At 44.8% G+C, this 53630-nt stretch carries 49 protein-coding genes, 3 tRNA genes and 1 rRNA gene; 8 read left to right on the forward strand and 45 right to left on the reverse strand.

What is annotated here, in order from left to right:
- Positions 1 to 126: 126 nt before the first annotated feature.
- Both G9U52_RS36255 and G9U52_RS36260 read left to right on the forward strand, forming a co-directional pair.
- Positions 127 to 567 (forward strand): sensor histidine kinase, encoded by a 441-nt coding sequence (locus tag G9U52_RS36255; protein WP_207953429.1) that lies wholly within the window; start codon positions 127 to 129, stop codon positions 565 to 567.
- A 2-nt stretch (positions 568 to 569) separates the two neighbouring features.
- Positions 570 to 1211, forward strand: coding sequence for a response regulator transcription factor (locus tag G9U52_RS36260; protein ID WP_243767766.1), 642 nt, complete (start codon positions 570 to 572; stop codon positions 1209 to 1211).
- An 8-nt stretch (positions 1212 to 1219) separates the two neighbouring features.
- Here G9U52_RS36260 and G9U52_RS36265 read toward each other — a convergent pair whose 3' ends face one another.
- The 20 genes from G9U52_RS36265 to G9U52_RS36360 form a co-directional block, all read right to left on the reverse strand.
- Positions 1220 to 1522 carry a hypothetical protein gene (locus G9U52_RS36265; protein ID WP_207953430.1) on the reverse strand — a complete coding sequence of 101 codons (303 nt, stop codon included), beginning with the start codon at positions 1520 to 1522 and terminating at the stop codon, positions 1220 to 1222.
- 72 nt (positions 1523 to 1594) lie between these two features.
- Positions 1595 to 1984, reverse strand: coding sequence for a class I SAM-dependent methyltransferase (locus tag G9U52_RS36270; RefSeq protein WP_166157541.1), 390 nt, complete (start codon positions 1982 to 1984; stop codon positions 1595 to 1597).
- Positions 1985 to 2080: 96 nt separating this feature from the next.
- Positions 2081 to 3349 carry an ATP-binding protein gene (locus G9U52_RS36275; protein ID WP_166157544.1) on the reverse strand — a complete coding sequence of 423 codons (1269 nt, stop codon included), beginning with the start codon at positions 3347 to 3349 and terminating at the stop codon, positions 2081 to 2083.
- Positions 3350 to 3503: 154 nt separating this feature from the next.
- Positions 3504 to 4964, reverse strand: a complete 1461-nt coding sequence (locus G9U52_RS36280) for a glycoside hydrolase family 88 protein (protein WP_166157547.1) — start codon at positions 4962 to 4964, stop codon at positions 3504 to 3506.
- Positions 4965 to 4976: 12 nt separating this feature from the next.
- On the reverse strand, positions 4977 to 7283 hold the full coding sequence (locus G9U52_RS36285; protein WP_166157550.1) for a helix-turn-helix transcriptional regulator: 2307 nt from the start codon (positions 7281 to 7283) through the stop codon (positions 4977 to 4979).
- Between the two features lie 113 nt (positions 7284 to 7396).
- Positions 7397 to 8893: a type 2 periplasmic-binding domain-containing protein gene (locus G9U52_RS36290; RefSeq protein WP_166157553.1), complete on the reverse strand. Its 1497-nt coding sequence runs from the start codon at positions 8891 to 8893 to the stop codon at positions 7397 to 7399.
- A gap of 85 nt (positions 8894 to 8978) precedes the next feature.
- Complete coding sequence (locus G9U52_RS36295; protein ID WP_166157556.1) at positions 8979 to 9374, reverse strand: Rieske (2Fe-2S) protein; 396 nt, start codon at positions 9372 to 9374, stop codon at positions 8979 to 8981.
- 19 nt (positions 9375 to 9393) lie between these two features.
- Positions 9394 to 10269 carry a carbohydrate ABC transporter permease gene (locus G9U52_RS36300; RefSeq protein WP_166157559.1) on the reverse strand — a complete coding sequence of 292 codons (876 nt, stop codon included), beginning with the start codon at positions 10267 to 10269 and terminating at the stop codon, positions 9394 to 9396.
- Entirely contained in the window at positions 10269 to 11126 is an 858-nt protein-coding gene (locus G9U52_RS36305) for an ABC transporter permease (protein WP_166157662.1), read from the reverse strand. Before G9U52_RS36305 ends, G9U52_RS36300 begins: the two co-directional genes overlap by 1 nt.
- Positions 11127 to 11204: 78 nt before the next feature.
- Positions 11205 to 12296: an amidohydrolase family protein gene (locus G9U52_RS36310; protein ID WP_243767768.1), complete on the reverse strand. Its 1092-nt coding sequence runs from the start codon at positions 12294 to 12296 to the stop codon at positions 11205 to 11207.
- A 364-nt stretch (positions 12297 to 12660) separates the two neighbouring features.
- Complete coding sequence (locus G9U52_RS36315; RefSeq protein ID WP_166157562.1) at positions 12661 to 13605, reverse strand: metallophosphoesterase family protein; 945 nt, start codon at positions 13603 to 13605, stop codon at positions 12661 to 12663.
- Positions 13598 to 14635, reverse strand: coding sequence for a PHP domain-containing protein (locus G9U52_RS36320; protein WP_166157565.1), 1038 nt, complete (start codon positions 14633 to 14635; stop codon positions 13598 to 13600). Before G9U52_RS36320 ends, G9U52_RS36315 begins: the two co-directional genes overlap by 8 nt.
- Positions 14636 to 14662: 27 nt before the next feature.
- Positions 14663 to 17374 carry an MGH1-like glycoside hydrolase domain-containing protein gene (locus G9U52_RS36325; RefSeq protein WP_166157568.1) on the reverse strand — a complete coding sequence of 904 codons (2712 nt, stop codon included), beginning with the start codon at positions 17372 to 17374 and terminating at the stop codon, positions 14663 to 14665.
- A 128-nt stretch (positions 17375 to 17502) separates the two neighbouring features.
- Positions 17503 to 19068 carry an extracellular solute-binding protein gene (locus G9U52_RS36330; RefSeq protein WP_166157571.1) on the reverse strand — a complete coding sequence of 522 codons (1566 nt, stop codon included), beginning with the start codon at positions 19066 to 19068 and terminating at the stop codon, positions 17503 to 17505.
- Between the two features lie 36 nt (positions 19069 to 19104).
- Positions 19105 to 19971, reverse strand: coding sequence for a carbohydrate ABC transporter permease (locus tag G9U52_RS36335; protein ID WP_243767769.1), 867 nt, complete (start codon positions 19969 to 19971; stop codon positions 19105 to 19107).
- Positions 19972 to 20001: 30 nt separating this feature from the next.
- Positions 20002 to 20934: an ABC transporter permease gene (locus tag G9U52_RS36340; protein ID WP_311764984.1), complete on the reverse strand. Its 933-nt coding sequence runs from the start codon at positions 20932 to 20934 to the stop codon at positions 20002 to 20004.
- 106 nt (positions 20935 to 21040) lie between these two features.
- Positions 21041 to 22093, reverse strand: coding sequence for a helix-turn-helix domain-containing protein (locus G9U52_RS36345; RefSeq protein ID WP_166157574.1), 1053 nt, complete (start codon positions 22091 to 22093; stop codon positions 21041 to 21043).
- An 18-nt stretch (positions 22094 to 22111) separates the two neighbouring features.
- Positions 22112 to 23896, reverse strand: a complete 1785-nt coding sequence (locus G9U52_RS36350; protein ID WP_166157577.1) for a sensor histidine kinase — start codon at positions 23894 to 23896, stop codon at positions 22112 to 22114.
- A 25-nt stretch (positions 23897 to 23921) separates the two neighbouring features.
- Positions 23922 to 24848 carry a metallophosphoesterase family protein gene (locus G9U52_RS36355; protein WP_166157580.1) on the reverse strand — a complete coding sequence of 309 codons (927 nt, stop codon included), beginning with the start codon at positions 24846 to 24848 and terminating at the stop codon, positions 23922 to 23924.
- A gap of 39 nt (positions 24849 to 24887) precedes the next feature.
- On the reverse strand, positions 24888 to 26735 hold the full coding sequence (locus G9U52_RS36360; RefSeq protein ID WP_166157583.1) for a hypothetical protein: 1848 nt from the start codon (positions 26733 to 26735) through the stop codon (positions 24888 to 24890).
- 234 nt (positions 26736 to 26969) lie between these two features.
- Here G9U52_RS36360 and G9U52_RS36365 point away from each other — a divergent pair, with 234 nt between their 5' ends.
- Positions 26970 to 28013: an alpha/beta hydrolase family protein gene (locus tag G9U52_RS36365; protein WP_166157586.1), complete on the forward strand. Its 1044-nt coding sequence runs from the start codon at positions 26970 to 26972 to the stop codon at positions 28011 to 28013.
- Positions 28014 to 28024: 11 nt separating this feature from the next.
- Here G9U52_RS36365 and G9U52_RS36370 read toward each other — a convergent pair whose 3' ends face one another.
- The 6 genes from G9U52_RS36370 to G9U52_RS36395 form a co-directional block, all read right to left on the reverse strand.
- Positions 28025 to 28219: a hypothetical protein gene (locus tag G9U52_RS36370; RefSeq protein WP_166157589.1), complete on the reverse strand. Its 195-nt coding sequence runs from the start codon at positions 28217 to 28219 to the stop codon at positions 28025 to 28027.
- Between the two features lie 206 nt (positions 28220 to 28425).
- Positions 28426 to 28671 (reverse strand): ABC transporter substrate-binding protein, encoded by a 246-nt coding sequence (locus G9U52_RS36375; protein WP_166157592.1) that lies wholly within the window; start codon positions 28669 to 28671, stop codon positions 28426 to 28428.
- Between the two features lie 215 nt (positions 28672 to 28886).
- Positions 28887 to 28960 (reverse strand) — tRNA-Arg (locus G9U52_RS36380).
- A 79-nt stretch (positions 28961 to 29039) separates the two neighbouring features.
- Complete coding sequence (locus G9U52_RS36385) at positions 29040 to 29255, reverse strand: twin-arginine translocase TatA/TatE family subunit (RefSeq protein WP_166157595.1); 216 nt, start codon at positions 29253 to 29255, stop codon at positions 29040 to 29042.
- 32 nt (positions 29256 to 29287) lie between these two features.
- A complete protein-coding gene (locus tag G9U52_RS36390) occupies positions 29288 to 29848 on the reverse strand; it encodes a RidA family protein (protein WP_166157598.1) in 561 nt (186 codons plus the stop codon).
- Positions 29849 to 29886: 38 nt separating this feature from the next.
- The gene (locus G9U52_RS36395; protein ID WP_166157601.1) at positions 29887 to 31494 is read right to left on the reverse strand and encodes a flavin monoamine oxidase family protein; all 1608 of its coding nucleotides are present in this window, start codon (positions 31492 to 31494) and stop codon (positions 29887 to 29889) included.
- Positions 31495 to 31753: 259 nt separating this feature from the next.
- Here G9U52_RS36395 and G9U52_RS36400 point away from each other — a divergent pair, with 259 nt between their 5' ends.
- Together G9U52_RS36400 and tatC are read left to right on the forward strand one after the other, a co-directional pair.
- A complete protein-coding gene (locus G9U52_RS36400) occupies positions 31754 to 32005 on the forward strand; it encodes a MerR family transcriptional regulator (RefSeq protein ID WP_166157603.1) in 252 nt (83 codons plus the stop codon).
- A 14-nt stretch (positions 32006 to 32019) separates the two neighbouring features.
- A complete protein-coding gene (gene tatC, locus G9U52_RS36405) occupies positions 32020 to 32760 on the forward strand; it encodes a twin-arginine translocase subunit TatC (protein ID WP_166157606.1) in 741 nt (246 codons plus the stop codon).
- A 529-nt stretch (positions 32761 to 33289) separates the two neighbouring features.
- Here tatC and G9U52_RS36410 read toward each other — a convergent pair.
- Both G9U52_RS36410 and G9U52_RS36415 read right to left on the reverse strand, forming a co-directional pair.
- On the reverse strand, positions 33290 to 34222 hold the full coding sequence (locus G9U52_RS36410) for an NHL repeat-containing protein (RefSeq protein ID WP_166157609.1): 933 nt from the start codon (positions 34220 to 34222) through the stop codon (positions 33290 to 33292).
- 39 nt (positions 34223 to 34261) lie between these two features.
- Entirely contained in the window at positions 34262 to 35080 is an 819-nt protein-coding gene (locus G9U52_RS36415; protein ID WP_166157612.1) for a phytanoyl-CoA dioxygenase family protein, read from the reverse strand.
- A gap of 148 nt (positions 35081 to 35228) precedes the next feature.
- Here G9U52_RS36415 and G9U52_RS36420 point away from each other — a divergent pair, with 148 nt between their 5' ends.
- The gene (locus tag G9U52_RS36420) at positions 35229 to 36089 is read left to right on the forward strand and encodes a helix-turn-helix transcriptional regulator (protein WP_166157615.1); all 861 of its coding nucleotides are present in this window, start codon (positions 35229 to 35231) and stop codon (positions 36087 to 36089) included.
- Between the two features lie 128 nt (positions 36090 to 36217).
- Here G9U52_RS36420 and G9U52_RS36425 read toward each other — a convergent pair whose 3' ends face one another.
- The 7 genes from G9U52_RS36425 to G9U52_RS36455 all read right to left on the reverse strand — a co-directional run bounded on the left by G9U52_RS36425 (position 36218) and on the right by G9U52_RS36455 (position 44757).
- A complete protein-coding gene (locus G9U52_RS36425) occupies positions 36218 to 37276 on the reverse strand; it encodes a Gfo/Idh/MocA family protein (RefSeq protein ID WP_166157618.1) in 1059 nt (352 codons plus the stop codon).
- Positions 37273 to 38097, reverse strand: a complete 825-nt coding sequence (locus G9U52_RS36430; protein WP_166157621.1) for a sugar phosphate isomerase/epimerase family protein — start codon at positions 38095 to 38097, stop codon at positions 37273 to 37275. Before G9U52_RS36430 ends, G9U52_RS36425 begins: the two co-directional genes overlap by 4 nt.
- Positions 38098 to 38234: 137 nt before the next feature.
- Entirely contained in the window at positions 38235 to 39764 is a 1530-nt protein-coding gene (locus G9U52_RS36435) for an extracellular solute-binding protein (protein WP_243767770.1), read from the reverse strand.
- A 30-nt stretch (positions 39765 to 39794) separates the two neighbouring features.
- Entirely contained in the window at positions 39795 to 40673 is an 879-nt protein-coding gene (locus G9U52_RS36440; protein ID WP_166157624.1) for a carbohydrate ABC transporter permease, read from the reverse strand.
- A 12-nt stretch (positions 40674 to 40685) separates the two neighbouring features.
- Positions 40686 to 41651, reverse strand: coding sequence for an ABC transporter permease (locus G9U52_RS36445; RefSeq protein WP_166157627.1), 966 nt, complete (start codon positions 41649 to 41651; stop codon positions 40686 to 40688).
- A 168-nt stretch (positions 41652 to 41819) separates the two neighbouring features.
- Positions 41820 to 44075 (reverse strand): helix-turn-helix domain-containing protein, encoded by a 2256-nt coding sequence (locus tag G9U52_RS36450; RefSeq protein WP_207953431.1) that lies wholly within the window; start codon positions 44073 to 44075, stop codon positions 41820 to 41822.
- A 605-nt stretch (positions 44076 to 44680) separates the two neighbouring features.
- Positions 44681 to 44757: transfer RNA gene (locus G9U52_RS36455), tRNA-Arg, on the reverse strand.
- A gap of 261 nt (positions 44758 to 45018) precedes the next feature.
- Between G9U52_RS36455 and G9U52_RS36460 the strand changes: the two genes are divergently transcribed.
- A complete protein-coding gene (locus G9U52_RS36460) occupies positions 45019 to 45873 on the forward strand; it encodes an aldo/keto reductase (RefSeq protein WP_166157633.1) in 855 nt (284 codons plus the stop codon).
- Between the two features lie 162 nt (positions 45874 to 46035).
- A complete protein-coding gene (locus tag G9U52_RS36465; protein ID WP_166157636.1) occupies positions 46036 to 46221 on the forward strand; it encodes a hypothetical protein in 186 nt (61 codons plus the stop codon).
- 182 nt (positions 46222 to 46403) lie between these two features.
- Here G9U52_RS36465 and G9U52_RS36470 read toward each other — a convergent pair whose 3' ends face one another.
- From G9U52_RS36470 to rrf, 10 genes are all read right to left on the reverse strand, one after another.
- Positions 46404 to 46547: a small acid-soluble spore protein P gene (locus tag G9U52_RS36470; RefSeq protein WP_166157638.1), complete on the reverse strand. Its 144-nt coding sequence runs from the start codon at positions 46545 to 46547 to the stop codon at positions 46404 to 46406.
- 18 nt (positions 46548 to 46565) lie between these two features.
- A complete protein-coding gene (locus G9U52_RS36475; RefSeq protein WP_166157641.1) occupies positions 46566 to 46748 on the reverse strand; it encodes a hypothetical protein in 183 nt (60 codons plus the stop codon).
- 17 nt (positions 46749 to 46765) lie between these two features.
- On the reverse strand, positions 46766 to 47113 hold the full coding sequence (locus G9U52_RS36480) for a hypothetical protein (RefSeq protein WP_166157644.1): 348 nt from the start codon (positions 47111 to 47113) through the stop codon (positions 46766 to 46768).
- A 149-nt stretch (positions 47114 to 47262) separates the two neighbouring features.
- Positions 47263 to 47352 (reverse strand) — tRNA-Ser (locus tag G9U52_RS36485).
- An 82-nt stretch (positions 47353 to 47434) separates the two neighbouring features.
- Complete coding sequence (serS, locus tag G9U52_RS36490; RefSeq protein WP_166157647.1) at positions 47435 to 48718, reverse strand: serine--tRNA ligase; 1284 nt, start codon at positions 48716 to 48718, stop codon at positions 47435 to 47437.
- An 11-nt stretch (positions 48719 to 48729) separates the two neighbouring features.
- A complete protein-coding gene (gene pdxT, locus G9U52_RS36495; protein WP_166157650.1) occupies positions 48730 to 49302 on the reverse strand; it encodes a pyridoxal 5'-phosphate synthase glutaminase subunit PdxT in 573 nt (190 codons plus the stop codon).
- Between the two features lie 27 nt (positions 49303 to 49329).
- The gene (gene pdxS / locus G9U52_RS36500; protein WP_166157653.1) at positions 49330 to 50211 is read right to left on the reverse strand and encodes a pyridoxal 5'-phosphate synthase lyase subunit PdxS; all 882 of its coding nucleotides are present in this window, start codon (positions 50209 to 50211) and stop codon (positions 49330 to 49332) included.
- Between the two features lie 107 nt (positions 50212 to 50318).
- On the reverse strand, positions 50319 to 51533 hold the full coding sequence (locus G9U52_RS36505; RefSeq protein WP_243767771.1) for a D-alanyl-D-alanine carboxypeptidase family protein: 1215 nt from the start codon (positions 51531 to 51533) through the stop codon (positions 50319 to 50321).
- 191 nt (positions 51534 to 51724) lie between these two features.
- Positions 51725 to 53182 (reverse strand): IMP dehydrogenase, encoded by a 1458-nt coding sequence (gene guaB / locus G9U52_RS36510; protein ID WP_166157659.1) that lies wholly within the window; start codon positions 53180 to 53182, stop codon positions 51725 to 51727.
- A gap of 323 nt (positions 53183 to 53505) precedes the next feature.
- Positions 53506 to 53622, reverse strand: a 5S ribosomal RNA gene (gene rrf / locus G9U52_RS36515).
- Positions 53623 to 53630: the final 8 nt, after the last annotated feature.

Raw genomic sequence — 53630 nt, forward strand, 5'->3', positions numbered from 1 at the left:
TGTTGCATGATGTTCATTTGGATCATTCTCTCCTGCCCCCAACCTGTCTACGTTCTACAAGTTGGTTTATCGGTTGTGGCTGGTTTTTCAATGACTCCGCTGGCCTACTTTTAAGTTAACAGATACATGCACCCACATCTCCTTCATGAGATCGGATTGATTAGAACCCTACACAAGGTGATCGAGCATGAGGCTCCACTATGCCCGTTTAAGCTTGAATTTAGTGCCAAAGGAGCGGATATGATTGAGTATTGGGATCTGGATACCAAAAGACATATATTTCGTATCGTGCAAGAGCTTTTGAACAATGCGAGAAAGCACTCCCAAGCTTCAAATGTCAGTATTACAATAACGTCGTTAAGCAATCAAATCTTATTAATTTATAGAGACGATGGGATTGGGTTTCCATCTCATCCCATCGAGCATAGTGAGATTGGATCATCAGGCACAGGAATCGAACAAATGAAAAACCGGATCTTATCTTTAGAAGGAAAATGGGAAATTAGAACGGATACAGGAAGCGGCGTTTATCTAACCGTCACTATTCCTATGAGAAAGGTAGCATGAGCATGCGAAGAAGAACACTTATCGTCGATGACCATCCCGTTATGGCCCTCGCAACGAAAATGGTTTTGGAGCAAATTGAGCATATTGAGGTAGTTGCAATAGCCGCAAGTGGAAAGGCATGCCTGGAGCTTAACGAATTGTATAAGCCAGATCTTATTATGCTGGATTATAACCTGCCTGACCAATTTGGTAGCGTCGTTGCCAAGCAAATCAAAAAAAACTCGCCAGGAACCCATATTATTATTTTTACCGGAATTGATGTTACAGACATCTATAACCAGTTAATTACGATCGGAGTAAGCGGTATCCTTTCCAAGGACTCCAATGAACGCGCGATCCAAAATATGATTCGCTGTATCTTAGACGATTGCACGATGATCCCCTTAGCTTTATACCGCGGCATGCAGCTAACAACGAGCCTCCCCACCCAGGATACCTTGCTTACCAAGGATGAAATCCATATTATGACGTTGCTGGTCAGGGGGGCTACGCAGGAGCAAATTGCCCATGAAATCTTTGTAAGCAAACGTTCGGTCGATAATTATTTAAAAAAAATTTATAACAAATTGAGCGTGAAATCAAGGATCCAAGCCATAGAAAAGTTTGTGCAAAGCAATTATTATGTAGAAGCGGATAAAAGCTGATACCCTCATTATTTTCGCGCACTTACCATCATATAAGCACGGTCTGCTTGGACATAAGTAAACGCAATGTCTTTAAACTCCGCTGCTTGCAGCATCAGCTCAAATTCAAATTCATAAAACCACCTAACTTGTATGGTATCCTCATGTAATTCAATGAGCTTTCCGTTTTTATAGACTTCATATTTGTTGTAATTGGTTTTCAACTGTTCCCAGTAATCCAGCGCAATCCGCTCACTTAACCTAACTATAGCTCCATCATCTCGGCTAACTTCGGCAAGCTGCTTCCACTCATCGGGCTGGTCACTCCTCATATATTTGAAGGGTACGGATAAGGTCACAAGCAGTTGACCGCCTTCGACCAAATGGCTATATAAGCGTTTAAGCTATCCAATAGCTTCTATCCGGTCAGTAAGCAGATTAAACGTATTGCCAGGGATAAAGATCGTATGGTACTTCCTTGGCAAATCCAGTTGCTGGATCGGCTGGCGGTACAAGGCGGGGGCTATCCCTAGCCGCTCTGCTTTTCTTGTACAAACTTTAAGCATATCCTCTGAATAGTCAACTCCGTCAACATCTAAACCCTCCTGTACAAACGGAAGCAGGATCCGGCCTGTGCCACAACCAATTTCTACAGCGGGCCCCTGGTTATCGAGCACATACCCTTTGTAAAAGGCATAATCCAGCCAATTATTGGACTCGCTAAACCATAAATCGTAATGCTCCGCAACAAACCCTTGAAAATCCCCGTTCCCGTTTGTCTGCCTTTTCTCCATAAACGAATTCCCTCCTTTTTTATAATTGATAACCCCTTGTATGCGAGTATATCTGATTTTACAAAAAAGGAAAATCCTTCTTTTTATTGAACCTTGTTAAATTTCGTGTTTCGCTGCAGAAACAGAAGGAATAGTGATCGTAAACCGAGTGCCTAATTGTGGCTTGCTGCTAACCGTTACAAGACCCCCGAGAGCATGAATGACTTGATAGGAATAAGTAAGTCCCAGCCCGGTACCGCTGGATTTGGTTGAAAAATAGATGGAGCCTAGCCGCTCGATTTGTTCCCGATTCATACCGACCCCGTTATCCTTAATCAAAAGAATAGTGTTATTTCCCTCTGCTTTAAGGCTCAGCTCGATCTTCCCGCAAGTGATTTCCGAGCAAGCCTCAACCCCATTTTTAATAAAGTTAACGAGGACTTGTTTGAGTTCATCCGGATTTGCCAGCACCAAGACAGGAATGTCAGGCTTGCTTACTTCCAGTTCAACATTATACATAATGGCATATGGGGTCATTACATCCGCAACAACCCGGAGCTGGTCACAATAATTAATGATCTCGCATTGTCTGGCAGAAGGCTTGGTTAAAGAGAGGTACTCAGATAGAATAGACTCCGTCCTTTGAACCTCATCTAAACTGATCCGAATATACTGTTCGATTTTTTGAGTATCGTGAGACCGTTCACTAATTAATTTCAAAAAGCCTTTGATAGCCGTGAGCGGATTGCGTACTTCATGAGCAAGTGAGGCTGCCACATGACTCATCATTTCCATTCTTTCATTTTGCGCATGGCTAATAAATAATTCCTTGTCTGAAACGGCCTTGCTAAATAGTGACATTAGAAGCCAGATCGCTACTGAATTTTGAACTGGAATGACCAAAATGTGGAAGGTGATATTTTCGGTAACATATTGGGGGAACATCAGATAGGTAAGAATAAGTGGAAGGATGGAGAAGAGAAGTCCGGCAATAAAAGTGACTATATATTTTCTGACTGCAGTTCTGTATATATTACAAAATAACACGGATATAGTAAACGTTATGGCCACGATAAAGATGCCCACCCATTTCCCTTCGCCGCCAAGATACACCCGATAAAGGATAAATTCAATCAATAGAAGTAGACCAGCCTGGACGCCGCCGAAAACAAGACCGAAAAACATGATGACATACCGCATGTCGAAGAAGACTCCGGTCACTACACTGGAAGCGAAGGTCATAGAGAGCAGTAAACAAATTGAGCTAGTTATGATAATAAAGGTGCTGGTGCAATTTTTTAGTTTATCTCGGTAGTAAATGTTATAAATAACAAAAGGAGCAAGTGCAAAAAAAAGCTGCAGGATCATATCATTTAATTGACTCATCTTGTCGCCTCACCACCAAATTATCTACCGTCTTACCCAAGGATTAATTTCGACACTTTTTATTGTATTCCTGCCATGCTAGGCAAGAAAGCCACCCGCTGAGGTGGCTTTCGATTATGATGGCGCTACCCGATAGTGCCGCCTTCTTTCAATTCTAATCACATGCCAGATTCACATATGCATACAACTGTGCCCATAGACCAAGTCCCATTTGAGAGCATACCCGGTATCCACCACGCTGCAGCTCCATGCCGCCTGCATTATGCTGGGCGACTCCCGTCAAAATACCGTCCGGCGTCAAATAGGCGGATAGCTCCAACAGGTTATGCTTCGCGATCTCCATATAAGAAGCCGGTAATAAATGGCGACTAGCTGCCAAAGCTAGTGCCGCAGAGATTCCTGCAGAGCCTGAAGTATCGATACCCGTTGCTGCATCATCCAAGAAGCAAGACCACAGCCCGCTCGGCTGTCTCCAATCTGCTGTCACCTGTGCAATGCGGGTAATCTCAGCCTCTAGCTCGGCCACCCCTGCCAGACTCGCAAAAGGGGAGTCTTTAAGCTCGCAACAGGTTTTGACTAAACCTAAGCAATACCATGAGAACGCCCTAGCCCAGCTGCGGAACGTGTGCTCTTGTGAGTGCTGCATATAACGCAGGTAGACATGCTGCCCTCGTGCCAGGAAATCTCGACGAAGCAGCACCTGGGCAATGGCTTGCTCAGCCATATCCCGGCGCCCAAGATGTCTTGCCATAACTGCAAGAGGATAAGCCACGGTATAAGAGCCTTCTGCCGACACCACGCCTTCATCCATGATAGCCCCCCCGCCCTTAAGGCCTTTAGCCTCAAAAAACTGGATGGCTTTATGAATCACAGGATGGTCAGGTCGGTATTTCGTGATAACGGCAAGCGGCAGGGTCGCTTCAATCGTAGTAAACGTACCGTCAGCCTTGTGGCCGTGTAGATCCTCATAAAGCAAATCACCATCGTCGTTAAAAAACTGGCTGAAATGCAAATCCAAGATGGGATCTATACGATCGGCTCCTAAAAGCGGCTTCAAGCTATCCAGCCCATCAAGGACACAGCCCTCCATCCAGCCAAAGGGCTGCAGGGAGTGCAGCGAAAGCATGGTATTCAAGGCTTCCTCTACTCGTGAATCCGGTTCCCCCATTACAAGATGTGGGGTAAAAAACACACGTTCCTCTGCTTCACCCAGTGCATCAAATACCCATAGAGGCTGCTTCCCGCCTTTCAGTTCCAGACGTACGCCCCGATCCAGTGCCGCTGCGGTCTGTTCAGCTGTAAGGAGTATCTCGAACGGTTGAAATACGTAGGCGTAACGAATGTCAATGGTACCGATACGCTCATTGGACTGAAGAAGAATCACGTCAACCTGCTGAGCATCCCGATAATCTAAGGCAACCGTGATCCGCAAACGACTGCTTAGGCCTGCTGTCTGCTTGAACTGCTCGACATTCGTTTGCCACTTCAATTCCATCCGGTCTTGAGCTTCTCCTAGATATACTGCACTCCAGCCTCTGGAAATGCTTTTGCCTTCAGGCAAGGCAGCCGCAGAAGCCTTTACTACTTGGCCGGGCAAATATTGTACCAGTCCCATCCTTATCCCCTCCTATTTGAATTGCTCTCGATACTGACTCGGTGTAACCTGTACGGTTTTTTTGAAATTTCGATTGAAATTCGAGGCTGTGCTGTATTGAAGCTTTTCTGCGATATCCGAAATCCTCATATCCGTTTCGACTAGCCAGCGCTTCGCGATTTCTAATCGATAATTTGATAAATATTCAGAAAAATTAACACCCGTGTCCTTTTTAAACACACGACTAATATAGCTTGGATGGTAATGAAGACGCGCCGCGAACATTTCGATACTCAAATCCTGATCGTAATGTTGCTCGATATCCGAAATCATCAACATCGATATGTTAACCTGCTGCTTACGCTGACGCTCCTCCGTCCAAGTTAGAAGGGGCTGAACGATCTGCTTCCATAACCAAGCCTCGATCTGCTCGAAGGTATGCATACGCACTAAAATTTCCGAGTGGAACGTCTCCTTTTCGAAAACCTCCTGCACCGACACTCCCGCATCCTGAACTAGGCCTGTTAAGTTATTAAATAACCGTCCTATAAAATGCTGATAGTCATAATGATTAATCGGATTTTCGAAAAAATAGACAATGATGGCATGTAGCCTTTCTTGGGCTTGCTCGTGATTGGTTTGCTTGATGGCCTCCATAATCTGAAATTCGAGCTCCTTGGGATAACGGAACGTCTGCTCAGAGAGCGGCTCCACCTCATTGATGAAAAGAATCGACTCTGAGCCGAGCCTCACACGATAAGTAAGTGCGTCTAGGCTTTCTTGATGTGCAAGCGGTGCATAAATAAAGTTCGTGTACCTTCTACTAATTCCAACACTTATTTTTAGATTCAAATAATCTTTGACGTTATTGCGGATTTCCTCGGTTTTATTGAACACATGCACGTTAAATGGCATTTCCTCATCCAAACCGCCACCAAGGATTAGAACGAGTCCCTGGCTATGGATAATTGGACTTAGACGCATGGACTGTGGTACTAGCTCCTCAATTATATTGTGAATGGCAAAGAGCATGAGGTCCAGGTCCTTATCTGTGTAGTTCGTCCCCTCCAAGGTATCAATTTGAATCGCAAGCACACACCATTGATCCCAGTTTGTTGGAAAGTCATGCTGCTCGAGCTGCTCGACAATCGAACCTAGCTTCATATCCCCTAACAGCAGCTTGAACACAAAAAATTCACGAGTCTGATTATGCAGATGCTCGATCTGGCCCTTAAGCTTTGTACTTGATTGTGCCAGCTTAACCAAGTGCTCACTGATATAGTTCAGCTCATTATTTTGCCTCTGCTTGCCATCCGGCTGTATCGAGCGATAAATCCGATTAATAGGCGAATAAAGCCGATGCGAAACGATGAAGGAGCTCGTAATGACGAGAACGATCAAAATGGCCGCAATAATCATGGTATAGAGCTTGATTGCTTCTGATTTACTCATCAAATGCTCTAAAGGTGTAATCGAGACATACGTCCAGTTGTTGTATAAGGCATGGTTATAATGAATGGCATACTTCTGATTGTGCTGCTCATAGTAAAAGAGGCCTTCTTGTTCATTACTGCTTGCAATTTGCTGATAATACGGCTCTGCCTGCACACTACTTCCAATATCCTCCGTCTCGAAGCTGGCAAGTACTGTTCCCACATCATCCAAAATCAACGTGTTACCTGGTTCGTCATTACCTGAAAGATGCTTGCCAAGCTCCTGTAAAGGTACATTGACCGTAATGATACCAACCGGATTAACCGCATTCAATGGAATATGCTTAATCAGCTTCAAGACGTGACCTAACTTATCGTCCTGAATAAGCTTCCAATAGGAGCGTCGTGAATCATCCCGATATGCTTTCAGCAGCGATTGCAAATGATATAAATAAGTATCGTGCTTGTCGATTAAAGGACGATCCTGCATAGGATATACCGCGCCACCCTCAACAATCCAATCTTGACGATAGCTCATCAGATGGACATCTTGAATGCCTAGCTCAAACACTTGAATCTGAACAAGCTCGTTGATCAGCTTATTAAAGACATCTTGATAATCATAACTAAATGGATAATCAAGTACTGTCTGCATCGAGACTGCATTCGTCGTGATAGATCCGCTGATGGTTTGTGTGGTTAAGGTATCAATGGTCTTGAGCAGGTATTCTACTTTTTCTTTGTTCTGCTTGAGTATAAGGCGTTTGCTCGATGCTACCTCTTCTTGTAAAATTGTAGAGGACGTATTAAAGGACAGATACCCTAACAGCATGATAGGCAATATCCCAATGATACAGCTAAGCAATACCAAGTTGATGAAAAAGCTAGACCTCTGTAATTTTCTCATGTTGCCCCCCGCTTTTGCCACCGTACTTTTCACGCACAACCCATCATATCATATTTGCTGAACGAAGTAAGTACAGGGATTGTATCCGTGGATACAATCCCTGTGTGTCTAGCTTACTTTTTTTTGTAGAGGTCAGAAAGCTCTTTCGACACTTGGTCGCCGCCAATTTTTTTCCACTGCGCAATCGCAGCATCATAGCCGGCGTCATCGATTTTACCCATAATGTACTGTGCGCGTGCATCCAGCAGGATTGTCTTTAACTGCTCGTTTTTCTCTGTTTGAGCAGGAGAGATCAAGCCGTTGGATGGATCTGGTATGCTTACAGCAGCATGCTCACTCATACGCGCTTTCAGCATCTTATCGGTATCCGTCGATCCTAACGGATAGATGACCGCATCTGTCGTAACTAAGTTTTTAAGATCGTCTAAATTGAATTGTTCTGCCGCTGGTTTTTTTTCATTTTCTTGTGCAACGCGAACGAACTCTGCTTTAGCCTCTGGACTGTTGACGGAATTGAAGTAACGAAGCACCTCACGCAAATCCTTTTCTGTTTTTACGCTGGTTTTTGAAATAAGTGCGCCGCCGTAATGCCCTGTGGCCGCGTACGCTTTACCATTAATCGGTGGACTTACCGTCATTGTGTAATGGTTTTTCGTATCTTCCATTTGGAAGTAGTACAAGGGAACAACCGCATCAATCGATTCGATACTAAATCCAACTTTGTTGTTATACAGGTCTTTTCTTGCTTCATTACGAACGACGATTGCGAAGTTTTTATTTATTAAATCTTCTTGGTACAGCTTACGAACGAATGTAAGCCCTTCCCGGTATTCTTTGGTTTCTACGTCTTTGATAAATTTCCCATCTTTATCGACCCTCCAGTTGTTCGGTGCATTAAACCATGCAAAGATTTCTGTGGGAATGTTGTTTTCATAGACCATCAGGCCGTAAGTATCGTTGACGCCGTTTTTATCTGGATCCTTCTCTTTAAATGCTTTCATAACATTGTAGAATTCATCGGTTGTTTTGGGCTCTGCAAGGCCCACATTGTCGAGCCAATCTTTGCGAATAATCGTAGCAAGCCGAACAAGCGGACGCGGACGTGGAATTACATAATATTTGCCGTCGATCGCAAGATTATCCATGATTTGTTTATCATAGCTTTTCAAATTCGGGAACTCATTAAGGTAAGGCGTTAAATCCCAGAACATACCGGATCTTACACCGTTTAGAATCGTTGTCGTGAATGGGTTCTCGACCATGATCGCCTGCGGCATCTCGCCGGAGGTCATCGTTACATTTAATTTTTCGTTGTACACGTTGAATGGCACATACGTAATATCAAGCTTGGCATTGCCAATGCGTTCGGTTTCTTTGACAATCGGTCCATCCATCTTAGGTGCCGTGTTGGATAGATACACGTTCAGCATTGATACCTTGGCTGGTCCTGCTGGGGTTGCAGGTGCTGGGGTGCCCGCCGCCGGGGTCGGGGTGGCGCTTGGATTGCTTGCTGTATCGCTGGATGCCCCACAGCCAGAGATCATGGCCGTTGCCGCAAACACAATACTGAGTGGTAGCCCTACTGATTTGTACATGTTTCTTTTTTTCATTGAAATACCTCCCTAGTATGTTGTCCTTCTATTTAAGGCTGCAAGCCTCTATCTATAGTAGCAGCATTAAAATCTTTATAACTCTTTATAACCAAAGGTAAAGATCATCCGACTGCATTTCTAAATCAACCTTCTCCAAGCTTTCTTGCTCTGCGCTGGCAAAGCCAAGCTTGCCTTGACGAAGCTTGGTATCGGGATCAACAAGATGCTCTCCTGTAATCAGATCGAATTCCCATCCGTGCCATGGGCATCTGACAATTTCATTCTCGCGACCAAGTGTATACTCATATACATTGGAAGGCAATCGTGTGCCGGTAACGACACCTCTGCATACGGGAGCTCCAAAGTGAGGGCAAACATTTCGCCAAGCGTAATATTCTCCCTTCACGTTATAAACCCCATACTCCGCATTTTTGACTTTGACAATTTTGCAGGTGCCTTCGACGATTTCATCTTTATGGGCTACCCAATATTTCTCCATGATTCGTTCCTCCTGTTAATTAGCCCTTCACGGAGCCAACTAGAGCACCTTTAGCAAAATATTTTTGCAAGAATGGATAGACCAGCAAGATCGGTACGGTCGCCACCGTGATCACGGCCATTTTCACTGTCTCGGGTGGTATCGAGGACTCCCCTTCTACGGAGCCTTGCTCAACGAAACCTGCCTGAGAGACCATAACAATCTGTCTGAGCAAAACCTGAATGGGCCATTTGGTGGTATCGTTGATATACAAGATGGCATGCATGTACGTATTCCATTGGAACACGGCATAAAACAAAGTTAAAGTGGCAATTGCTGGCAAGGAAAGGGGGATCATAATACGGAAAAACATTCGCAAATCCCCGCAGCCGTCCATTTTAGCCGATTCCTCAAGTTCCACCGGAATGTTCTTGAAGAAGTTAATCATGATGATAAGATAGAAAGCGATTACCGCTCGTGGTATAATCAGCGACCAGTAACTATTCAGTAGCCCAAGCGACTTAACCACTAGATAGTCGGGAATCATGCCTCCTTGGAAAATCATTGTGAATATAACCAGAAACATCATCGTACGACGGAAGTGAAAGCGTTGGCGTGATAACGGGTAAGCAAATAAGGTTGTAAATAACAAACTAATGAGTGTACCCACAATTGTAATAAATACAGTGATTCCCAAGCTTGTAGGCAGTGCATTTGAGCTAAAAATGTATTCGTACGCCTTTAGTGAGAACTCCGTTGGAAACAACAGAAAGGTTTTGGAATTATAATCGGCAACCGATGCAAAGGAACTCGAAATTACGTGAATAAACGGTATAATCGTAATCAATGCAAACAAAATGAGCAGGGTCGCATTGACGACATCAAATAGGCGCTGTCCAAAGTCTTTACCCACCATTAGTAGAGGCCCTCCTCACCGAATTTTTTTGCAAGCCAGTTGGCAAAAATAACGAGGAGCAAGCCTACAACGCCCTTAAAAAGTCCAATAGAAGTCGCATAGCTGAGTTGTCCATTGATTAACCCCACCCGATACACATAGGTATCGAATACTTCGGCGACATCACGATTCAGAGAATTGACGAGATTGAAGACATGTTCAAAGCTTGTTTCTAGAATATCGCTTAATTTCAGCAAAAGAAGAATAACAATGGTGCTTCGGATGCCTGGCAGCGTGATATGCCACATTTGACGGAAACGACCGGCTCCATCCATTTTGGCCGCTTCATAAAGCTCTGGACTGAGCGCTGCCAGTGCAGCCAGATAAATGACTGTCCCCCATCCACTATCCCGCCAGATCACCTGTAAAATATACATAGGACGGAACATCCCGGGATCCATCATGATCGAAAAGTTTTCGAAGCCCCATGACTCGATAAGGGATTGGAAAATGCTTCGTTCTGACTCGAAAATGACAAAAAACATGGAGACAACAACAACCCAGGACATAAAATGCGGAATGTATACAAGGGTTTGAAGAGAGCGCTTGAACCATTCTCTACGTAACTCATTCAGCATGAGGGCTAAAATAATCGGTACAGGAAATGCAAACACCAGTTGGTACACGGATAACATCAATGTATTGCGTAATAAAGTGAAGAAATCAGGATCTTCGAATAGCCGATAGAAATGCTTCAATCCAACCCATTTACTTCCTGTAAATCCGGTAAAAGGGTGAAAATCCTGGAATGCAATAATAATGCCGCCCATGGGCAAATACTTGAATAAAATAAAATAGAGGATGCCTGGCACAGCCATTATATAAAGCCAATGGTCACGTCGAATATCTTGTAACAGTCTTAGTCTAGTTGTTTTCACCAATTATCCTCCTTACTTCTAATCCACCTTCTTGTGCAAACCATATAAAGTTGCTGCATTTCCTCCTTGGATTTTGGCGCGAATATCTTTCGGAAATGCAGAGAGCACCAGCTTCGGAGGGTCAAAATCCCAATGGGGATAATCACTTGAGTACATAATATTATCCTCGGCCTTACACATTTGAATAAGCTGCACGAGATGCTCAGGTAAGCTTGGCTCCTCGATAGGCTGCGTGGTCATATAGACATGCTCCCGAATGTATTCCGATGGCATCTTTCTAAGCCAGGGTGTTGTATCCCGCAGCGCCTTGTAGTTCTTATCCATTCGCCACATGAGATGAGGCAGCCAGGCGATACCACCTTCAATCGCAACTACCTTCAGTCCCGAATATTTCTCAAAAACACCCTCACAGACTAAGCTATTAATGTGCGCCATATAATTGGTCGGGAGAATGTTGTGCCATTCCATATATCGAGATGGATAGCCCGATGGTGTAGGCGTACCTGCAATGCCTCGTCCTTCGGTCCCTGGATGGATAGCAACGGGCAAGCCCATCCTCTCTGCTGCCTCATAGATCGGATGGAAGCTGCGATGGCCGTATAAGCGTGTAGAGCCGCTGCACATGATGACTTCTACGATATCGGGATGTCCACCAATACGCTCGATTTCCTTTGCCGCATACTGCGGATCCGAATGGTTGATCACCATGGCTCCTTTATATCGAGGATCCGCAGATAACCAATGGTCAATCAAATAATCGTTATAAGCCGATACCGCCGCATTCCCATAATCAATATCTGGATTGAGCGACATTTCGAGCACATTTTGCCCAGTTAATATCACGTAATCAAAGCCATATCGTTCAATGTGGTCCTTAACCATAAATACCGGATTACTGCCAGAGCTTCCGCCTTCATCTGGAATAGCATCTCTCCTAAGCACACCTACCGGTGAGTAATAAGGTTGACCTACACCGGTTCCTACACCGAGCCATTGCTTATGCCATGGCTTATCTAAATAAGGAAGTAGGTCTCGAGGATCCTTGATTCCGTTATGCACATCGGTATCAATCAACATCGCCTTATTCGAGGGCACGTTTGTTTTCTCCAACTGCTTACACCCCTTCTTCATTGTGTTCATTGCCTCGCCATTTATCTTAACCCGGCGAACTCTTACCGACTATAATCAATGCGTGACAGCCAGAAAGTCTTGGTACTAAGGGATTCTTCAGGCAGATATAATCCCTACAGACACACCTAGAATCATTATGTGACAGGATTCTTGATCACGATCCAACTATATTTGAACACAAAAAAGCCACCCCGAGGGTGGCTTGTCCTATGAATGAAAGTAGTTTTAATGACGTACCCGAGAGGGAGCGAACCTCGACCTACAGTTTAGGAAACTGTTAATTGCCAGTTGCAATGGGTTTGTTCATGTGCGTTCTAGCAAGCAATAGGAATCCGCATATAGACTAATTGAATCCTTCAGGTTCATGCATAGGCTGTTCGTATATCGCGATACCACTGCCCAAACGAATCCATGTATCGAACCGCGGCTCACCCTCGTACAGACGGATAATACGGGCTCCTCTTGGAAATTCCCTTTCGTGAGGGTACGTATTTTCTCCGGTTACTCGCCCATAGCAAAGACGGATTCCATGAAGTTCTCCCCAATAATCATTTAAATGGTCATGACCACAGAAAGTTCCTATCACATCGGCTCTCTCCACCATGGCCGTAAATAATCCTGAGTTCACTTTCGGACAGCATACTTCCTCCTGCTTGCCCCCGCTGCAAATCTTGCTTTGCCAAACTTCATTGTATTCAGGAATTGGGATATGGAAGAAGGCGAGCGATGGGACGGAACCCCCTTCATGCACTTCTGCCAATTGTTTGGATTCCCTTAGGTACCAAGAGATTTGATCCCTTCGGATCCAGTCATATCCATCAACCTGCGGATTGCAGGACAAATTGCCAGAGTCAAAGAAATATAAAACTGCACCGCACTTCCCCGCTTTGTCCTGAATAGGAAGAAGGTAATTCCCAACTCCAGTCACCGTTTGCGGTCCCCTCTGAGTAAGCGAATGTTTATGCGCCAAAACCACATTCATCAATTGTTCGCGGCTAATAACCGCTTCCGAATCATGGTTTCCGAATATGAGTGCCCATGGAATGCCTCTTTCTTCTACAGCGGCGACAGCTTGCCGCAGCATGTCCGCAGGATCCGCCTCCGGTGTGGGATGCACAACATCCCCAGTGAAAACAACAAGATCCGGTCTTTCCGCCTCTAGCACATTTCTCATGACCTCTTGTGATTTCAGATCCTGCTCCGATCCATGCTGCCAATGAATATCTGTAAATTGAACGATCGTAAACGTTCCATCTGAACGGAATGACAACGAATCCTGTTTATCCATTGGTGAATCCCCCTGTTCCTAGCTTGAGCGGTGTAAAAATCCTGGACCGGTTTTGGAAGTATACAATTTCCTTGTAGCCCGCTTGATCAAGCAATTGCTCCGCTTCGTCAAGCAGAGTACCTATATCATCGGGATAATGTGCATCCGAGCTGGTTGTTATAGGTACTCCGGCACGACCTAGCACTTGCAGAAACGTGGGACTTGGGCATGCTTCTTTTACCGGATAACGGTACGCCAAGCCAGTATTGAGTTCCGTTGCGACATTGGCCTGTTTTAAAGCATGGGCCACCTCTTCATACATAGGCAGAAGGAGACTTTCATCGGGTCTATATCCAAACACCTTCAAGTTGTCTAAATGGGCAATGATATCAAATATTCCGCTCGCTGCCGCACTTTTCACCGTATTGAACAGTTGATTGTACAAAGCTACCAAATCTTTCTCCTTAAACAGCCCCTGTGTTTCTGGATTGTCAAAGCCCCAGCCATCAAGAAAGTGGATCGAGCCAATGACATAATCAAATTCATAGTGAGATAAGAGCTCCCGTAATTCGTCCTCCCCACCTGGAAAATAATCGACCTCAACGCCCAGGGACAAGGAAACACCAGCTTCCTGCTTCATCTGATGCACCACTGACAAGAAGGGTTCTATAGAGCTAACACAGACCCTTTCCAGCCATTCCTGCTGGATCCTACCAATTGGGGAACCGTCCAGTATCATATACTTTTCGTAATAAGCACGAAACTCATGGAATCTGTACAGGTGATCCACAAGACCGTAATGGCCGATTCCCTGCTTGGCACCCTCACAGAAATAATGTTGGATCCATTCCGGACTGAAGCAGCCCTGCTCCAGCCTCTTATTAAGCAGCAAGGTCAAGCCCTGGATCCATTGGAGCGAATTCGGTAACGGTTGGTCCGAGCCACACTGCACATGTAGTCCATTTACATGTGCTAAGGCTCTTGCCGTCCGTTGCAGCCAACCCGTGGAATAAGGTCCTTCTTCCAAATGAAAATGATGATCAACTCTCATTATGCAGCAGCCCCTTTAAAGTGATTTTCAATATGATTCGACCTTGATATTCAGCTTTCCTTCTTCCTCACAGCAAGGAACGGTAATCTCAAATACTCCGTTATATGGCTCAACATATGCGATCTGCTTATCATTCCATAGAACAGCATAGCCATCACCTGGCGTCATACAGACGAGAAAGGTATAATTTGACGTATGACTGCTCCCATGGCGAATCATTCGCGCCTCCAGCTCCGTGAAGCGGTTGTTAAATGTCCGTTCCTTTATCCATATGTCCAATCCCACCGTCAAGGTGCCCGGTTTGTGATAGGCAGCATACCAGCTCATCACCGGTGAAGACAAGGCTCCGAATTGGTGCCAGCCAGCGCCTCTGCCTGTCTCTACGATAAAATGCTCAAAGCAATTATACGTGGCCTCCGTCTCTCGCTTCCATACCTGCAAAGCCGTTTCGGCGATTAGGCGGGCCTGTTCTCCCTTTCCCAGATCAAACATCGTTTTCCAGACAAACCACTGATGAGCCATCCAGACTGTTCCGTTCCAATAACCATCCTTGCGGTAATAAGGCGCAGATTGACTTACCGCTCCTATTCCGATAGGGGTCCAAAGCTCCTCTGGCGAGAATAGGTGGGACAGCAACATCGCTTGCTGCTCAGACGTACAAATTCCGGCCATTAGTGGATAAACCCCATCAAGCCCGCAGTTATAGTTGTTGCCGTCTTCATCCCGCAGGATGTTTGCAGCTCCGCCTTTTTCATGCACAACATAACCGAAATATTGGCTGTTTTCTTCCCAGGCATATTCCTGAAGCGCCTTGGACAGTTGTTTAATGGATTCATCATACTCCTTGATGTCTTGCTCGCACTCACCGAGTTCTAATGCAGCCATTCGAAGAATTTTAGCGATTCGAATACAGTGGCTTGAAGTAATTGCCGGTGCTGTAGACGCTGTACACTTCTGCCGATGCACCTGAACTTGCGCAGGATAATCATCCCAACCTCCAGAGTTATAAAAATAGTCCCAAGTCTGGAGCAGTCCCGAGGCAAGCCCCGCCGTAGTGGAGCTTCCCAAGCTGCCATTCAGGAACAAATAGTACCTGCGCAGTTTGGGATAAAAAAACTGCAGCAGCTCACGTGATTGTGTACGGCTCCATAGCTCTAAATACAAATAATGTTGAACGGGCACCGGACTCCCATGGTGAATGAACGCGGCTTGCTCGTCATCCTCTTCCGTTACATAAGCATTCAACGTATCCACCGCGCGTTGCGTATCCAGCTCAAGCAGACCCAGGCCGATGAACCCCGAGTCCCAGGTGTATAGGCTATCCCACCAGCGGCCAGGTGTGCTATGGCGTATATAGGAACGTTTCGTATAAACGGGATATACGACATTCGTCTGCATAACCGCCGCCAGCAGCTGTTGGCTGAATCGGTACGTTTCCCCTGCCGGGTTAGGTTGACGATCCGCTGCTCCTGCTTTGGCTGCCAAGTAACGGGTTTCCTGAAGGCCACGTGCCTCGCGGAAACGCTGCAGTTCCTCGTTCACTTGGGTGATACTGCCTTCACAAATGATACCGTATACAACCTTTGACGTTTGCGGCGGTAAAAAAAGCGGCCGCATGAACACATTCGTATAATGCCCCTGACCATCGCCCTGGAATGAGTCATGAACATGATCGTGGACATGATGCCGCATGAAACGATCCAATTCGCTGTGATGATACTCACGGATTTCGTAGGCTTCGAAGTCCCAGCCTAGTCCATATACGCCTTCGGTATGGTCATAAGCTAACAACAAACTTTCAGGAACCGGGCCTGTACGGATCCCGGGGACCGGGTTCCAAGGCACCTCGGAGAAAACGACCTGCTCCACTGACGCTTTGTTTACGATTACGAACCCATCAAGCTCCAACGGGGCAGGGATTGCCGAAACAATAGTTAGTACATAATCTCCTGCATCCAGCACGCCGAGAGCTGCCGCAGCAGTTTGCAAAGCCCCGCTTCCCTCAAGCCGGATATCTTGATCACCTAAGCCGCTTATGCTCAAAACAGCACTATCGCCAGCTGCCATCCGGTAGCGAATGAGCAGCATCCCCTCATACAGCTTGGACGGTATACGGAGTTGATAAGTAACCGTATCGCCTTGATCTTTGCCAAACTCTCTGCCGAGACAGCAACCGCCAACAAATTCGTGCTTACGCTCTTCACCACCTATCCAGCCGTCGTACACTAAAGAATCATTAGCCTTTGGAACCGCAAATCCGAGTGAACGATAGTCCAGCGCATCCACCCACAATGCGAGTTCCGGAAGCTCCACTTGCCAAGCTCTAAGGCGCTCTTTGTGCGAGGATACCTGCGGCGCATGAAGCGATGCCATCCAGTTTACGACCAGCGTTTGTTCTAGATTCGTATTATTGATGCATTCACAGCGTATTAATCTGGCGCATTCGGACCATGCGCTATATGAAATATCACAATATACTTGATCCTTCCACTCCAGCTGCTGGCGGTATGCATAATAAGACAGGTCAGCTGCCGCCTCCCATGGATGAAATCCGGATTCCCACATCACATTGGGAATATCGACTTTGCGCCGGTATAATCCCCCGAATACGCTGAGGTCGAAACGCAGCCCGCTATCGATATCGGGTAGATGGGAGATACCCGCATATTGTTTCGTGTAGGGCCCCCATGTCGGAAGGTGCAGATCATGGGTACTGCGTAGCTTCTCTATTCCATGCATTCGATTCAACCCTCCATCGTCTCATGACCATCGCATAATAAAAAGGGAAGCCGGCAAAGGAAGAGAAACCCTCTTCCTACCTCCGGCATCCTTGTAACCTACTATAGTGTATTAAGCAAGCTTAGACCTTACTTAGTGTTTTTATTGTACCATTCCGTACCTTCTTTAATAAGCTCGTCACCACCGCGCTTTTTGAAATCCTCTACAAATTTATCAAAGTTTTCTACAGGCTCTTTACCCGTCATAACCTTTGCAGCAAATTCTATAAACAGACCCTTGTAATATAAATCTGGATTCTTCTGCATCGCAGGCAAGTAAGGCATTCCCTCGGCGTCATTCTTGCGTCCTTCTTTTGTAGCAATCTCCATTGCTTGCATGACTAGGTCGCCGAACGGACGAAGCTGCATAAACTCTTTATTCAGTACATGGCTTGGCCCAAGGAACCTCATCCAGTTCAAATGCATGGACTCACGAGTCGTCTCTTCATTTGTACTCGGCACTTTATAGCTGATTTTGCCGTTCTCAACCGTATGATCCACGCCTTCAAGGCCGTATAAGACCAGCTTCTGAGCCTCAGGTGTGTAAAACCAATCCAGAAATTTGATGGCATTCTCTGGATTCTTATTGGTCGATGGGATTACCCAAGTTGTAGCCGAAATAATAGAGCGCTTGAACGAACCGCCTTTTCCGTCGGGGCCTAATGGTGCGGCTACAGGAATAATTTCAGCTCCCGGCACATTCTTCTTCAAATCGGCGGCAAGCTTATCTATGCCATCCGCGCCTGTGACAAACATGCCGACTAAACCGGAGCCCTTAATTTTAGTATCGGTATCCTTTGTTTTGTTCAAAAACACATCGTTATCAAGCAGTTTCTCTTGGTACATCATTTTGTACAACTCCAGCGCCTGCTTCATTTGCGGACGAATGAAGCCCGGAACCATTTGGCCATTCTCGAATTTAAACGTATTCGGCGTTACATCGTAGGCATTCATGAACGTTTCCGCATACAGCAACGCTTCACGGCCGGTATATGGAATTTCATCTTTTTTACCGTTCCCGTTAGGATCCTTGTCACGAAATGCTTTTAAGACTTCGATAAACTCATCAACCGTCTTAGGAACCTGCAAGCCTAATTTATCCAACCAATCTTTTCTGAGCAGCGTAATCCGGCCTTGATCATTAAAGTTCAACAACGGAATGCCGTATATTTTCCCATCTTTGTACACTTCTGGACCTGTCCAAGCTTCCTTCGGCGTGTTTTTCATAATATTGGGACCGTACTTTTCAAGCAGTGGCTTCAGGTCAGTAAGCGCGCCCGCATCAACCGCAGGAGCCAGCTCAGCGCTGTTAATCCCGACAGCTTGGATTAAATCAGGCAAATCACCGCCAGCAAACATAAGCGTAATTTGCTTTTCTTTTTCGTTGCTGTTAATGAGTTCGAATTTTACGTCGGTCTTGGATAATTCCCTCATTTTTTGAACGTATTTGTCCTCGTTAATATTGGCAGACGCAACAACATAGCCCTCATTGTTGACAACGGCTACCTTTAATTTCGGAGGCGGGGCATTTACCGCTTGTGCCGCTGCATCTCCACCTCCTGCTGCTCCAGTCTCTGTCTTTGTGGAACAACCGGCAACTGCTGTTGACAACAAAATACCGCTTAGCGTGATACTCATCCCTTTTTTCCAGTTCATTTTCTTAACTCTCCCCTCAAAATGTAAAATAAAAGGCTATCCTTTAACAGATCCGAGCATGGCACCCTTAATAAAGTGCTTCTGGATCATTGGATAAATAAGCAGAATAGGTACAGTAGCCACAATAATGGTAGCCATCTTGATACCTTCAACCGACTGCAGCGTCAAAGCCATGGTACTTCGCATTTCATCCGAATTCGTTTCTACCAACAGCTGCCTCAGCTTGACCTGAAGCGGATAAAGACTGGCGTCCCGGACAAACATAATCGCATTGAAATACGCGTTCCAGTGGCTTACAGCATAGAACAAACCGATTGTAGTAATAGACGGGATCGATAACGGCAGCGCAATTCTCCACCATGTGCCGAAATCGGAGCAACCGTCGATCTTAGCGGCTTCCAGCAAACCATGGGGCAAATTCTGAAAGAATGAGATCATAACAATCAAATTAAATGCGCTTATTAATCCGGGGATCATGAGCGCCCATAGCGTATTCATCATCCCAAGCGATTTAACAACCAGATAGCCAGGCACCATAGGCACTTGGAAAATCATCGTGAAAATAATCAGGATCATGATGGCTGACCGCAGCTTCAGGTCTCTTCTGGATAGCCCAAACGCCATTAATGAGGTAAATGCTAAATTAAGAAAGGTCCCAAACACGGTAATATAAATCGAAACTCCAGCAGATTTCCACAGGGAGGGCGTCTTAACCACCGCCTCGTAATTTTCCAGCGTGAATTCCCTAGGAAAAAAGGTGATACCTCCCTTAACAATAGCTGAACCGCTGCTGAATGAAGCAGCCAATACATTCCAAAAAGGGTATAACATAACTAAACCAAGGATGGTTAAAAATATATAATTAAACCCTCGAAACATTTTTAATGAAAGTGCGGTTTTCATAGGCTTCTCCCTTCTATTTATTTTAAAGCTTTAAAAAATAGATTCGCCGGTTGTTTTCTTACTGACCTGATTGGCCATTACGATAAGAACCAAGCCTACAATGGATTTAAACAATCCAATAGCCGTAGTCAGACTCATCTTGCCTCCCAGCAAGCCTACGCGGTATGTATAAGTATCAATGATTTCCCCTGTTGACGTAACTAACGGATTAAGCAGCATATACACTTGCTCCACGCCAACATCGAGAATATCGCCGATATTCAACAACAATAAGATCATGATCGTAGGTAAAATGGCTGGAATCGTGATACTGGACACTTGCCGCAATTTGCCGGCTCCATCAACTTCGGCTGCTTCGTATAACTCTGGGTTCACCCCGGCCAGTGCAGCCAAGTAGATGATTGTACCCCAGCCGACTCCCTTCCAGACATCGGAAACAACAATGATGATCCGAAAATAATCGGGCTCCTGCATAAAGTAGATCGGCTCTTTACCCATAAGCTTTACCAACTCGTTGACAGGGCCTGACGTCGGGGATAAAATGCTGATAACCATGCCGCCCACAATAACCCAAGATAAAAAGTGAGGCAGATAAAGAATAGTCTGAATAAACCTTTTGAAAAACATTTTACCGATTTCATTGAGTAGTATCGCCAGTATAATGGGGGCAGGAAATCCAAAAACCAGCTTGTATACACTGATTAATACCGTATTTCTCAATATTCTAAAAAATTCAGGATACGCCAGCATCGTTCTGAAATTTTCCAGACCTACAAATTCACTTCCCAGAATCCCTTTAAATACGGAATAGTCCTGGAATGCAATGATACTCCCACTTAAAGGGATGTATTTGAAAATAATAAAAAACAGCGCTCCTGGCAAAATCATCATGTACATCTGCCAGTTTTTTTGCATGTAATTTCTTTTTCTGACTACTCCGACAGCGGCTGACAATTTCTTCACCCCTTTTATATGACTTATAATAAGTGTAATCGCTTTCTTGTTTCTTTGACATATCCGTGCTTATTCGGAACTGGTTAATTTTTGTCTTTCATTGGCGCTGATTCATTTATTCAAGCCCAAGTAACTTACGGTACTCTGTTGGATTATATCCGCTGTATTTTTTGAATACTTTAGCAAAATGAGAATACTCCTTATATCCACTTAAATAAGCCACCTCATACGTTTTGGATTCCGGGTTGGCAAGCATACGCTTGGCATGTTCAATACGGACCTGGGTTACATAATGAATAAATGAAATCCCGGTCTCTTCTTTAAAGCAGCGGCTCAAATACGAAATCGAGACCCCAACCTCATCAGCTGTTTGCTGAAGCGATAATGTATCCTCGTGATAGTGACTTTCAATGAAGGTTACGGCGGCACGAATGTATTTTCTGTACGCTTGGTTTCTGTTGCGTTTGATTTCCTTCATCAGGCGGTTGATATTTTCGGAGAATTGTCCGCGGGGATTGGTATGGCTGTTCATGGACAAATCCAACTCGGCCAGGCTGATATCACCGTCATCTTTTCGAAGCAGGTTATTCCTAATAAAAATGAGTAAATCCGTATAACAATGGAGCAGCGGGAAGTAGGATGCATACTTTTCTGTTAGCTCTTTATCAATAGTATCCAATGTTTGATCCACGCTGGCTTGATCGAGAAACCAAATTTTATTCAGCAGCTCCTCCCCCAACATTGTACAAGCCCAAATCCATTCACTGTTGTTGTTATTTCCATGTTTCTTTCTTTCGAATTTTTGCTCGATGGTTTGCAGCAGACTTAGTACGATGTCAGGGTCAATCGGTTTAAGCAAATAGTCGACAACCTGCTTAAATCGAAGCGCGCTTCTTGCATATTCGAATTCACTGTAGCCCGATACAATAATGAATGTGGTTTGGGGGGTGTTGGACTCCGCCCATTCAATCAGCTCGAGCCCATCCATAACGGGCATGTTAATATCCGTAAATACAAGCTCCGGCGAAAGCTTCTGTATCAGTTGTGAGGCCTCCATCCCATTCTTGGCTGTTCCGACAACCGTGAACGGAAGGCCGCTTCTTTCAATCAATATGCTTAAGCTTCGCTTTATCATGCTCTCATCATCAACGATAATTACTTTATGCATTTTTGTTCCTCCATGGCTCTATTCATATGGAAGTCTAATTTCAATGACCGTTCCCGATTCATCCGATTTGGCAATATGCAGCCCGTAGGGGTTGCCAAAAGTTAGCACAATCCGGCTATGCACGTTCCACAACCCGATCCGGTTCAAGAAAGGATGCTGATGATCATCAACGATCTGATTCATCGTCACTTCATTAAAGACATGATTAAACTGCTCCACTTTTCCGGCACTCATTCCCCCTCCTTCATCCACTACTTTAATGACATAATAATCAGCCCTTAGCTCGTCGAAAACTCCAATATAGGCAGGTTCTTTTTTATGCTTCTCATAACCGTGAATAAATGCATTTTCCACAATAGGCTGCAGCAACAATTTAAGAGCTTTCACTTGTACCACTTCACAGAATGGAACGTTTACCTCCATGCTCAGTTCCTCATACCGCTGCTTTTGCACCTCCAGATAGGTTTGGATTTGGTCGAGCTCCATCTGTATATGGACAAGCTCGTGCGGGCTTCCAACGCTGTAACGGAAAATTTTCGCTAAGGCAATAACCATGCGGCTAATAGGTTTATAGCCTTCCATAATCGCATGGGAATTAATAACCTCCAATGTGTTATACAAGAAATGAGGATTGATTTTCGATTGTATGGATGCCAGCATCGATTCCCGCTGCTTAATTTCCATTTGCTTTCCTTTTACTTTCGAAATATGGACAGCCTCGATTAACCCCCTAATCTCTTCAACCATTTTATTAAAACTATGGTATAAGCTGTTAATTTCTTGGTTTTTATGAGTAGGAGCCGTTACTGACAAGTCCCCCAGCTCGGCTTTTTTCATCATATATCTCAATCGTGACAATGAACGGCTCAGGAATAAGGAATAACCACCTACCGTTACGAGAGCAATAATGACCAGACAGATTCCGATGGTTACGGTCATATTCCTCAATGAAACCATATCACCCGTCAACGCTTGGATTGGGATTTGGAACACAACCGTCCATCCTGTGCTTTTGGAACGAAAGCTTGAAATGAGATGGTGCTGGTCTTCCGACTTTCTGGTTAAAAATTGCCCTTCCAGTGGAATCGACTCACTCATTTCCGCATCACTTAACGGCTGTCCCCACCTATTGCTTTCCGGGTGGTAAATCAGTCGGCCCTCATTATCTACGATCCAAACAAAACCTGTCTTGCTTATCTGAACGGATTGCGCCATGGTATGCAGCTCTATAAGCTTCAGATCGATAGCTAGAATACCGGATAGCTGCATCGTATTCGTCACATACAGATTCCTCCCCACTGTCAACACAGATGCAGAGTCGATAACCGATATGCCGAAGAAACGAAAGTTTTTTCTGTCCACGTCTTGTTTCATATAAGAATCAAACCTGGACTGATTCGCAAAAATAGCAGTGGTAGAAACCGTATTTCCTTGAGCTGAATACAAGGAGACACCATACAAATCTTTTCTGCCAAATAGGATCGTGTCTAAAATCTGCGTACCGACTAATTTCGAATTTTGGTAACGGTTATAATCACTGCTTGGATTGATTTTCAAAAATTCTTGGATCAACGGGTGCGTCGCTAAAGGGAGGGTGACACGTTCTAATTCGTTAAAATAAATGTCCAGCTTATTGCTTAACTGTTCAACCAATTGCTCACTTGCTTGATAGGCATTGTTTTCAACCGTTTTTGTTGCTTCTTTATACCAAATCACACCGAACAAAATAAAAGGGACACATAAAAAAAAGAAAAACAACAATAAAAACGTTGTTTTTATAGAAAACCTGTGTATAAAATTCATGCTTATCCCCTCTATTTGTTGGAATTCACACCGTTTCTTGGGATGAAGGATCGCCAATAACCGTTCCGTCGTCCAATCGGATCCAGGTCTGAAATTTCCGTTCACCTTCAAGCAGACGAATCATTCGCGCCCCTCTTGCGGTCCCGTTGCGCGGGTACGTATTATATCCGGTAGCCCGTCCGTAGCACAAGCGTATACCATGAAGCTCCCCGCAATAATCATTGACATGGTCATGTCCGGCAAACATACCCGTTATATCGCCTCGTTCCAACGCAGCAGTGAAAAACCCGGAATTCAGTGGCGGGCAAGCAACCTTCTCCAAACGGCTGCCGCAGCATTCCTGCTCATTCCAAACGGTATTATATTCAGGCAGGGGGATATGGAAAAAAGCAAGGGAGGGCACCGACCGGCCAAACTCCTGTTCAAGCTTGGCGGATTGCTCTGTGTACCATTCGATCTGGTCTTGTTTAATCCAATCGTATCCGGTAACAGGCGATGGAGCCATTTCATGGGAATCAAGCAAATACAACACTGCAGAAGTGGATGAACCTCCCGGTCCTCCGATCCTTAGCATGAAATTACCCAGCCCGGAAACTCCGCCCGGACCTGCTTCGGTTAGGCAATGCGGACAATTGCGCTGCACCTCCATCAGTTCCTCGCCCGTTACACCGTATTCTTTATCATGATTTCCGAAAACAGCTGCCCATGGAACCCCATGCTCCTCCAGAATCTGAACAGCTTGAGCGTAAGCTTCCGGCCTTCCGTTCAAGCATTGTCCGCTCTGTATCACATCACCGGTAAGAATGGCAAGATCAGGCTGCTCCGCACTTAAAATCATGTCCATTAGCCTTCTCGTTTGTTGATCAAGCCCGTCACCCAGCTTCCAATGCATATCCGTAAATTGTACGATTGTGAAGCTTCCGTCTGCTCGAAATTTCAATGTCTTCGACACAGCTTATCCCCTTTCTCCTGATTTGTTATTCATCTGAAACTAATCAAAATTCAGGATCAAGCTGTCCTCCTCGAAGCGGATTTCATAGTGCCCAGACCTATATTCTGATGTGCAGTAAGGGTTTTCAAATCTTTTATAGCCCGTTAACGGAATCTCCTCACCGTTTACACAAAGCGGCTGATCCCAACCAAATTGTATCGTATCCCCGGCAATGTCCCAGCTCATATCAAGACCGTCAAATTGCAAGCCAGATTGCAATATTTCTGCTGCGAAGGAAGCAAACGAACCATGATCTTGTTTCGATCCTACACGGCATACCCATATATTAGTCAACGAATCACATATGACTTCTTCCTCAGCATGTTTCGGGTTGGCAGACCAGGCATACCCGTTCTGAGAATGCAGCGCGATATATCCATTGTTCTTCCTGCCGAAGATCCAGCCTGCGATTTCAGAAACTTCATCAAATCCCTGTTTCGGGAAATAAGCGTGGGAGTAGGGAACGCTTACATCCTCACGCAACTTATGAATACTAACCAAAGTATGCTTATATTGAGCGGCTCTCGGGAAGATCCCGTTGCCGGCCCACAAATCCGGTCTTCCTTCCCCCTCGGTAAAGGTTCCGGGGTGGTTCGTGAAAACGATCGCATCCTTCCCCAGCGTTGCTTGCCATATATGCTGCTGAAACCCATTCTCGCCTGGACGGTAGCTTTGGGCACAGCTTAGCATGTAATCGGCCGTTTTGTAGGTGATTTTATTGACCCTGCTTAAATAAGTGATCGCGCGGCAAGCTTCAGGCTCCACTCCAATAATTCGGCAATTTTTTACATATTCATGCTCATTGTATACTTCACTATGCACCATTATACCGTATTTCTCACCCATTCGTTTAGTTGCTTCAATAATTTTCGAATGTGTGTATCCCATATTTTGCCAATATAACGTCAAGTCCTCTTCATCCTCAAAGCCCTTCCCGAACAACGGTCCGTCTTCTACGTTAAAGCTTTGCTGCTCATGATCCTCCATACTCCGTTTGTCCAGAAAAATACGTTCAAGTATAGGATGCGGTTCAAAGTAGCTTGTCGCAAAAGCGACCGTACATTTTTCAAGCGTGGTCTGGCTTAGTTCACCGAAATTCCACAATAATTTCTTAAGAGAGCGTGTTGGATCCTTAGCACCCGATTTGAGGTCTCTTGAATAAGTCCGGCCGTAAGTGCAAGCAAGCACTCCTTGGAAGGAGTTAACAGCCAAACCGAACAAGACGACCTGCAACAAATCACCGGCTTTCTGTTTAAGCTCAAGGTCTTCGGCAAAATCAAATACGTTCAACAAGGAGTTCGCATTTGTCGGCAAATAGGTGTGTGAATCCCATTCGGAGAATCCAACCTTGCCCTTAAGGTTGATCCAATCGAGCATTTTCAGCTTAAGCTCCGCCATAATCTCTTTTCCCTTTTTCCCCCGTGCGGTAAAGGTCTCCTCCGGAAACAACTGTGCAACCAAATATTCGCCGGTGTGAAAGGCCATAATATGATTTTCTGTCCACATATTCTGCTTGCCCGGAAACTTCGCATTCTCGCTAAACCAATAATCATACTCCAGCAGCGTATGTTTAATCTTGGTGACTACATCGCTGCTTAACAATCCGCTTTTTGAATCTAAGTACAACATCCTGAGCAACATGGAGACTGAAAAATCACTGCAATCTAATCTATAATATATGGGTGCAAGCGCACTCAAAATAAATTCTTGATTCGGTGTCTTTCCAGCAGCTAATTGGGTCAGGGCAAACAGTAACTTTTGCCTGCCTTCCAGCATACCCCCACGAACCTTCGGATCCAACTCAGACCAATATTCCAAATACTCTTGCCGGACTTGTGCATACTTCATAGATAATTATCCTCCTGAGTGCTTCCCTTAGGGGGAAGCTTGCTTCATAAGTAGTGGCTTTAGATAAAGATTACTGTCATTATAAATGATCCTTTCAGGCTCTGAATATGGCTTATCTTTGACTAAAGTAGTCATATTTTGCTACTTACTAGTTAAAGGGGCCCAAAGGCTTTCCTAAGGCTCAGCCTTGGGTTATAATCGGAAAAAATAAGGAAAATTAAGGAGATGCCCCAAATGCAATATTTGAATGAATCGGCTTATTTGGAAGTGCTTCGCAAGGACCAGAATCGGACTTACGATTACCGCAGTTCATTGGACTCCGGGAGCTTAGAAAAGTGGCAGCAATCTTTACGCAACGTCTTACGGGAATTGACGGGACTTAACCTTATTCAAGAGAACACCAAGTACTTGCCGCTTGAACCACGCAGTATGGGAATTGAGGACTTGGGTGACTATACCAGGGAGAAGCTGTATATAATGACTGAGCAGCAGGTTGAAATCCCCTTTTATCTGCTTCTTCCGAAACATAGAACAAACAAGCTGCCTCTTATTCTGACTCCCCACGGACATGGAAAGCACGGAAAAGAGACCTACGTGGGCATCCACATCGATGAGGAAGCCAAGAAATATGCCCAGGATGGTGACCGTGAGGTAGCTCTGCAGGCGGTGCAAGCAGGATACGCCGTTATTGCACCTGATGTCCGTGGTTTTTTGGAAATGGGACGGCAGCAGGAGATTGAGCAGGGCATGGTATCCTCCTGTGTCAATCTTCAATCCAAAGCCTTACTTAAAGGACGTACACTTATCGGAGAACGCGTACATGACATGACAAGATTGATTGATTACGCGCAAACGAGGAATGAAATTGACACAACCCGAATTGGAATTACTGGAAACTCCGGTGGAGGCACGGTCTCATTATTTACTGCAGCTCTGGATGAGCGCATTACCGTTGCTGCCCCAAGTGCATATTTTTGCACCTTTGAGCAGAGTATTCTGAACCTGGACCATTGTCCATGTAATGTCATCCCTGGAATCATGCAGCTTTGTGAGCTCTACGATGTGGCTGGGCTAATTGCTCCTCGTCCCGTCTTGATGGTAAATGGACAGGAAGATCCAATATTCCCGATCGCTGGTACGCAAGAGGCATTTGCACATTTGCAACATATATACAGCGGGTTTACAGCTACCCCTTATTGTGAATTATTCATAGGTGATGGTGGACATCGCTATTATAAGCAACGTGTATGGAGCTTTATGAAAGAGCATCTGAGTTAAAACCTTGGACATCATCGAAAATTACGATATCGCCCGCTCATAGGCAAGTCACGTAAATCGGATAGCAGTGGATTGGTAATGATACCTGGAAGCACAGGGAGTGAAAAAGCGGTATTCATGTAGTCGGTCTGTACATCTATGGATAGAACAAAATCTACCAGCTTTTTAGCTGCTGTCGTGTTGTTCCCGCTTTTCAATATAGACACAGCGCCAATTTCCCAACCTGCCTGTGGGGGAATATAGGAGCTGATGTCGTAGCCTCAATTATTAAACCGAAGCTGATCGCCAAGGAAGCATACGACTGCCGCCACGTCCCCCATGGCAAGCCGCTGCGCTGAAGTTATTCCTGCAAAACTGGTCGATAGACTTGTTCATGAAGCACCTTCATTAATTGAATGGCTTCATATTCTCCTCACTGCTGCGTAAGAGATGCGAGCAAGGTATACCCCGTACCTGAGGTTTCCGGATCAGGGATTTCCAGCTTCCCTTTTAATTCAGGACGTAGTAGATCTTCATAACGCCGTGGCAACAGTAATGAGGCTAACTTAGGATCCTGCCGCCATACCGTTTGATTCACGCCAATGGCGAGCGCCCCCCTGTACATACCTGTCCAATATCCCTCTTTATTTTTGTATTCCGCCGGAATTTTATTACTCATTTGGAAATAATAGCTGACTAATTTTCCATTATTTTTAATTGTTCATGAAGATCAGTCGGACCACCAAGCACAACATCTACCCTGTTTTATTCATCGTCAGTAGATGATAGCTGGCTTCACCGCTGGACATACGAATAATCTCATAGGGCTATCCAGCTAATATTGGAATACACAAAAAGCCACCCGCTAGAGGTGGCTTGAACTTTAATATAAGGCATACCCAAGAGGGATCGAACCTCCGACCTACAGTTTAGGAAACTGTAGCTCTATCCTACTGAGCTACGGGCACGCAGTAAATAGTGAAAATTATACAAATCCGCGTCCGACACAGTTCCAAGCTATTTAAGCAATTAATTAATAAGTAATCATTATTTTGTTGAGATTGACTTAGCCGACAAATCTTTCTCTGTTTTTGGCTCCGGATCTTCTTTAGTTTCGGATACCAACTCTCTGGCAGATGCTTTAAATTCATGAAGCGTACGACCGACAGCCCGACCCAGCTCCGGCAATTTAGAAGGTCCGAATAAAATAAGTATGACAACAAGAATCATTACAAGCCCAGGAATACCAATATTTTGCAGCATCTGACATCAACACTCCTTATAGAATGGATAGATTAGTCTTGAATATGTTTTTTAGGATATACAGCGACTGCCTCAATTTCAATTAACCAGTCATCATTGACGAGGCTCGCAACACCGACGGTTGAACGTGCAGTTTTCACCGGATTGTCCGGGGTATTAAAAAACTGGGCATATGCTTCATTCCAGCCAGCATAATCAAATTTGTTATCTTTGCTCTTGTCTGCCGTTAAATAAGCGCGAAGGTATATGACATCGTTCATGGTCAAGCCTTTCTCTGCGAGCTGCTTCTCGAAATTGGTGAATATACCAATTGCTTGTGTCTTCGTATCGCCATAACGCTCATATACGGTTGCACCATCTTTATTCAATAAAGGAGGAACAGTGCCACTTGTATAAAGGTAAGCAGCTCCAGCAGGGACGGAGACTCCACTAGAAATAGACGAAGTTGCACTTCCGGAAAATTCAGACTCATAAATCGGCTCAGCATTTATTTTATTAGGTTTGTCCGGCTCATCCGCAGCAAAAGCTGTGATACTGATAACACCAGACATGATAGCAAGCAGCAGAATAGATTTAATATTTTTATTTAGCATAGTCCACTAGTCTCCTCTTCTGTTTCAATATTGATCTATTAGGCTTTCAACACGCGCTCATGGAGTTCAGTAACAACTTTACGTGCTGACTCAATTCCACCTGCCATCCAAGCCGTAATGTAGCTCATATGTTCCCCGGCCAAGTAAATCCGGCCGTCTGGCTTGCAAAGCGTTTGATAATAGGTTTTCCGGTCTTCTTCCGTGTAAGTAGCCCATCCGCCTTGGTTATACTTGATACTCTTCCAATTTACGGAGAAGGAGGTTTCGAATTCTTTATAAAACTGCGGGTGAATTTTGGCACCTGTGCTTAATGCGTATTGCTCGCGCTGAGCAAGAGTCATAGCACCTAATCGGTCTGCAGCAGCTCCGTTTGCATAGTAGGCAAGCAAAATTCCCTTCTGAGCGTTGTATCCGGTTGGAGGATAGTAGATCGAAGCCACATCGGTATTGGTTACCGTAGTGCCTCCGTACAACTGCTCGTCTGTTTCCCAAAAGCGGCGTTTAAACTGGACGCCAAGTTTGCCTGCAGATGCATAATTGATGCTGGAGATAGCTTTCTGCATTTCCGGTGAGAAGTCAGCCGGAATATCTCGAAGCACTGACAGTGGAATCGTACAAATACAGAAATCACCAGTGATTTCCTTTACTGCCCCAGTATCTCTGTTTTTGTAAACAACTCGGACTCCATTATCATCCTGACGGATTTCACTAACCTCGGCATGGAACACCATGTTGTGGCCGACGCGCTTTTCGAATGCTTGCGGAATCTTATCCATGCCGCCAACCGGATGGAACATCATCATTTGTTGGTCATATCCATACTCGCTGGAGAAAAAATTGCCGAATCCGGAGCTAATGATCGAGTTCACATCGAGCGGGTCGCGGACTACTCCGGCATCGAGCTTGCCGCCTGGTTCTGATTTATAACCTCCCCGGGAAGATCCTTTGTAGAAAAGGTCTGCGTTAAGATCGCCTTCGCGTTTCAGGTAGGCAACTAGCTTCTCTTTCTCCTCAACATTCAAGGGCAAATCGAGTGCGTTCTGATTTACTGCTTTGGCCAGCATTTCGGAAACATATCCTCTAACGTCTGCTTTAACTGCACGCTTTCTGATTTTTTGCCCAGATAGTGCACCAACATTTTCACTATAGTAATAACCATGATCGTTAACATTGTTGAATGGTTCTATTGGAATGCCGAATTTACGTATGTACTCCATCGTTACATGGAACTGAGGGATACGCATGGGTCCTGCATTCAGGTACATGTGCTCTCCGCTATCAAAGCGAGCGACCTGCTTCACACCGCCAATCTCCGTAACAGTTGTACCTTTCCTTACAGACCAGATTCGTCCACCGGAGCGGGAACGCGCTTCAAGAATCGTACAATCGTACCCAGCCTCCTCTAGCTCATAAGCTGCTGTCATCCCTGCAATCCCACCGCCAAGAATGATCACCCGCTTACCGTTACGATTTGTTAAAGATAAATCGTATCTGCTCGGAGGCGTGTACTCCGCTGCTTTCATAGTTTCAGGAGAAAATAACCCCATAGTACCCATTACGCTGAATAAGGCAGCCGATCCTCCGATTTTACCGATAGTAGTCAAGAACTGTCTTCTTGAAATTTCATTTGATCCCTTATTTTCCATCTCAACACTCTCCTGTTCAGCTATCATTGAATCTGAGAGTAAATATACCAAATTTTGAAGCTTACGCATTAGTTTGTGTCAGTAAATCTAACACTGTTTTTTTAAAATTAGGTAGTTTTTACCATGAAAAATAAATTGAAACTTGATATTATGTTGGAAATGGCATGAATTTATTACCAATGCAAGCCTTTCAGTAATTACTTCACAAAAAGTCAATGTGAAGATGATGTAAACATTACATAGGTTGGAGGATGTCAGTATGAACGAAAAAGTGATGGGAATTGGAGTTGTATGTGAATTAACAGGACTTTCCGAACGACAAATTCGGTATTATGAAGAAAGGCAGCTGATAAGCCCTAATCGAACTCAGGGGCGCACCAGAAAGTACTCGTTCGAGGATGTGGAGAAGATCAAGGAAATTCAACAGAAGATGATGGAAGGCTTTAATACTTTCGAAATCAGGCAGTTGGCTGCGAAAAACCGGTTGAAATTCAAATACAGCTTAATATGAAAGGAAGGTATCTTATGAGCATGCCTAACGCAATGACATTCATTGGACATTTAGGAGAGCTGCGCAAACGAATCATCCTTGTTTTAGTTGTGCTACTTATGGCCATGATAGCAGGCTTATTTATAGCCCCACAAATTTTGCATTATTTAAAAAGCAGACCACCGGCCTCCGACATGGTATGGAATGTGTTCTCTCCATGGGACAGCGCAAAAATTTATATGAGCGTAGCACTTGCCTTCTCAATTGTCGTCACATTGCCTTATATCCTTTATCAAATTTGGGCTTTCGTTAAAAAGGGATTGGAGCCAGTTGAGCAAAATGCAGCTTTTATGTACATTCCTTTTGCACTTATATCCTTTATCATAGGACTTTGCTTTTCGTATTTTATCGTGTTTCCGATGAGCCTTGCATTTACCACCAGCATTGCCAAAAACTTAGGGTTTTCAGAAACTTATGGGGTCTCCCAATATTTCTCTTTTATGTTTAGTATTATAATACCTGTTTCCCTTGCATTTGAGCTTCCGATCATTGTTATGTTTCTGACCAAGCTGGGCGTGTTGAATCCTAAACGGCTGAATGCTTTGCGCAGGCATGCTTATCTTATTCTGGTTATTACTGCCAGCTTGATTTCGCCACCGGAAATTATTTCTCATCTTATGGTCTTTATTCCACTTGTTCTATTGTATGAAATCAGTATCATGCTCTCCAAAGTGGTCTACCGTCGCAAAAATCAAGAAGCTTTTACTAGTGGGTGAGATCGCGCTAGAAACAGCAGCCCAGCAAACGTATCGCGGTGTACTGGAGGAGCGCTATAAGCAACAGAGTTTCGACTTACTGTATGGATGTTCCCTTGAGTTACCAGAACGATATTTCGCTCCAATTCTGCAACCAGTCGCCGGAGTATCGCTTCTTTTTTTATTCAATGTGGTCAAAATATCTTGCTGCCGCTACTTATCAGCTTTCCCCTAGTTACCAGGCGCTCCGTTGTTTCTGATCAACTGATCTCAAGCCTATCTGCCTTAGCTGCTCTCTAACTTGGGTTGGGGAAGGCTGAGACCCTCTTACCTTCGCTGCTAATGCGGCTAGCGACCAAGGCTTACAGAGCACCTATAGCTGTAGGTTTCTGCATGCCTCTTGCTTCAAAATGTTTCCCGCACACGGTTGACTATCCAGCTAGTATTTGCACACCACAAAAAGCCACCGCTGGAGGTGGCTTGAATTGTAAAGTAATGGCATACCCAAGAGGGATCGAACCTCCGACCTGCAGTTTAGGAAACTGTTGCTCTATTCCACTTGCCGGATCAACTTTGTTAAACGACCCTCAGAAATCCATTCAACTACGTACATATCTCCACGAGAATCAACGCAAACTCCATGTGGAGAGCTAAACTTATCGGGTCGGAAATACGCTTTGGGGAGGTTGGGCCACCCCTTTTGTTTATAGGCCTGTTGGTCCTCCCCTAGATGGGTGATCAAGCGATCGTCCTTGTCCAGAATCGTCACACGGCTGTCCAAATCGGGAATATAAACCTCATCCCCGAAAAAATAAAAGCTGCACGGCAGATCGAGATTATGCTCCATAAAGCGTTTATGCTGTCCATTCATCGTGAACACCTGAATGCGATGGTTTCTGCGATCCGCCACATAGAGCTCCGGTTCATGACCACGCAAATTGACAGAAATCCCGTGAGGTTCCAGCAGTTGTCCCGGCTCGGATCCTCGGCCTCCCCATGACCGGATATAGCCGCCCTCCGAATTATAGTGATGAACATAATATTGTCCATATCCGTCAGCAACATAGATATCCCCGTTCGGGGCAACACATACATCAGTCGGAACATATCGGCGTTCACCGCCATAGAGATTTGGACGGTCCGGCTGTCCTTTTTCCCATATTAGCTTCCCATCTAGGGTCATTTTGGCCAAGAGTCCACGCTTCGTATCAGTGCAAAACAAATATTCCTTCCCATCCTGATCCTTGTGCAGATAAAAGCCGTGGGCTCCGCCCTCAAACTCCTGGCCCCACGATGTAAGAAAGCGACCCGCCCTGTCAAAAACGATCACGGCATCCTTACCCGTGTTATGCACATAGACGTTATCCTGGGAATCGACGCACACGCCGTGTGTGTAGCCATAAGTAAGGTTTGCAGGCAGCTTTCCCCAACCGTCTGCTATTTCATAGGAATGTGAAGCGCAACCAATCACTTGTTGTTTCAATATGTTAATCTCCTCTCTCCATGGGGTTGAGACTAGCCGTCACTTTTGATAAACAACTGGAAAATGCTCGCCCGCCAAAATGTCTCCCGGTTTAATATCCACATATGGCAGCATCGGATGTTTCCCAAACGGCACGTAGCGTGTGTGTCCTGGCATATAATGGACAGCAATAGCACGGCGTTTCAAGCCAGACCGATTATTCGGGCTTCCATGCCAAGTCAGGGAGTGATGGTAGCCTACCTGCCCTTTCTTAATCTCAAAGGGGATCGCTGTCAGGTCTGCTCCTCCGGGAAGCAATTCTGGCTTTCGGTGATACGGCATAAACTCCTCGTTGCTGGCCAAATATTTTTGGTGATCTCCCCATTTATGGCTCCCAGGCACCATCCACATGCAGCCATTCTCAATAACTGCATCGTCAAGAGCGACCCAGGCGCTAACGAGATCGGCAGGCTGAATAATTGGCCACAACGGATGATCTTGATGCCAAGCGGTCGGTCCACCTGTTACCGGAGGCTTGTATTGAATCTGGTCATGCCATACACGAAGTGTATCCGTCTGGCAGAGCTGGGCAACCTCTTCACAAATAAGGGAATGGCCTGCATGCTGTAGAAAGGCATCACTCACCATCCAAATATTGACGATTTGAATGACCTTCTCATTGGCGACCATTTTCATCCCGTCATAGGGCGATTCGCCTTCCTTCATATTGCGGTTTAAAACCGGCCGCTTAACCGATTTACCCTCCATAACCAAATCCAATTCCGTTCGCAGCAGCTCCACCTCGCTGTCACCCAGCACGACACCCCCTTTTAAAAATCCGTTCCGTTCAAATTCCTCAATCTGCGCAGCATTCAGCATATACAATTCCCCTCTCATTGAAACCAGCTTAATTTCGGTGATATAGTGGTGATATAGGTAAGTATACGAATGCTAGCAAGGGATGTATGTAGACAAAACCAAGAGGCATTTATACTTTTCTAATATCATTATTAGGAGTGGCTTACTCATGAACGTAGGTTCCATCCTGACCCTGACGCCAACCATCAATTTCGCTCACCGTGACAGAGCAGACGCACATGTTTCCTGGGGACCCAGGACGATCCCCGACTGGCAATTTTTCTATGTTATTGAGGGGGAAGCGGAGCTTCTGTATGACCAAAAGCAGCAGCGGATCAAAGCAGGGGAATGTGTGTTATTCGGCCCTGATAGCCCGAATCGTCTAAGCACCGTTACGGAAGCCGTCTTCTACAGCGTTCATTTTGATTGGTGCCATCCCTCGCCGGAGCCCATCCATCCCGCCTATCGCATACAGGCAGTCTCCATGGCGGACTTTTCTCGCGCAGCTCCGGTCTATCATATGGATTTTCCCGTCTATGGTAACGTAGCCATTCCTTGCTGGTTTGATGTTCCAGAGCTAGAGCAGATTTTTCCCAGGATCATAAAAGAATATCAGCTGGAGCAGCCAGGCTACGCCTTCGTGATGAGAGCCCTGCTGATGGAGCTCATCGCAATCCTCATGCGTCATGTCCTAGATCAATCCTTAAGCGGAAAAGCCAGTAAAATAGAGCCGGCGCTCCATGCCATGCGAATCCACCCCGAGGAACCGTGGACGGTCGAGCAGCTCGCCGATTTGTGTGGGTATCACCCGATCCATTTTACCAAGCTCTTTAAGGAGGAGATGGGGAGAACGCCAAAGCACTATTTAATTTCGGAGCGTATGAAGCGTGCAAAACAAATGCTTCTTGGTGGACTTTCGCTTAGTAATATCGCCGAAAAGCTGAAATATTCCAGCATTCATTATTTCAGCCATCAATTCAAGAAGGAAACAGGGCTAAGTCCAAGCGAATTCAGACAACAGGGCAGCTAAGCAAGAGGTTTACAGAGATTCCTCCATTCAAGGTGGAACGAAAGCCTTTAAAAGCTACTTAGGGTGAATGGGGAATACACAAAAAGCCACCCCGAAGAGTGGCTTGGCATTTCTTAAGACAGGTTAAATTACGAATTTTGGCGATGGCATTCTTCCATAACGGCAATTTGTTGGCGAACCTGCTGTGGGGTAACCTCGAGCGCCTTGCCTTGCACAATTGTATTGTAAAGCATGCCGTAGAAGCTTTGAGCCATCGTATGAAATAAATCTTTCCCTTGATCTTCGGGAATTTCCCAGCTTTCTTCATACCATTTCAGCTGTTCACGGCAATAGGCCGGTTCATTTTTTTCGTTTACCAAAGGTGTTGACACTAATTTCAGTTCTCCGGCTTCCTCTGGCTTGAAAAACTTCCAATCCAGATGTGTCGTGCTTCCCTTGATACCGCCTTTGGTTCCCTGCACGTTATAGGTAAAGCTCGGATACGCGCAGCAAGAGGAAATCTCGACATCAATGACTGGGCGTCCATGTCCATGCAGGATCACTTTTACGTAGTCCTCGGCATCTCCTGCCGTATTGGCACGATCCATAATGGAAGTAACATTCGGCATGGATTCACTATTAAAGAATTGGAGAGCCTGATCGACCGGATGCGGCCCCGTATTTAAGAGATTACCGCCGTTGTTGGCTTGCAAGGTCTGCCAATCCCATCTTCTCGCGAAATTGTTATAAGCTATACTGACCTGTACCACTCTGCCGATATCGCCGGATTCGATGATTTCCTGAATCTTAGTAAATGCGGGGGCATACCGCGATTGCTGATATACAGCAAGTAATTTCCCTGATTTTTTTGCCGTTTCAATCAGGGTATCCACCTCTGCCGCCGTTCTGGCAAGCGGTTTTTCACATAATACATTAAATCCGTGCTCCAATATTTCCTTGGAAATGGAATAGTGAAAGTTGCTGGGGGACGCATTAATGATTAAGTCCAGATCCGTTCTTTTAAACAGATCACGATAATCACTATATACATCGCAATTCAACTCTTGTTTAGCCCTTTCCAACCGCTCCTCCAGCTTGTCAGCAACTGCTACAATTTGAAATTGCTCCTTCAGCTGGCTTAAAGAGAAAGCATGTATATCCCGACCACTACGTCCTTGACCAATTATAGCTACTCTGATCTTGCTCATACCGTCACCTCCGAAGCTAATTTACGCATATATTGGACATACTGCGGAAAAGCAATTTCTGGGTTATCCAATTCTGGATGCCATTTTTTCTCCCATTCCAATGTGAAGTAACCTTGATAGCCCTCGCGGATTAAAAGCTGGTATATCGCCTTCAGCGGAATATCGCCTTCACCGGTCAAACAATATTGAAAATCCTCTCCGCCGTTTTCTCCAGCGCGTGAATCCTTCACATGGGTGTATTCAATCCACTGCCCTAATACACTCCAGCTATCCTCAGGCTGTTCCCCTACCATTCGGTAAGGATGGTGTACATCCCATAGTACGCCGACAGCTTCTGTATCAACCTGCTCCATGACAGTTTTCATATCGGCGCAAGCAATCCAGTCATCATGCGTTTCAATTAGCAGCTTAACGCCATGTGCCTTCGCAATTTTCGCCATTTCACTTACATGGGTTATAACCCTTTGAACAGCCGTATCCCGGTTGACGTCGCCAATCTTTCCACCAAATACACGAATATAACGTGTACCGAAAATGGAGCAAAGCTTTGAGAATTCGGTAATCTCTTGAATATTCTTCTCGAAATTTTCTTCTGAAAATAAATGGACGGAGCTGGAAAAACAAGAAACGTGGAGCCCGGCATCCGTAATTTGGCTAAGTGTTTTTTGAACCGATTCAGAAAACTCAGGGAGCTTATAAATGTTCATTTCGCCAGTCAAACCCCTAAAGTCTATCGCATCAAAGCCGTACTCTACGGCGCTTGCAATAATTTTGTCTAAGGGCCATTCTGGACATCCTAAAGTGGTAAAAGATAATTTCATGTAGGTTCACTCCGTTATGGTGAAGGATGGGTGTATCTAACTTTTGAACAGAGAGGCGCCGAGGGCCTTGGGGGCCATCAGGCGTCCTTGTCTTCATCACAGATTTCCGGCCAAACTGCCGTCATCAGGTTACGCTTTTATCCGTTTTTCTTCTTGTAGGAAACATTCATTTCCTCAATAATTTTGTTAAAGTTGGCATCGGTCTTTAATTGTTCTACAAACTTGTCATAATTGGCTGGGGTTTCCTTGCCCACAATCATTTTGACCTTCAAATCGATAATTTTCTTTTGGTATTCAGGCCAATATTTAATCCATGCATCAGAATCAACCCCGATGGAAGGATCCAGAACTGCAAATTTAGTCCGTTCGTCGATGATCTTAGTGTGACGATCGTAAAATTCTTTGGGAATACCAGCCTTGTAGGCTTTCTGGTATTTATCGTATTTCAGGAAAATTTGTCCCATAGCCTGCTGAGAGACATTGTCCTTCTTCGCTTGTTCTGTCGGGATTTTAAAGCCGTCCTGCTCGGTGAAATGAACATCCTTAAAGCCGTAATTGGCCAAATCAGATCCTTCATCGGAAGCGCCGAAGTCCATGAACTCCATAATTTTCTTCACTTTAGCTTCAGGTACTTTTTTGGGAATCATAAACATGCCGAACGCGCCTGGATCCGTTATAGTGGTACCGTTCAACGATACAAGGGGCTCTACGTAAGCATCAGGTTTTATCTTCTTGAGCTCAGCTGTTGACTCCCAGGCCTGATCCATGGGAACAGCATCCAGGCCGCCTTTGCCTGACTTCATCATATCGAGCGTCTGCGTTTGCTTCAAGATACTGAAATCCTCGGGGATCAGCTTCTCTGCATACAATTTATTCAAATACATAAGGGCTTCTTTTTGCGATGGTAAGAAAATGACAGGTGTCAATTTCCCATTCTCCAGCTTCCAATCTCCAAAGGTTTTCGTAAAGGCTGTTTCAATGACATTGAACTTACCTACACCCGTTGGGTCCGTATACCCCAGAAAACCGTAAGTGTCGTCTTTTCCGTTGCCATCCGGGTCCTTGGTAGCAAAGGCTTTCATCACTTCATACAGCTCATCCGTGGTAGTGGGTTCCTTCAATCCAAGCTTATCCAGCCAATCCTTGCGGACATTGAGCGCTGTTTGACCATAGACTGGTCTTACACGTGGAATACCGTAGTTTTTACCATCGCCAAACGCGAGGTTTTTCCAGGTAAGCTCAGGAAATTTGGAAAGGTTGGGATAGCTTTTGTACAGCGTTGTCAAATCCCAGAAAGCACCTTGCTGCGACATACTTTTAACCAATGGGTAGCGCTGCGGATAATCGGCGAGAATCATATCCGGCAAATCCCCTGACGCCAAGGTTACGTTCAACTTGTCAGCGTAGTTATTCGGCGAAACCCAAGTAATTTTCAGCTTTGTGTTCGTACGTTTTTCAATCTCTTTGATAATTACATTATCTTCACCCGGGGGCTCTTGCGAGAAGAACGTTGACATGATACTGATTTCTGTGGGCGCTTCCTTCTTGTCACCCGCGCTACCGCCTGTAGGCCCCGGATTCGAACTGCAAGCCACGGTCGTTACTAATAATACAGCTGCAGCCATAACCGGTATTGCCTTCATGGCTGATTTTTTCTTGAAAACCATCTTTGTGACCTCCTCAGCATTGTTTATATATCATTCCTTAACAGAGCCAACCATAACACCTTTGGCAAAATGCTTCTGCAGGAATGGGTATACCAGAATAATAGGTACTGTGGCAACGACTACTGCCGCCATTTTCAAGGTTTCCTTAGGCATTTCTTGTTCAGAAGCGATTTGACTGGCAAGCTCGCCGCCACTGGTCGAGGAATCGATCAGCATATTTTGCAGCAGCACCTGAAGAGGCCACTTGTCAAAATCGTTAATGTACAGAATCGCGTGAAAAAATACGTTCCAATAGCTTACCGCATAAAACAGGCCGAATGCCGCCAGCGAGGGTAGTGATAAGGGAAGAATGATTTTCACCCAAATTCCCATGTCATTGCAGCCGTCGATACTTGCTGCTTCCTCCAAGCTCACAGGAATACTGTCATAAAAGCTTTTCATTAGGAAAATGTACCAACCGCTGGTTAAGGCGGGAATAATTAATGACCAGATACTATTGATAAGCCCGAGGCTTTTTACAACCAAATACGGCGGAATAATGCCAGGATTAAATAAGATGGAGATCAATACGAGGAGCAATAAGATTTTTCTGCCCCTTAACCTTCTTCTGGACAAGGAATAAGCAAAGCTCGAGGTAACCGCAAGGCTTAACAAGGTTCCAACAATCGCGAGAAATGCACTGTTTCCCCCGGCACGGATGAATGCACCTGTGGACAGCAAATACTCATAATTGACCAGTGTCCATTCGGACGGAAAGACGAAAGCTCCACCTTTTTGGATATATTCTGAGGGTGTCGCAAAAGATACAAGTAGGATATATAAAAAGGGTAGCAAAGTAATAAGACCAATAAAAATGAGAACGATCGTAATCAGATAATCAAAGGTTGATGCCCGGGTATTTCTAGTCATAGTCTCACCTCCTCAATATAAACCATCTTCGCCGAATTTCTTGGCCAACCAGTTGGTCGATACGACCAAAATCAGCGCCACAACCGATTTGAAAAGCCCCACGGCTGTTGTAAAGCTGAATTGTCCATTTTTGACTCCCATACGGAATACATAGGTTTCAAATACGTCTGACACACTGGATACCGCGCTGCTGGTCATTAAGTATACTTGTTCAAAACCAACATCCATAACCTGCCCAAGCCGCAGAATCAATAAGGTAATAACTACGTTCTTAATGGCTGGCAGCGTGACATACCACATTTGATGCAAGCGATTCGCGCCATCCATCTTGGCTGCTTCGTAAAGCGCCGGATCTGTACCCGCAATTGCCGCCAAAAAGATAACGGTTCCCCATCCCGCTTCCTTCCATATGGATTGCAAGGTCAGCATGATCCAAAAATAATTCGGATTCGTCAGGAAGTCGATTTTATCAAAGCCCATCATAACGACAACATTATTGACGATTCCTCCAGTTCGGGAGAACAATAAGAAGGTCATGCCCGCGATAATAACCCACGAGAAAAAGTGGGGTAAATATACAATGCTTTGAATAGTTGATTTGAATTTCATATTCCGAACTTCGTTTAATAGAAGAGATACGACAATCGGTACGGGGAAGAAAAAAACGAGATTAAGCAGACTGATCATCATGGTATTTCTAAACAGATTCCAAAACTCACTACCCAAGAAGAAACGTTCGAAATTCTCAAACCCTACCCACTTGCTTGCCAAAAAGCCTTGATAGGGAGAGTAATCCTGAAAAGCTATTAGAATTCCACCCATAGGTACATACTTGAAAATAAGAAAGTAAAGGGCTCCTGGCAAGGCTAATATATATAGGTATTTATCCCTCAGGATGTCCTTCATTGCCGACTGGAATTTACTTCTGTTTCTTGTCGGTCCAGCATTTTTTTCTAATTCTACCAACGTGTTTTGCATTCCCTGCCACCTTCCTTGTGTTCACATGAATTGATGTTCTCAATGTACATGACGGCTCCATTTCTCACAATTCAACATTTTCTCAATACGATTAACTGGAGTATTACTTTTTCCCGTTTGCATATTTTCGAGTCTTTTTCATGCAAAAAAGGCTGTATGCTCATCGCATTACAGCCCCATACCAGATTCCCGATATTCACCCGGAGTAACACCCTCTGATTTTTTAAATATTTTATTAAAATAGGACGGCTGGTAACCCACTCTAGCTGCAATTTCGGTAACCTTCAAGTCCGTATTTCTTAATAGCTGCTTGGATTTGTCCAAGCGGATTTCCGTGACATAGTCGATAAAGTTTTGATTGGTGACTTCCGCAAAGACAGCACTTAATCGCTTAGGCAGAATTCCGATTTTATCAGATAAATATTCCAGCGAAATATCATTCATATATTCCTGATCAATAATATCCTTCACCTTGCGGATCGTCTGCTTCATCTCGATGCCCTGCTTTTCGGACAAGGTTTTGAGAAAGGGTTGAATCACTCTGGTTACGAACCACTTGTTGATTTCTTCGAGTTCCTTTAATTTGAACAGCTGCTCATACAGATTGATGCCCTGACTGGTGCTCGAGTGTGCTACGTCAAGCTGCATCATCGCTCGTAAAACACTGCCCAGCAGTTGAGCCATGTATTGTTGAATTTGAAAGGCTCTACCTGCATCTTCCTTTAAAACCAATAAAAACTCGCCCCATTTTTGAATGGTTTCTTCCTCAGCCCTCATTTGAAGCGCGTGAATTAATTGTTTTTCGATTTGAAACGGATACTCCAAATTTTCTTTTACATACGGAATGAATTCATCTGTGCTAATAATTTGTCCGTGCTCTCCGATATTGCGAAAATGCAGGCATTGTTTGACCTCATCCAGCGCTCTGGGCAGTTCCTTGAGGTCACTGTTCAGCTTGCTTATCCCTACAGCCACATGAACACCCAATAATTTGGTGATCATCGTGATGACTTCATTCGAAAATCTAAAAACTTCGCTTTTGATCTGTTCCCTTGGCTTATCCTGCGTAAAAGAAACGAATAGAGCAACGGATAAGTTATGGAGATTGATAGCCTCCATATTTTCTTTATCGATGGAAAGCTCCTCAATAATATTGGCCGCTGCAAAAGTGACAAGCTGCTCGTCCCCCTCAACAAACCGTTTGCTGGTTTCGGAAAAAGGAGACAATTGTATGAGAAGAAGGACAAACTTCTTATTTACTGTATCCCAGCCATACTCCTCCATCCGCAACCGTAGCTCCATCTCAGAAAAAAAATAAAGCTGCCCTTGAATCAGTTGCAGCAAAAAACCTTTTTTCATACTGTATTGGTTTTCTTTCAGCAGAGATTGGAACGAACGACTTTCACGGGTAATGTTGAGCCATTTGTTTTCTATAAACTTGATTTCGTCGGACCGATCCTCTTCGGGCAGTTTGTTACCGATACTCCCTCCAAACATTTGAACCAACCTTTTGATGGGGCTGTACATTCGCTGTGAAGCAAACCATGATAGCATGGCTGCTATCAGAACACCCGAAAGACTGACGACGAGCATAAGCTTGGAGGTTAAAGTAATGGGCTCTATTAATTGGGAGAGCGGTGTAGCAATCACATATCGCCAGCCTGTACGCGAGAAGGTGGCCGTGGCAACAGAATACTCCGCCCCCTCCCACTTCACGTTAAAGGGCTCCTGATTAATTTCGCCTTTCATTACCTTGCTTCTTATAAAATCCTTTAGTGGCTGTTTAATTGGATCCACTTCTTTACCTGATGTTATCCAATCGCCATTTGGTTTCATGATAAAAGAGATACCATTTTCATAAGGGTTCAATTGCGTAATTTCTTTATCAATCAGCGTTTTGTCCAAATATACCAACAACGCTCCAAAAGGCCTTGTACTGACAAATGGGAGCTTGTGAATCAATACCAAGGGAAACAACGTGCCTCCACTTGGATAATACTTTTCCGCATCACTCCAATACATCAGATCCTCCGATTTCAAAATCGGATCATAAGCTGCCTTGTTCGCCTCATCTTTGAGCCGAATCGCACCCCGATCATTAGAAACCAGCAATTGTTGATTTTGTAAATACAAATCGATCCGCAAAATCATGTTATCGGAGCTTTGGGCAACAGCTAACAATCTGTAAATGTCCTGCATAACAGAAAATTCGTCTATGAAATTCGCATCTCTAAGTCTTTCATCAAAAATGGAGTTAGCCGCTGCTTTGTCCACCATCAGTTCAAATTGTGAGAACTGTTCATCAAACCGCTGAAAGACCTGCTCAAGCTGGTACTGATTTTTTTGGTACACTTCCTTTTCCACTTGCTTAATTCCAATAAAATAGGTGCTAATTCCAATAATTGCTGTAGGCAAACTAGTCATTATTAAAGCGAAAATTAAGCTTTTACGAAAATAATTTCCTCTCAAACTTCGCTTGTCAAAATTAATTTTAAAAAAGGACAGTACATTCATAAAAAAGCTCTCCTTAGACGCATGGGATACAAGTGAAAATGAAAACACTTTCAAAGACACTGCTTGGTAGGTTGCATGGCTATCCTTTTATTGTTCGATACTATTATTTTCTTCCTCCTCGTTATATTCTTCTCAACAGCCCAAATTATGCGCGATCCGGCTGTGATAAGGCGTCGAGTTTTTTTCGGGAACACCTGTTCTCAAAAAGAGCCGGCATTTCTATTTTGGAAAGCTGTCGTTTCCATATTCACATAAATTCCCGGTGATTTCAACTCAAAATATGATGCATATAACATCAGATTCTTGTTAGCTAGACAGAAAACTACCGCTCCATGCTGCCGAGTTTTCTTAAAATTAAAACCATTCATCCTAATACTGCCCTGCTGTCTGAATTCGTTCGCTTTGTACTTTGTCCCGTTTCTTTCTTAAATGGATGACTCTGTCCGATTCCAATGATAGCGATTATTGAATACACAAAAAGCCACCCGCTAGAGGTGGCTTGAATTTTAGATGAATGGCGTACCCGAGAGGGATCGAACCTCCGACCTACAGTTTAGGAAACTATCGCTCTATCCTACTGAGCTACGGGCACGCGGTAAGATTCATTTTAGCACGAACACGATAGTGAGTGCAACCTCTCCTTACAGCTTATGGTGGCCTCAATCGTCATTATGAATTGAGCACCGCCCTTCCTCCTTTCCTCATACATGCAATACTATCCTCAAAGTAACTAAGGCAGTATAAGTTCCCTACTTATATAGGCTCCTCTTGCTTGTTATAATACTAATGAACAAGCTTTTACCATCAACCGTTATACAAGAATTTCAAAATTGATACTCTGGAGGAATCGCATATGACATTTCCACAACGCAAACTAGGTTCTACTGGGCTTTCTGTAAGCGCCATCGGCATGGGTTGCATGCCCATTTCAGTAAATGGCAGGCCATCCGAAGAGGAAGGGATTAGGACCATACATGCAGCACTGGAGCAAGGCATTACCTTTTTTGACACAGCCGATGCCTATTGCCTGAATAACGATGATTTTGGCCACAATGAGCGTATCCTAGCAAAAGCCTTACAACAGCATCCTGAGGCTATTGTAGCCACTAAGGGAGGCAACCAGCGGCCAGACGGGCGCTGGGAAGCGAACGGGCACCCTGAGCACCTGCGCAAGGCCATTGAAGATAGCCTGCGTGCTCTTAACCTGGAGACGATTGTCCTATACCAATTACATCGTCCCGATCCTAATGTCCCCTTCGCCGAATCGGTCGGGGCTATAGCCGACTTACAAAAAGAAGGCAAATTGCTTCACGCTGGGTTATCCAATGTTTCCGTGGAGCAATTGGATGAAGCAAGCGACATCCTTCAAGTGGCAAGCGTACAAAACAGGATGAACCTGTTTGATCACTCATCGAATGCCGTCCTTAAGCGTTGTGAGCAATTAGGCATAGCCTTTTTGCCATACAGCCCGCTGAATGGGATGAGCAAAGCCGGCCAAATTGGTGCGAATGAGGTGCTCTCGCGCATTGCCGACAAATACCAAGCATCGCCGCAGCAAATCGCTCTAGCATGGCTTCTACACCTTTCTCCTGTAATGATACCGATACCGGGAGCTAGCAAAAGCAGCAGCATCACCAATAGTGCTAAGGGTGCTACGGTTGCCCTGACCCCTGAAGACATCGAGGAATTAAGCACGATCGGCTCTTAACACGTAAGAGGAAAACCAAAGCCCGAGCATGTGATCAGCTCCAGCCCTAACATCTATGAGATTAAAGGTGTAAAAGTGCCTTCTTAGCATCATTATTTCCATATTTTCTTTTTATTTCCTTCGTGGTAGAATGAGGAAACGATGCGAGTGAGGTGTAATGCCATGTCAGAAAACAGTCGTTTTTACGTAGTATATGATGAGTATTTAATTACAATTTGCTCCAGACTCGATGACGTTTTTGATGAACTGGCTGAAGGTGGTACCATCTACGGCTACACCGACAACGAGGAAGTGGCACAAAGTATGCTGAGGGAATGCTTTCAAGAGCTAGCTACCAGAAATAACTAACATGCATAGTTGTATAGTTGTGCAAAAAAGAACCCAGATGGGTTCTTTTTTTAATTACCTTCATCGATTTTATTACTAGATTTTTTCATCCGCTCTCTCTTAAGCGTACCCTCAATCTTGCGTTCCTTCAACTTACCGTTAATCCAACGCAAGGAGGAGGCTAAGTATTCTAGGCTACCGCATCACCCATTTGCATTGTTGTGCCGAGTATGATTAGCTTGCTTTACCTTTTTAGAGCCCGCTAACGGCTTGTTAGGTTGATGGTCAATTGGATCCTGATGCTCTCCGCTTGGCGGATTAACAGGCTGTGCTAAATTTTTAGGCATCTATAGTTCCTCCTTAGACTATTCTTTATCCGTCAATATCGACGAACCTATCGGCTCATCATGGTTCAATGCATCTTGGTGGCGATGGTCATTCGTTTGCTGCTGAACCTGCTGGGCTTGGTGGCTGGTAACCGTTTGTTTCTCCAAATCTTTAACTACATTTTGCAAATTTTTATCTACATTACTTTTGTTTTTAGTCATCTTGCTGCTAACCTCCATTAATGATGCGTTACTGCATGCAGTTGCTGCGCACATTCGTGAATATGCCGCACATAATCATCAATCAGCGTTTGTACAATTTCTGTACGTTCATTAATATGCTGCCCATCTTGCTCGACATCCACGAAAGTTACATGAACTTCCCTCGAATCCACGTAGGTACACTTAAAATCAAAGCTGTAAAAGGAATGACCCGCCGTGGCAATATGAACCCAGATGGTTCTAGGGTCTGCTGCGTCTGCCTTAATTTCCACACGCTCAGACTCATTTAATACGGTGGGCAAGGTTTGATTCCAAGCCTTTACTAACTGGTCTTGGTTCATTGTTAACGTATCGGTTTTTCCCATCCTCTTTAACACCTCCACAGACTTTAAGATGCGGCAGCAGGAATCGTTCTATACGTTTAAGGCAACGGTAAAAAATGACACGAAAGACGAAATAGTTAAAAAGCCGCATATCCTTTAAAAGGATACACGGCTTTGTGAATGTTATAGTATGGCGGAGAGGGTGGGATTCGAACCCACGGAGACCTTACGACCTCGGCGGTTTTCAAGACCGCTGCCTTAAACCACTCGACCACCTCTCCGGGTGACGTGACAAAAAGCATTGTATCACAGATCAGGTACTATTATCAAGTTCTAATTTTTAAAATACTAAAGAACTAAGAACTATTTGCTGATCTTGATGACGTTGTTCATATAAGGCCGCAGCACTTCCGGAACGATGACACTGCCATCTTCCTGCTGGTAATTTTCCAAAATCGCAGCAACCGTACGGCCGAGTGCAAGACCTGAGCCATTCAACGTATGGACAAATTCTGGCTTCGCTTTCGTGTCGCGGCGGAAACGAATGTTTGCACGCCTGGCTTGGAAATCCTCAAAATTGCTGCAGGACGATATTTCACGGTACATGGCACTATGAGGCAGCCAAACCTCAAGATCATACGTTTTCGCTGAGGAGAAGCCTAAATCTGCCGTGCACAAGCTTAACACACGGTAAGGTAGCCCTAATAGCTGAAGTACCTTCTCCGCATCGGCTGTCAGCTTCTCCAGCTCATCGTAGGAGTGCTCAGGCACAGTCAGCTTGACCAATTCTACTTTGTTGAACTGATGCTGACGGATCAAGCCACGCGTATCTCTGCCAGCTGAACCCGCTTCCGAACGGAAGCATGCACTGAAAGCAACAAAATACTTGGGTAGGTCCTCTGGAGCAAGGAGGTCATCACGATGGTAATTCGTGACGGGAACCTCGGCCGTCGGAATCAGGAAATAATCCGTCCCCGCAAGCTTGAACACGTCTTCCTCAAACTTAGGTAGCTGCCCCGTTCCGGTCAAGCTGTCGCGGTTGACTATGTATGGAGGCAGGATCTCTTCATACCCATGCTGGTCGCTGTGCAGATCCATCATGAAATTGATTAACGCCCGTTCCAAACGTGCCCCAAGGCCCTTATAGAACACGAACCTTGAACCGGTTACTTTCGCCGCCGCTTCAAAATCCAAAATGCCCAATTGCTGGCCAATCTCCCAATGTGGCTTCGGTTCAAAGGAGAACGTGGCCGGTTCGCCCACACGGCGAATTTCCACATTGTCGTCCTCCGAGCTGCCCACCGGCACACTGTCATTAGGTATATTGGGCAAAGCCATAATAATCATATTTAAATCCGTTTCCAAGCCTCGGATTTCATCGTCTAGTATCTTGATGCGGTCACCGACGCCTTTCATTTCCTCAATTAACGCATCTGCGTCCTGCTTGGCCTTTTTCAAAGCGGCAACCTCTTGGGAAACGACGTTACGGCGGTTCTTCAGCTGCTCCACTTCCTGCAGCAGCTCTCTACGCTTCGAATCAAGACCTGTAAAACGACTAATATCGTCCAGCGGCTTGCCACGCTTTGTCATCGCCTGCTGTACCCGTTCTAGCTCTGCCTCTGTTCGAAACAATTTTACATCTAACAAGGAGACCCCTCCTACTTATTTTCACGTACCATGTTTAGAAAATAAGCATGCATCCGCTCATCATCGGTCAGTTCCGGATGAAACGAAGCCGCCAACAAATGCCCTTGACGTGCCGCCACGATCTGGTCGTGATAGGTTGCTAATACTTCAACATCAGAACCGACTTCATTAATTAATGGAGCCCGTATAAACACGGCGCGAACGTCATCAGCAATACCCTTGATGGCCAAATTGGTCTCAAAGCTTTCACGCTGCCGCCCGAATGCATTCCGTGATACCTTCATATCCATTAATTCGAGATGAGCCTCCGGCTGTCCTTCGATTTCATTGGCGATCACGATCAAGCCAGCACAAGTGCCAAAGATCGGTTTCTTTTGTTCCGAAAACGCACGTAAAGCTTCAATAAAATGGTACGTCCGCATCAATTTTCCGATTGTTGTGCTTTCGCCACCGGGAATAATAATCCCGTCCAGTTCATCCAACTGCTCTACTTTCTTAACAATAACGCCTTCGCCGCCGGCCTTCTCGATTAATCGGATATGCTCAGCTACGGCTCCTTGAAGAGCCAACACACCTATTTTCATCGTTGCCACCCTCTTAACCCGTTGCTCTTACCAGCCACGATCTTGCATACGCTGAGTCGCATCCAGCTTGGAAATTTCGATGCCCTTCATCGGAGCGCCAAGATTTTTGGAAACTTCTCTGATCAAATCATAATCGGTATAATGCGTGGTCGCTTCCACGATCGCTTTAGCAAATTTTTCTGGATTTTCCGATTTGAAAATACCTGAGCCTACAAAGATGCCATCGGCTCCCAAATGCATCATTAACGCTGCATCAGCTGGAGTAGAAACACCACCTGCCGCAAAGTTAACTACAGGCAATTTGCCTGTTTCATGGATTTGCAGCAATAGCTCATAAGGTGCGCCGATATTTTTGGCTTCAGCAAACAGCTCGTCCTTGGACATCGAACTCACCTTTTTAATTTGGCCAACAATCATCCGCATATGACGAACAGCTTCTACAATATTGCCCGTTCCCGGTTCGCCCTTAGTACGAATCATCGATGCGCCTTCAGCGATTCTGCGTAGTGCTTCACCAAGATCCCTAGCTCCACATACAAAAGGAACTGTAAAATCTCTCTTATTGATATGAAATACTTCATCAGCCGGAGTCAGTACTTCACTTTCATCGATGTAATCCACACCCATAGATTCAAGGATCTTCGCCTCTACATAGTGACCGATACGGGCTTTGGCCATAACAGGGACTGAAACAACCTTCATGACCTCTTCCATAACAGTCGGGTCAGCCATACGCGCTACGCCACCTGCTGCACGAATATCGGAAGGCACTCGCTCCAAAGCCATGATAGCCGAGGCTCCCGCTGCTTCAGCGATTTTTGCTTGTTCAGCATTCATGACGTCCATAATGACGCCACCCTTTTGCATTTCTGCCATTCCTTTTTTGACTCGCGAAGTACCTGTTTCCATTTCCTTTTCCTCCAAACATATATACGATAATTTAATAAATCCACAAACCACTAAACAATCATTTTACAGGAATACGCCCAAATATACAATCCGTTAAGCGGTTTTTCTTAGCCCTTCGCCCCAGCCAACAGATCGGTAAAGAAGGTTCCTATAGCCCTGAATAACAATCGAAACCAGCTTGCTTTGACTACATCGGCCGCAGCAATCAAATTCGTTGTTTTTTCTATGCCTTGATAAGTGACTGTTGCAGTTCCCATAATATCTCCTTTGGTAATCGGCGCTACCCGCTTGGTTTCATCAATGGCAGCAGCTGTAACCTTGAATTCCTCGGGTGCTGCGCCTTTTCTGGCGATTAATGAAATCGCTCCTTCGGTAACGACACCCACTTGAAGCTCAATCCCTTTATTAACATTTACTACTTTTAAGGAATCTATTTCTGAATTAGCGGCAAGCACCTGCTTTGTTTCAAAATTGGTAAAACCGTAATCCAGCACCTTCCGTGTCTCTTCAAAACGTTTAGGCTCTGTTTTGGTTCCCATTACCACACTAATTAAGCGAACCCCGTTACGCTCCGCTGTACCTGTAAAGCAATAGCCTGCATCATCTGTAGAGCCTGTCTTCAAACCATCAAGCCCTTCATAAGAGTATTTCTTGAGGTTAGCATTATCTTTGTTGCCTGCAAGCATCCAGTTCCAATTAATCATCGGTGATAGATCTTTTTCTCGGAACTTTTTCGAGGGAATTTTGGTAGTCTCCAAAATTTCCGGAAAATCCTTAATAATATTATAAGCAATAATGGCTGCATCTCTTGCTGTTAAAAGGGTTTCACCCTGTAATTCCTGCGGTGCATATTTCCCTAAGTCCGCCCTGGATAAGCCCGTTGCGTTAATAAAATGGGCCTGCTCCGACAAGCCAAACTGCTTGGCTTTCTCGTTCATCATCTTTGCAAAATTTTCTTCCGTATTCCCGATAAATTCGGCAATTGCTACTGAGGCATCATTCGATGAATAAATCGACATCGCAGAGAACATGTCCCTTAGTGTCGCTTGCTCGTTTAAGGCTAATAGCCCTCCAGAACCGATCACATCCGATGCATATTGACTTGTTGTGACCATGTCCTCCCATTTGCGTTTACCGCTTTTCACAGCCTCCATAGCCAAATATTCCGTCATCATCTTTGACATACTTGCAGGAGGAAGAGCTACATCTGGATTAAACTCGTATAAAACTTGTCCCGTTCCAGCTTCTATCAAAATAGCAGATTTGGCCTCTAGCTTTAAATCAACCGCCTCTGCTGCCATTGCAAACTTAGGTGTAACCATGAATATTGAACCTAATTGGACTAGCAACGCAGCAGTTAATAAGATGGATATGCGTTTTACTGGGAATAGCAACATTCTCACTCCTTCTGGGTCATTCTACAAACACATAGTTATTATTGTACCACAGCGAACAACCCTGTTCAAAAAAAGAAGACGGCAGCTCATAGCTCCGTCCTCTTTTTTCCTATTTATTATAAAGAATAGTTCGGAGCTTCCTTCGTAATTTGTACATCATGAGGATGACTTTCGCGCAATCCTGCACCTGTAATCCGTATAAAGGAAGTCTCGGTGATCAGCTCATTAATCGTGCTCGCTCCACAATACCCCATGCCAGAACGCAAGCCACCAATTAATTGAAATACGGTATCTGCCAAAGGCCCCTTATAAGCTACTCGACCCTCAATACCTTCTGGAACGAGCTTGCTTTCATTTTCCTGAAAATATCGATCCTTGCTGCCTTCCTTCATTGCACCTAAAGATCCCATACCCCGATAAACCTTATATTTTCTGCCTTGGTAAATTTCCGATTCTCCAGGGCTCTCATCCGTTCCGGCAAACAAGCTGCCAATCATTACAGCGTTCGCTCCAGCTGCAATAGCCTTTGTAACGTCCCCAGAGTACTTAATCCCGCCGTCAGCGATAATAGGCACGTTATACTCCCTAGCTACAGATGCGCAATCGTAGATTGCCGTAATTTGCGGTACACCAATACCTGCAATAATTCTAGTGGTGCAAATCGAGCCCGGTCCGATCCCCACCTTCACCATAGAGGCTCCAGCTTCAATAAGGTCCCTTGTCCCGTCACCCGTCGCCACATTTCCTGCACAAATAGTAAGATCGGGATATTTCTCACGCAATTTTCTTACTGTTTGGAGAATATGAATATGATGGCCATGCGCAGAATCAACCACGATCATATCTATGCCGGCAGCGATTAACGCTTCAGTCCGTTCCATCACATCCTTGGAAACTCCAACTGCAGCACCAACAACTAGGCGCCCTTGCTTGTCCTTCGCTGAATTAGGAAACTGAATGGCTTTCTCAATATCCTTAATTGTAATCAGCCCTTTTAATACATTATTCTCATCCACAATGGGCAGTTTTTCGATCTTATGCTTTTGCAAAATGCCTTCAGCTTGGCTCAGAGTTGTCCCTACAGAGGCGGTTACCAAGTTTTCACGTGTCATAACCTGTTCAATTTTGATCGAATAATCATGGACGAACCTAAGATCACGATTGGTTAAAATACCTACAAGCTTCTTGTTCTCGTCAACGATAGGAACTCCCGAAATTCGATATTTGGCCATTAGCTCCTCGGCATCATAAACATGATGCTCAGCTGTTAAAGAAAAGGGATTCGTTATAACCCCACTCTCAGATCGTTTTACCCGGTCTACTTCCTCCGCTTGTTGGGCAATCGACATATTTTTATGAATAATCCCAATTCCACCTTCACGGGCGATAGCAATAGCTAATGCGGACTCTGTAACGGTATCCATTGCAGAGCTCAAAAGGGGAATATTCAGTTTAATGTGACCCGCTAATTGCGTACTAATATTGATCTCTTTGCCAAAAACCTCAGACTTCCTCGGAACTAACAGCACATCATCAAAAGTTAAACCTTCTTTAGCAAATTTCGTTTCCCACACAAACGTAATCCTCCTTGTTTTTCCTAGTTGCCGACATATATGATTGCAAGTTTATCAAAAGCCCATTTTTCATGTCAAGTATAACTTATTAAAAACCGTTTAAGTTCTCCTAATTTGGATAAGGAGTGTGAAGTTTGTGAACAGGTAGAAATTAGCCTCTACTTCATTTACATGAACATCCTTTGTAGTATAACCAGATTCGTTGCCATGTTATGAAAAAATAAGGAATAACCCACCGGTTATCCCAAAACATATAAAATCTTATATGTTAAAAAAAAGCCTACCGAATTTTCATCGGAAGGCTCTTTCTTTATTTATGCAGTGCTTGGCAATGTCCTACTCTCCCAGAACCCTGCGGTTCAAGTACCATTGGCGCTAGAGGGCTTAACGGTCGTGTTCGAGATGGGAACGTGTGGTTCCCCTCTGCCATCATCACCAAACGGTTGCT

This window comes from Paenibacillus agricola, from assembly GCF_011440305.1.
Taxonomy (GTDB): Bacteria; Bacillota; Bacilli; order Paenibacillales; family NBRC-103111; genus Paenibacillus_S; species Paenibacillus_S agricola.

Coding starts and splice junctions, on each gene's coding strand:
- G9U52_RS36300 (WP_166157559.1), bottom strand. CDS start 10,269: ATGGTGGGTAAAGACTTTGGACAGCGCCTATTTGATGTCGTCAATGCG.
- G9U52_RS36390 (WP_166157598.1), bottom strand. CDS start 29,848: ATGCTAAATAAAAATATTAAATCTATTCTGCTGCTTGCTATCATGTCT.
- G9U52_RS36465 (WP_166157636.1), top strand. CDS start 46,036: ATGTCAGAAAACAGTCGTTTTTACGTAGTATATGATGAGTATTTAATT.
- G9U52_RS36400 (WP_166157603.1), top strand. CDS start 31,754: ATGAACGAAAAAGTGATGGGAATTGGAGTTGTATGTGAATTAACAGGA.
- G9U52_RS36440 (WP_166157624.1), bottom strand. CDS start 40,673: ATGACTAGAAATACCCGGGCATCAACCTTTGATTATCTGATTACGATC.
- G9U52_RS36435 (WP_243767770.1), bottom strand. CDS start 39,764: ATGGTTTTCAAGAAAAAATCAGCCATGAAGGCAATACCGGTTATGGCT.
- G9U52_RS36305 (WP_166157662.1), bottom strand. CDS start 11,126: ATGGCTGTGCCAGGCATCCTCTATTTTATTTTATTCAAGTATTTGCCC.
- G9U52_RS36425 (WP_166157618.1), bottom strand. CDS start 37,276: ATGAGCAAGATCAGAGTAGCTATAATTGGTCAAGGACGTAGTGGTCGG.
- G9U52_RS36350 (WP_166157577.1), bottom strand. CDS start 23,896: ATGAATTTTATACACAGGTTTTCTATAAAAACAACGTTTTTATTGTTG.
- pdxS (WP_166157653.1), bottom strand. CDS start 50,211: ATGGAAACAGGTACTTCGCGAGTCAAAAAAGGAATGGCAGAAATGCAA.
- G9U52_RS36295 (WP_166157556.1), bottom strand. CDS start 9,374: ATGGAGAAATATTGGGTAGCCCATAAAGATGAAATCGTCGAAGGCACC.
- G9U52_RS36330 (WP_166157571.1), bottom strand. CDS start 19,068: ATGAACTGGAAAAAAGGGATGAGTATCACGCTAAGCGGTATTTTGTTG.
- G9U52_RS36375 (WP_166157592.1), bottom strand. CDS start 28,671: ATGAGTAATAAAATTCCGGCGGAATACAAAAATAAAGAGGGATATTGG.
- G9U52_RS36460 (WP_166157633.1), top strand. CDS start 45,019: ATGACATTTCCACAACGCAAACTAGGTTCTACTGGGCTTTCTGTAAGC.
- G9U52_RS36395 (WP_166157601.1), bottom strand. CDS start 31,494: ATGGAAAATAAGGGATCAAATGAAATTTCAAGAAGACAGTTCTTGACT.
- G9U52_RS36385 (WP_166157595.1), bottom strand. CDS start 29,255: ATGCTGCAAAATATTGGTATTCCTGGGCTTGTAATGATTCTTGTTGTC.
- G9U52_RS36260 (WP_243767766.1), top strand. CDS start 570: ATGCGAAGAAGAACACTTATCGTCGATGACCATCCCGTTATGGCCCTC.
- G9U52_RS36280 (WP_166157547.1), bottom strand. CDS start 4,964: ATGGGACTGGTACAATATTTGCCCGGCCAAGTAGTAAAGGCTTCTGCG.
- G9U52_RS36445 (WP_166157627.1), bottom strand. CDS start 41,651: ATGCAAAACACGTTGGTAGAATTAGAAAAAAATGCTGGACCGACAAGA.
- G9U52_RS36255 (WP_207953429.1), top strand. CDS start 127: ATGCACCCACATCTCCTTCATGAGATCGGATTGATTAGAACCCTACAC.
- tatC (WP_166157606.1), top strand. CDS start 32,020: ATGAGCATGCCTAACGCAATGACATTCATTGGACATTTAGGAGAGCTG.
- G9U52_RS36480 (WP_166157644.1), bottom strand. CDS start 47,113: ATGGGAAAAACCGATACGTTAACAATGAACCAAGACCAGTTAGTAAAG.
- G9U52_RS36325 (WP_166157568.1), bottom strand. CDS start 17,374: ATGCATGGAATAGAGAAGCTACGCAGTACCCATGATCTGCACCTTCCG.
- G9U52_RS36335 (WP_243767769.1), bottom strand. CDS start 19,971: ATGAAAACCGCACTTTCATTAAAAATGTTTCGAGGGTTTAATTATATA.
- G9U52_RS36475 (WP_166157641.1), bottom strand. CDS start 46,748: ATGACTAAAAACAAAAGTAATGTAGATAAAAATTTGCAAAATGTAGTT.
- G9U52_RS36415 (WP_166157612.1), bottom strand. CDS start 35,080: ATGCTGAATGCTGCGCAGATTGAGGAATTTGAACGGAACGGATTTTTA.
- G9U52_RS36270 (WP_166157541.1), bottom strand. CDS start 1,984: ATGGAGAAAAGGCAGACAAACGGGAACGGGGATTTTCAAGGGTTTGTT.
- G9U52_RS36265 (WP_207953430.1), bottom strand. CDS start 1,522: ATGAGGAGTGACCAGCCCGATGAGTGGAAGCAGCTTGCCGAAGTTAGC.
- G9U52_RS36275 (WP_166157544.1), bottom strand. CDS start 3,349: ATGAGTCAATTAAATGATATGATCCTGCAGCTTTTTTTTGCACTTGCT.
- G9U52_RS36360 (WP_166157583.1), bottom strand. CDS start 26,735: ATGAAGTATGCACAAGTCCGGCAAGAGTATTTGGAATATTGGTCTGAG.
- G9U52_RS36345 (WP_166157574.1), bottom strand. CDS start 22,093: ATGCATAAAGTAATTATCGTTGATGATGAGAGCATGATAAAGCGAAGC.
- G9U52_RS36430 (WP_166157621.1), bottom strand. CDS start 38,097: ATGAAATTATCTTTTACCACTTTAGGATGTCCAGAATGGCCCTTAGAC.
- G9U52_RS36290 (WP_166157553.1), bottom strand. CDS start 8,893: ATGAAAAAAAGAAACATGTACAAATCAGTAGGGCTACCACTCAGTATT.
- G9U52_RS36365 (WP_166157586.1), top strand. CDS start 26,970: ATGCAATATTTGAATGAATCGGCTTATTTGGAAGTGCTTCGCAAGGAC.
- G9U52_RS36505 (WP_243767771.1), bottom strand. CDS start 51,533: ATGGTTACACCTAAGTTTGCAATGGCAGCAGAGGCGGTTGATTTAAAG.
- G9U52_RS36450 (WP_207953431.1), bottom strand. CDS start 44,075: ATGACTAGTTTGCCTACAGCAATTATTGGAATTAGCACCTATTTTATT.
- G9U52_RS36420 (WP_166157615.1), top strand. CDS start 35,229: ATGAACGTAGGTTCCATCCTGACCCTGACGCCAACCATCAATTTCGCT.
- pdxT (WP_166157650.1), bottom strand. CDS start 49,302: ATGAAAATAGGTGTGTTGGCTCTTCAAGGAGCCGTAGCTGAGCATATC.
- G9U52_RS36470 (WP_166157638.1), bottom strand. CDS start 46,547: ATGCCTAAAAATTTAGCACAGCCTGTTAATCCGCCAAGCGGAGAGCAT.
- G9U52_RS36285 (WP_166157550.1), bottom strand. CDS start 7,283: ATGAGAAAATTACAGAGGTCTAGCTTTTTCATCAACTTGGTATTGCTT.
- G9U52_RS36320 (WP_166157565.1), bottom strand. CDS start 14,635: ATGAGAGTTGATCATCATTTTCATTTGGAAGAAGGACCTTATTCCACG.
- G9U52_RS36315 (WP_166157562.1), bottom strand. CDS start 13,605: ATGGATAAACAGGATTCGTTGTCATTCCGTTCAGATGGAACGTTTACG.